The following is a 57,671-nucleotide window of genomic DNA, read 5'->3' on the forward strand; positions in this document are numbered from 1 at the left end:
CCGGGGCGGTCGGGCTCGAAATGCCCCGTCGACGGATCGAGGGATCCGATTCGGGACGCGCCGCTCCAGACCGGGTCGCCGGGGTCGTCGATCACGTTGCCGTCGCCGTCACGGGCCACGGCGGTGAAGTCGAGGGACTGTTCGGTGTGGAGGGTCGCGGTGAAAGGGACCACATCCAGGGAGGCGAGGGCGCCGGGGACGATGAGGACGCGCGCGGTGTCCGCCAGCCCCGAGGCGGAGGCGACCAGGAGAGCCTCGCCGGTTTCCCGGGGATGGAAGAGGCCTTCCCCGTCGACGGCGCCGAGGCCGGTCGGTTCGGACCAGGCCGCGCCGGGGTCGAAGGGGTTTCGGTCCGCGTCCCAGCCGACGGCGGCGAGGAGGAGGCTCTCGTCGGCGGTGAGAACGGTATCCGCCGGGAGGGCGGCGAGGGAGTCGAGTCGGCCGACGGAGAGGTCGATGCGCGCGCTGTCCGACGCCGGGCCGACGGAGGCGACGACCCACCCTTCGCCGGGGGCGGCGGCGTCGAAGAATCCGGAGGGATCGATCGATCCGATGCCGCCGGAAACGCGCCAGACCGGCGTCGTGTCGATCTCGGCGCCGCCCGAGTCGAAGACGCGCGCGGTGAAGAGAATGGTCGTGTCGGTGGTCGCGTCCGCCTCGGGCGGATCGATCTCGATCCGCGAGGGGAGGCTCGGCGCTACGGTCACCGTCGCCGTGTCCCGGAAGCCGGAGGCGAGACCGATGACGATCGCCTCGCCCGGCGCGGCCGGCAGGAAGACGCCCGTGAGAGAGATCGAGCCGATCTCCGGCTCAACGGACCACTTGGCGGTGACCGCCCAGGGGTTGCCGTCTCCGTCGAGGGCGTAGGCGCGGTAGTGGACCATGTCGTCGACGGCGATCGCCGTGTCCGCCGGAGAGACGAGAAGGGCGGCCATCGCCCCGTGGGTCACGCTCACCGAGGTGGAGCCCGCCGCCGCGCCCGCCTCGGCGATCACCTCGCCGGTCCCCTCCTTCGCCGGGTCGAAGAGGCCGGACCCGTCGATCGCCCCCACATCTCCCTCGATCCGCCAGTCCGGATCGATCGGGAAGAGGTATCCCGTCTCGTCCTCGCCGATGGCGGTGAAGAGAAGCGAAGAGTCGGCGTCGACGATCGGGTCCTTCGGGTCGATCCGGAGGCGGATCGCTTCACCCGGCAGCACCGTCACGAGGCAGTCGTCGCCGTTCCCCGGCGCGCCGTCGGCGTCCCCCTCCGGGAGCTCATTCGGCGGCGAGGTGGTCCGGGAATCGTCCACCAGCACCGGCAGCCTCGCCCCCTCCGGGTCCTCGACGCCGGGCGCCTGGACGGTGAAACGAACCTCCAGCAGGCCGTCCTCGGCGACCGGTTCGTCGAGCGCGACCGCGAGGGTGTCGACGCCGCTCGCGTCGGACCAGCCGACCGCCCCCCCGTTCCAGAGGATCTCCGACGGGGCGGGCGAGGCGTATCCCTCGGGCAGGGGGAGGAACAGGCGGTTCACGCCGGTGTCGATCCCCTGACCGCCGAAACGGAGCGCCGCATAGGCGGTCATCTCCGCCGTCGACCCGGGGGAGATCCGTTTCGGCTGGATCTCCGCCGTGCCGTCCTCCACCGCGGGGAATGTGTCCCCCTCGGCGCTTTCATACACGATGGTCAGCCGCGGACGGAGAGTCTCGTCCGCGTGCTCGCTCGCCGCGAAGGAGACGATCGCCGCCGACCCGCTTCCCCGCTTCAGGAAAACGCCGAGGTTGGAGTCCGGCTCGGCGATCCACTCCTCCACCAACTCCGGAACGGACCAGCTGATCCAGCCGGGGGACCCGTCGATCGGGGCGTCGTCGACGACGGCGCCGAAGTCTCCGCCCGTTTGGTTCCACAGGAAGGGGAGGAAACGATAAAACCAGTTCACTCCGGAGAAGCGCTCCGCGGTCCCCTCGATCCACTCATTTCGCGCCGGCCGCGCGCCGATCCGCATCGGAGTCGTATAGGGATCGTCGACGGTCCAGACGTTTTTTGCATAAAGAGAGAGTTCGGCGGAGAGGATCGTCGCGTCGCCGGGGAATTCCGGAAGGGTGAAGCGGAGAAGCGCCCGCCAGTCGTTCTGACCGGCGGAAATCTGGATCGGGATCTCCTCGATCTCACCCGGCTGCGACCCGTCGGTGAAACCGACGATGAGGGAGTCCTCGACTCCGGTGGCTCGGTAGGGGGCGATGTTCGCGATCCACGCGTCCGCTCCCTCCGCGCCGTCCGGCTGGAGGATCACGGTCCTCTCCGACGCCGCGGCGAGCGGAGAAAGGAGCGACAGCATGATCAGGACACAAAGAAACACTCGACCCATACGGCCTCCCGAAGCTCTCCGTATCCGCAGAAACCCTCACCCGATGGATCGGCCTAAAGCGTTGTAATGCTTAGCGGTTTCGGATTAAAAAGGACCGAAACGGTTCTCTTTCGGGGGAAGGAAAGGGGAGGCGGGAAAGGAATCGCGGGAGCGCGTGGAGATATTTTCTTGTAACACGTTGTCGATAAACGAGAAAGCGGGGTTCGGGCGAGGCTACCCGCCGAGATAGCCGAGGGCGCGGAGTCGCTCTCTTTCCGCATCCTCGAGACGGATGACCGGGGGGGGCGCGCCGGGCGAGGGGGTCCAGCCGACCAGGAAATCGGACCGGGCGGCGGCCTCCGGGCCGGGCGGATCGAGCGCGCCTTCGGGGGCGGCGGCGGGATCGAGAACGAAACGGGGGGCGGGCGGCGCGGATCCCTCGGGGCCGACGGCGATCCGCGTTCCTTCTTCCCGGGAGCCCCGGGTGAGCAGGAAACGGACCGCGCCGTCGGGGGGAACGACGCGCATGCGGAACCCTCCGGCGACGCCGGCGGGGGCGGTGAATCGGAAGGGACCGTTGCCGGAAGCCTCGGTTCGGAAGGACGCCGGACCGAGGGGGAGGATGTCGATCACGACGCCGGAGGGATCGATCGCGCCTTCCACCGGTTCGTCGCCCGCGTCCCACCGGATCGTCCAGCCGCCTCCGTTCTCCTCCGTCGGCGGTCCGGCGAGAGCGGTCCCTCCGGCGTCCGGCGATGCGGCGCGCCCCGCCCGTTCCGCGGGATCGGCGGCGCGATCATAGACGCGGGTCCCCTCGCGGTCCCAAACGAGTTTGTTCTCGCCGCGGAGGGCGGCCCGGCCGTACCGGCCCTCGCGGGTCGTGCCGGCCAGAATCGTCCTCCCCTCCCCCTCCTCGTCGAGGGGGCGTCCGTCGAGCCCCTCCGGCGCGGGGAGCCCGGCGATGCGGAGGAGCGTGGGGAAGAGATCGACCAAGCTGACCGGATGCTCCACCGTTCCGCCGCCGGGGCGGCCCGGATCCCGGAGGAGGAGGGGGACGCGGAGCACCTCGTCGTAAAACGTGAAGGAGTGACCGAAACTGCGGTGCTCCTGAAACTCCTCGCCGTGGTCTCCGGTGAGCACCACCACGGTTTTGTCCCAATCCCCCGTCTCCCGGAGCGCGTCCAGCAGCCGTCCGATCCAGAGATCGGCGTAGCGAACTTCGCCGTCGTAGAGCGCCTCCACGTGCTCGAGGTCGCGATCGTTCATCAAGGAATCGACCGGAAAGTACCGGCTCAGCGACCGGAAGGAGCCGTCGACGTCGCCATTGTAGTCCGGATCGAAGAGCGTGGTGTAAGGCTCCGGCGCGGCGTACGTCCAGTGCGGGTCGAAAATGTGGACCAGCAGGAAGAAGGGGCGGCTTTCGTCCCGCTCCCGTAGCCAGCGGATCGCCTCGCCGGCCACCCGTTCCGCGCGCGGTTCGCGCTCCTCGTCGAAGCGGTAGTCTCGGGTGACGCGGAATTCCTCGAAGCGGTCGAAGCCGGCGTCGAAACCGTAAACGCTTGATGTGTAAATGTGAGAGACGAAAGCGGCCGTGGCCCACCCTCCCTCGCGGAAAGCGGCGGCGAGGGTCGGGAGGTCGGGGCGGATCGCCAGGTAGTCGTTGGTTGCGCCGTGTTCCCAGGGGTAGCGCCCGGTGAGAATCGAGCCGAAGGCGGGGAGCGTCCAGGGAGCGGTGGTGTAGGCGCGCTCGAAACGGAGCGACTCGGCGGCGAGGCGGTCCAGGGAGGGGGTGGTTTCGCGGCCGTATCCGTAGGAGCCGAGACGGTCGGCGCGGAGGGTGTCCACCACCAGAAGGAGCACATTGGGATGCTCCCGCCGGGCGGCGCAGGAGGCGAAGAGCGCCGCGCCGAGAAGGAGAAAGAGAAGCGGGAGGAGCCGCCGCTTTCCCTTGCGCGATTCCCCGCGGCGGGCTCCGGTTCTTTTCTTTCCTTCGTTTATCATTGCGATCTCAATAACCTCAGCCGTCGGCGCGGCGGCCCACCACGATCGTGCCGATCGCCTCGGCCTTCTCGCCCCCTCGGAAGGCGTTGATCCGGAAGGGGTAAACTCCCCGCGCCAGGCGATCGCCGTCGGCGTCCCTTCCGTCCCAAACGTCCGGGTTTTCGTTGTATCCCCGCTCGCGGGAGAGGTTCTCCAACGTGCGAATCCGCTTCCCGGAGACCGTGAAGATCTCGATCCGGACGCGGTCCGCGGGTTGAGAGAGCTGGTAATAGAAGCCGCGCCTGTCCGGCGCCGGATTGGGATGGCAGAGGGCGTCGGTCACGCGGAGGCGGCCGTCGACGCGGAAGCCCGTCCGGACCGAGTAGGCGCCGGCGTGGAAGAGGAGCGTGTGCGATCCGCCGCCCGGTTCGAGAGCGATGGCCGCCGCCCAGCGCCCGTCGCCGCCCCGGCGGAGAGAATCGGGGAGGAGCGGAAGGCCGTTCAGCTCGAAACGGACTTCTCCGGCGGGGAGCGAGTCGGCGTATTCGACGAATCCCTCGGCGCGCGGATCGTCGGCGATGAAGTCTCCCTCCATCACCGCCGCGCCGTCCAAGGTGAGGGAGAGGGAAAGTCCCGCGCGGAGGAGGAACGCCGAGAGGGGAGCGCCCTCGCCGTCCGCCTCGACGCGGATTTCGTAGCTCTCGTTTCGGATCGCCGGGCTCCAGAGGACGCGCAGGCACGGGTCGCCGCCGGCGCTGTCCCTCTCCACGACGTAGGCGGACGGGTCGACTTCCTCGCCGGCGTCGGTGATCCGCACCGACGGCTCCGGCAGGTCGCGCGGGAGGGCGATTTGCAAAACGATCTCCGGCGCCGTTCCGTCCAGGTGGCCGAGGAGGGTGTGGCCGGACGCCGCCTCGCGGCCGTCCACGGAGGCGGTGATGGAGTAAGCGCTCTTCACCACCTCGATCGGGTAGCTCTTCTCCCAACCGAGGACGGAGAGGGTCAACACCTGGTTCCCCTCGGGGAGAACGAGGTCGAATTCGGCGACCCAGGCGTTCCCGTCGCGGTAGAGGGTGTCCGGCGCGAAGGTCGCCTCCCCCGCCGCGGCGGAGAGGTCCCCCCTTTCAAGGTCGATCTCCTCGGCGATCCGCAGTGTGAGGCGGACCGAGGTGGATAGCGCGTCCTCGCCGTTCCAGGGCGCGCCGTCGAACGCGATTTCCGGCGTCAGGGATGTGCGGAGCGTGTGGCTGAGCCGGTTCCCCCAGCGGTCGGTGAAGCGAACGCGGATCTCCTCGATCGCCGGGTCCGGTTTGCGGTCGTAGGCGAGGGTCCAGGTCCAGCGGTTGCTCGCCGAATCCACTCCCGCCTCGACGGTGTAGGAGGACTCGGGGAGGGCCGCGTCGTTTTCGAAGAGGAGAACCTCGTCGGTCGCCACCCATACGTCGCCGGTGAAGCGTGCGCGGAGGAGGAGAGGCGCGCCTCCGGAGCCGCCGAGCGCCAGGCCGCCGTCCGCGATCGTGTCGCCGTCGACGGTGACGGTCAGCTCCGGAGGGAAGGGGCCGATGGAGAGGGCCGGGTCGCCGAAGATCACCCAGGGGAGAATGTCGCCCCGATCGTAGGAGTAGAGTCCGGCGAAATCGGCGAGGGCGCCCGCGAAGATCTCGCCGGCGGTCCGCGATCCGGCGGCGCGGGATTCCTTGGCCGGTCGCGGATAGAGACGGTCGATCACGCACCCGTTCAACACGAGGTTGGGGGTGAGGTGTTCGGTGAGGGTGGAGCCGAAGCTGAGAATCGCGCCGGTGTTCGGGAGGAGGACCATCGTCTCGGTGATCGCTTCATCTCCCAAGGAACGGAACACCTCGAACTCGGAGGCGTCGCATGCGAAGCCCATGAAGATGTAGGGGGGCGCGTCCGGCGCGGAGCGCTCCGTCAGGTCGAAATGATCCTTGTTCCTGTAGTCCCGTCCCTCGCCGAGGAAGAGTTCGTGGGAGAGGGCGGACCGGCTCGCGTGCCCTTGATAGTTCACGGCGAAAACGCCTCGTTCGTTGACCAGGTCGAAGTAGGCGTCGAGAAGGGATTCGCCTCCGCCGCCCACCCCCGCCGTGTCCCCGCGGGCGCGGGCGATGACGCAGTCGATCTCCGCCACGTCCGGATCGTTCGGATAGTCCGGATGGGGGCACAGTTCCTGGTAGACCGACGTGTAGGGACGGAGGAGGAAGAGGGCGGTGTCGGCGCGCACGGCCGAGCTGTCGGCGATTTGCCCGGCGAGGCGGAGTGACTCGATTTCGAACTGTATCTGCGAGGCGTTTGCATAGATCCCCACCCAGTTGACGGTTTCGAAGGTCCAAGCGTCGTCCGCGACGATCCCGTAGCGCCGCCTCCACGGTTCGTCCAACCTTTCCGTCTCGTAGAGGATGGTTTTTTCCACGAGCGCCGCCGCCTGTTCCTCCGTCTTCACCGGAAAACGCCCGATCAGGATGTCCGGGAGCGCGTCGGTCGGTCCGTCGAGAAGGACGTACCAGAGGTCGCTGGCGCTCCACCGCTCGCTCGCCATCCTGATGTAACGGCTGTAAAGCGGGTAGGAAGGGAAATAGTCGAACTCCTCTGCGTAGTCGGGATCGTTCACGTAATTCTGGGCGGCGTCCTTGTAATCCTCGTATCCGTCGCCGACCAGAAGGGCGTGGGTGGGGGGTGTGGACCAACGGGAGTGGGCGTAGAGGAGATAGCGGCGGATCGCCTCGGGGTCCTTCACGCCGCCGTTGAATTCATCGTAGACGTCCTGCAGGCGGATCACCTCGGCGGTGAGCCCGCGGCCGGTCCTGTGCTCGGCGAGCGGTTCCATCGCTTCGACGAATCGATCGTGGGAGATGATCGGCATCGACGCCTCCCGGGTCGTCAGCCCCCCCGCCGGGTCGCGGACGATCTTCCCCTCGCCGAGACGGCGCGCCCCCTCCACGGTGCAGGCGACATAGCGCCGGGGGCTCTCGACCGAGTCCTGCAGCGTCACCGTCCATCCCTCCCCTTCCGCGCGGAGCGAATCGACGGCGATCCGCGCCGGCGCGGAGGGATCGGTCACGTCGAGCACCACGATCGATGTGTCGGTGAATCCCCCCGGCTCCATCTGCACCCTCTCCTTCCCCTCGCCGGACGAGAAGAGGAGGTAGTCGTCGCGGGCGCGGTAGAGGAAGGAGGCGCGTATCTCCAGCCAATCGAGAAAACCGTACGCGCCGCTCACATCCGTGGTTTCCGAATACCCTCGGTAACCGCGGTAGAGAAAACGGTTCTCCCCGTCCCCGAGGAGGCGGCCCGGCAGGTTCTGTTCCCCTCGATACAAGTTCGGCTTTTCCCAGTAGATGAGCACGTCCAGGAGAGTGTCCGCCGCGGCGGAGTCGAGGACCTGATAGCGGTGGTAGTGGCGGCCGTCGGTGGCGCTGTTGCTGATGGTCATGGCGCGCCATCCCCATTCGGCGGCGGTGTCCGGCGCGGGGAGGTCGACGACGATGTCCCGGTTGGAGCTGGTCCTGTTCCAGGGGAAGTAGAGGTCGGTCGTGTCGGAGAGGACGTTCATCTCATAAAGGATGTCCTCCTCCCATCGGATCGTATCGGGGAAGGAGGGGAGGGGGTCGAGACCGGCGTAGCCGCGGAGGCCGGGGCGCGTCGTGAAGGAGGCGCCCCCTCCCGAGGGGAGGAGGAAGTAGACCGCCTCGTCGGCGAAGCGGTCCTGGAAGTCGCGCTCCATCCGGTCTTCGCGGAAGCCGGGGAGCCAGGCGAGAAGCGCGTCGCCGTCGCCGAAGAGGCCGTCGCCGTCCCTGTCGCGGATCAGGAGAGGGAGCGCCTTCTCGGTGAAGGGATCCTCCCCATCCTCGAACGCCTTGTCCGACCAGCCTCGCCGGACGATGCGCACTTCCTCCGTCGTCGATCCCTCGGGGAATCCGACCGCGGCGAGTTCGTCGAACTCGATCCTGTAGAGCCCTCCCTCGCGCACGTACAGCTTGTATTCGTCCTCGCCCGCCGCCGGGCTCTTCCCCGCGCCGCCGGGACGCCGCGCCGGGCGCGTCCGATAAGAGAGGGCCTGGTCGTAGTTGGCGACGGTGGAGCGATAGAGCCCTTCCCAAGCCGGTTCGGCCGGCGCCTCTTCTCGTTCGCCGCGCTTGTCCGCGCGCCTCTCCGTGTCGGGGATGAAACGGATCCGCACCACCATCTTCTCGTGAACGCGGATCGTTCCCCCCGCCGGGTCCGCCTGGATGGGATGGATCCGAACGGGGACCATGAGTTGATGCCGGAAACGCTCGGGCGCTCCCGTCTCGACGATCGCCTCCGGATACCATCCGCCGGTCCTGTAGAAAGCGTCGTCCACTTCCGGGAGGGAAAGGGGGATTGCCTCCGCGCTGACGATGGTGTCCCGCGGAGCCGGCGCGGCGGGCGAGCCGGGGATTTCGACGGTGCCGAGGGATTCCACCGTCGCCCGAATCGTGTATCCCTCCGGCACGCCGATCCAGCGGACACGGACCGGAAGCGCGGGACGCCCCGGCTCGGTGGTCCGACCCGGATCGAATCCCTCGACGCGCCGGAAGAGCCGGCCCTCGACGGTCGTTTCGACGAGGCGATAAGCGCCGGCGCTCTCCCGCAGGAGAAAGTCCTCCGGCGCGCCCGCGCCGGACGCCGTTTCGCCGCCGTCGGCGCGAAGACCCGAGAGAAGAAGCAGAAGGAGAGGTAAGATGGTTCTTGTCATGGTCATGATTTCGTGACTATACCATGAGCGAGCGACGGGGGGCGACCCGCGCCCGGGCGCGGCCCGGCCGCGCCGGAGGATTCCACTTGTGAAAAAAGATAAAACAAACACGAGCCCGGAGCCCGGCGATCTGCCGCGGGAAGAATTCCTGCGCGCCGGGGAGAGGGCGGTCCGTTGGGCGGCCGCCTATCTGGAGGAGAATCGGAGCCTACCGGTGATGCCGGTTCGCAGGGAGGGGGAGCTTTTAGAAGCGCTCCCGGAGGAGATGCCCGAAGAGGGAGAGGCGTTGGAGAGGATCGAGGCGGACTTCCGCGATCTCGTCCTCCCCGGCGTCACCCACTGGAACCATCCCCGTTTCTTCGCCTATTTCGCGATCAGCGGGAGCGCGCCCGGCGTCCTCGGCGAGCTGTACGCGGCGGCGCTCAACACGAACGGGATGAAGTGGATCACCTGCCCCGCCTCGGCGGAGTTGGAGAAGGGGACCCTCCGTTGGCTGAGGAACGGGATCGGTCTTCCGGGCGAATTCGAGGGGATCCTCGCGGACGCCGCCTCCACCTCCACGTTGCTGGCGCTCACGGCGGCGCGCGAGAGGGCGACCGGTTTTCGCTCCCGGAGCGATGGGATCGGTCCCGAGGCGGGCCGCCTCCGTCTCTATGCGAGCGAGGAAGCGCACTCATCGGTGGAGAAGGCGGCGATTCTGATCGGCGTGGGGCTGCGCGGCGTGCGCCGGATCCCTTCGGATCAAAACTATCGTATGGACGTGGAAGCGCTCCGCGGGGCGATTCGGGAGGATCGGGAGTCGGGACGGATCCCCTTCGCGGTGGTCGCCACCGCCGGGACCACCGCGGTGAACGCGGTGGACCCTCTTCCGGAAATCGCCGACACGGCGCGCGAAGAAAAACTCTGGATGCACGTGGACGCGGCCTACGCCGGATCGGCGGCGTTCCTGCCGGAGAAGCGCGATCTCTTCCGCGGATGGGAGAGGGCGGACACGGTCGTGGTGAACCCCCACAAGTGGCTCTTCACGCCGATCGACGCGAGCGCCTTCTTCTTCCGAGACGCCGAGGCGCTCCGCCACACGTTCTCCCTCGTGCCGGAGTACCTGCGGACGCCGGGCGAGGCGGACGAGCCGATGGACTACGGGTTCCAGCTCGGCCGTCGCTTCCGGTCGCTCAAGCTCTGGTTCGTGCTGCGGGCTTTCGGAAGGCGGGGGATCGAGGACCGTCTCCGCCGCCACATCGAACTGGCGCGCGCTTTCGCCGATCGAATCGACGCGGACCCGGAGTGGGAGCGCCTGGCGCCCGCGCCTTTCTCGACGGTCTGTTTCCGGCACCGGCCCTCCGGCGGGGAGGACGAGGCGCGTCTCGCGGAGAGGAACGCGGCGATTCTCGACCGGGTGAACCGGAGCGGCGAAGCGTACATCTCCCACGCCGTCCTCAAGGGGCGTTACGCCCTTCGCATGGCGATCGGCCACATCCGGACGACCGGCGGGGACGTGGACGCGGCGTGGAATCGTCTGCGGAAAGAGGCGGCGCGGGTCTGACGGAGCGACGCGAAACAGTACGGGAGTGAACGAAATGAACGAAACACGCGGGCCTGTTCCCGTCATCGATCTGCACTGCGATCTGCTCGACTACCTGGAGGCGATCGAAGGGGCTTCGCCGGACGACGCCTCGGAGATCGGCTGTGCCCTTCCCCGGTTGGCCGAGGGGGGCGTGAATCTACAGGTGTTGGCGATCTTCTCCCACACGGGGCCGGGGAGCGTCGACTTCGCGGAAGGGGAGCTCCGCCGGTATCGCCGCATCCTGCGGGAGAGGGCGGATTCGGTCGAATCGCCGGAGGACGCCGCCGCCGTGGAGGCGCTTCTCGGCTCGAAGAAGACGGGGCTCACGGCGTCCATCGAGAACGCCTCCTCGCTCTGCGGCGAGGAGGAGCCCCTGGAGGAGGCATTCCGGCGTTTCAAGCGTTTCCGCGCCGAGGCGGGTCGCATCCTTTATATCTCACTCACCCATCACCTGGAGAACCGGTTCGGCGGCGGGAACACGTCGGAAGCGGGACTCAAGGGGGACGGCGAGGTCTTTCTTGACTACTTGAGCGGAAAGGGAGTCGCCGTCGATTTTTCCCACACGAGCGACGCCCTCGCCCGCGACATCCTGGATCGGATCGATTCGAAGGGACTGGCGATTCCGGTGCTGGCGAGCCATTCCAATTTCCGGGCGGTTCAGGACCATCCGAGGAATCTGCCGGACGATTCGGCGAGGGAGATCATCCGCCGCGGCGGCGTGATCGGGATCAACCTGCTCCGCTATTTTCTCGGACCCGACGATCCGAAGGCCCTTCTCCGCCACGTCGAGCACGGTCTCTCCCTCGGCGCGGAGAACGCCCTCGCTTTCGGCGCCGACTATTACTACACAAAGAACCATCCCGACAGGAGCCGCATCCCCTTCTATCATCCGGGGCAGGAACACGCGGGCCGTTATCCGGAGATCCTCCGCTCCCTGGAGGGGATTCTCGGCGATGGCGGGACCCGCGCCCTCGCCCATCAAAACGCGCTCGACTTCCTACGGCGGATGGAGGAGAGCGGCCCCGCGGCGTGAGGTCTCCCCGCTTGACCGCTCTCCGCCGCGGTGATAGCGTAAACCGCTCCATTCTTGGAAGGTACGCTGCGCGATCGAACCCGTGGGGGTGACGGATGAACATAGGCCGCGGCCGGGGGGCGCGGCTCGTGGCTGCTCTGGTCTGGACGGGGGTGATGATCGCCGCTTCGTCCATCCGGAGGCTCCCCCACGAGGCGGTCCCTCTGCTACACTACGACAAGATCCTCCACGTCGTGGAGTACGGCGTCTTCGCCTGGCTATGGGGGAAGGCGATGATCGCCGTGTGGCCCCGCGTCCCGCGGCGGCGCCTCTGGATCGCCCTTCTCCTGGTCGGCGCGGCTTGGGGCGCTTTCGACGAGTGGTATCAGGGCTTCTTCGGCAGAAGCCAGGACGTGAACGATTGGCTCGCCGACGGCGTGGGCGCCGCCGTCGGCGCGGCGATCGCCCTTGCGCGGAGGCGCGGAAAGGGGGCGGCGTAGATGGCGCGCATTCAGGCGATTCGCGGCACCCAAGACCGGTACGGCGGGGCGCTCCTCCGCTGGCGCGTCATGGAGGAGCGGGTTCGGGCCGTGGCCGATCGCTTCGGCTATGAAGAGATCCGAACGCCCCTTTTCGAGGCGACGGAACTCTTTTCCCGCGGCGTCGGCATGGACACGGACATCGTCCAGAAGGAGATGTACACTTTCGCGGACCGGAAGGGGAGGAGCCTCACCCTCCGCCCGGAGGGAACGGCCTCCGTCGTTCGCGCCTATCTGGAGCACGGCATGGCCCGGGAGAGGCCGATCGCCAAGTTCTTCTACATGGGCCCCATGTTTCGCTACGAGAGACCCCAAAAGGGCCGTTTCCGGGAGTTCCACCAGTTCGGCGTGGAGGTGATCGGGAGCGACGATCCCCTGCACGACGCCGAGACGGTCGCCGTGTTCATCGCCATGCTGGAGGATCTGGGACTCTCGGGTCTCACGGTTCGCCTCGGCTCGGTGGGAGACGGCGAGTGCCGCCCCGCCTACACGGCGCTTCTTCGTTCGTATCTAAAGGAAAACGAGAAGGACCTCTGCGAGACCTGCCGGGAGAGGATCGACCGCAATCCCCTCCGCGTGCTCGACTGCAAGGCCGACGCGGGCGGACCGGTGATCGCCGGCGCCCCCTCCATTCTGGAGCACCTCTGCGGCGGTTGCCGGGACCACCTGGATCGGGTCGGCGCGGCGCTCGGCGCGGCGGGGATCCCCTATACGCACGACGCCGGACTGGTCCGCGGCCTCGACTACTACACCCGGACCGTGTACGAGGTTCACCACGAACGGTTGGGCGCCCAGAGCGCTCTCGGAGGCGGCGGCCGCTACGACCGTTTGGTGGAGGATCTCGGGGGTCCGGCGACGCCGGGAGTGGGCTTCTCCGCAGGCATGGAGAGGATCGCCGACGTGGCGTCGTCGCTCGGCGTGGAGTGGACCGGTGAAGAGCCGCTCCGCCTCTTCGTGGCGCCGCTCGACGGAGCGGGCGAGGAAAGGGTCTTTCCGCTTCTTCTCCGGCTTCGCCGGCGCTGGCGCGTCGAGGGGAACTATCGCGCCCGAAACCTGAAAACCCAGCTCAAACACGCCGTCCGTTTCGGCGCCCGATTCGTCCTGCTCATCGGCGAGGAGGAGGCGGCGGCGGACGCGGTGTCCATCAAACGGCTCGACACGGGCGACCAAACACGCGTGAAGGCGGCGGACCTGGAGCGGGAGATCGAGTCTCTCGCCTCCGCCGGCGATGGGGACGACCGGTCCCGGAAGGAGTAGAACCATGGAGAGGACCCGAACCCACACCTGCGGCGAACTGCGGGCGAAGCACGCCGGCGAACCGGTGACGCTGATGGGATGGGTCCACCGGATGCGGGACCAGGGAGGGATCTTCTTCTTCGACCTCCGGGATCGGCACGGGATGACCCAGGCCACTTTCGAGCCGGACGGGCCGGTCCTTCTCGAACGCGTCCGGGATCTCCGGCGGGAGGACGTGGTCGCCGTGCGCGGGGTGGTGCGGGAGCGCCCCGAAGGGCTGCGCAACGACAAGCTCGCCACCGGAGCCGTGGAGGTGGTGGCGGAGGAACTGCTCGTGCTGAACCGCGCCGAGACGCCCCCCTTCGTGATCGAGGACGAGGTGGACGCCACCGAGGAGCACCGCCTCCAGTACCGTTTCCTCGATCTCCGCCGCGACTGCATGCAGCGGCGGATCGTGCTCCGCCACGAGGCGGCGCAGGCGGCGCGGCGCTACCTCACCGGCCACGGTTTTCTCGAGATCGAGACTCCCCTTCTCGTGCGGAACTCGCCGGAGGGGGCGCGGGATTTTCTGGTGCCGAGCCGCCTCACGAAGGGGCGTTTCTACTCGCTCCCGCAGTCGCCCCAGATCTACAAGCAGATCCTGATGGTCTGCGGTTTCGATCGCTACTTCCAAATCGTCAAGTGTCTCCGCGACGAAGACCTGCGCGCCGACCGACAGCCCGAGTTCACCCAGATCGACGCGGAACTCTCCTTCACCACGGAGGAGGAGGTCTTCCGGATCATGGAGGGTTTGATCGTTGAGGTGTGGAAGACGATCCGCGGAGAGGCGTTGGAGACCCCCTTCCCGGTAATGGCCTACGACGAGGCGATGGACCGCTACGGCAGCGATAAGCCGGACGTCCGCTTCGGGCTCGAGATCCGGGACGTGTCGGAGGCGGCGGGCGCGTCGGATTTCCGCGCCTTCCGTGGCGTTCTCGACGAGGGGGGCACGGTGCGGGCGATCGCCGTTCCCGGCGGGGCGTCGCTCTCGCGGAAGAGGATCGACGCGCTCGAGGAGACGGCGAAGAAGAACGGCGCCGCCGGGCTCGCCTGGACCAAGGTGAAAGAGGGGGCCTTCGACGGAGGCGTGGGGCGCTTCTTCCCCTTCGAGGCGCTCGCCGCGGCGGCCGGCGCCGCCGAGGGAGACCTGATCGCGATGGTCGCCGGCCCGCGCAAGATCGCTCTCGCCGCGCTCGGCGCGGTTCGCCTGCGGCTCGGGCGCGAGCTGGATCTGATCGACGAAACGCGAAACACCTTTTTATGGGTCAACCGTTTTCCGCTTTTCGAATACAGCGACGAGGAAGAGCGCTGGGAACCGGCGCATCACATGTTTACCATGCCCCTTCCCGGGGATGAGGAGAAGCTGGAGAGCGACCCGGCGGCGGTGCACGGCCAGCTCTACGACATGGTGCTGAACGGCGTGGAGATCGCCTCCGGATCGATCCGAGTCCACGACCCGGAGTTACAGCGGCGGATCATGGCGGTGGTGGGCATCCGCGGCGAGGAGGCGGACCGGCGTTTCGGATTCCTGCTCAACGCACTGAAATACGGCGCGCCCCCCCACGGCGGGATCGCTTTCGGTTGGGACCGGCTGGTGCTCCTCATGACCGGCGGCGAATCGATTCGCGACGTGATCGCCTTTCCGAAGACCACGAGCGGCCTCTCGTTGATGGATGGCTGCCCGTCGGAAGTGGATCCCGAGCTTCTGAAGGATCTGGGGCTTCGGCTGGAACGCGCCGAGGAGTAGGTTTCCCGATACCCGTGGAGGCGTCCGGATCACTCGGGCCGTGGAAACGCTCAGCTCCGGTCCGCGGCGGGTACTTCCTTCTTGTGCTTCCCGATCTTCCCGAAGGAGATCAGCTTACTCCCGAAGAAATTCCAGAACGTCGCGACGAGAATGCCGATGAGGCTGGCGATGTAATAGAGTCGTCCCTCGCCGAAACCCGCGTAGGTCATCAGGAGGTGCATGACGAGGAGGCGGATGAAGAGCCCCGCCGAGCAGATCAGCACGAAGCTCGCGTAGGAAGCGGGCGCCTGCGTGCGGCTCTTCGCCTTGAAGGTCCAGAAGCGGTTCAGCGTGTAGGTCCAGGTGACGGCGCCGAGAAAGGCGGGGATCGCCGCGACCCGCGGATCGAGATGGACCCACTCCGTCATGATCGCCAGAATGCCCGTGTCCACCGGCAGGGCCGATCCGCCCACCATGCAGAAACGGATGAACTGGGCGAGGGTGCCGTGGCCCACGATCCGGTCGATCAACGGTTTTCCCTGGTCGCTCAATACTCTTCTCCCGATAAACGCCCGCCGGAGTCTCGAAATCGATTCGACAAGGATACCCCATCGACCCGTTTTCTGTCCCCCCTCGATCCTCCGATTCGGGAGAAAGCGCGGTCGCTACAGAAGACGGGCCAGATCGTCCGGATCGGTGACGGGGCGTTGGCAGGCGAAATCGTGGCAGACATACGCGGCCGCGCGGCCGTTGATGGGCGCGCGGTTTTCCAGCAGCGGGACGCAATGGTCTCTCTCGCAGGGGAGGCCGAGCGCCGTCACCTGGTTCGGGCGGTATCCACGTCGCGCGACGGCGAGGAGCGCCCGCGTGTCCTCCCCCGCCGGCTCGCCGACGATCGCCACCTCCTTCGGCGGGGCGAGGGCGAACTCGAACGAGCCGAGCCAGTGGGCGAAGGAGAGAGGGTGGGAGGAAGCGAGATCGCCGACGGAGGCGAGGGAGCGGCGCGCCGGCGCGGCGTAACGGTCGTCGCCGGTGTAGGCGGCGAGGCGGAGAAGCGCCCGAGCCGCCGCGCCGTTCGGCGAAGGCGCGGCGCCGTCCTGCACGCTCTTGGGGCGGACGATCAGACGCTCCCCGTCCCGGGGCGTGTCGAAGAAGCCGCCCCCCTCGGGGTCCGCGAAGAGATCGAGCAATCCCTCCGCCGTCTCTCGGGCGGCGAAAAACCACCCGGGATCGAATGTCGTCTCATAAAGTGCCAGGAGCCCCTCGATGTGGAAGGCGTAATCCTCCAACAACGCGGGCGGGCCGGTCCGCCCGTCCCGCCAGCTCCGCCGCAGTCGCCCGCCGGTCGCCAGAAAACGTCGCGTGAAGCGGGCGTTTCGGATCGCCGCGTCTCGGTAGCTCGGGCGGTCGAAGGCGCGGGCCGCCTCGGCGAAGGCGGCGAGGGCGAGGCCGTTCCATCCGGCGACGATCTTCTCGTCCCGTCCGGGCCGCTCTCGCCCTTCCCTCTCTTGGAAAAGACGCGCGCGGCAGAGAGCGAGGCGCCTCTCCCGGTCGCCGTCGGTTTCGCACCCGGTGCAATCGCGCTTCTCCCTTTCCCCGAATCGCGGGACGGCGAGCACGCTACGGCCCTCCACGTCTCCCCCCTCGCCCACGCCGTAGGCGCCGCGGAAGAAGGCGCCGTCGTCGCCGCCGAGGAGACGGTCGATCTCGCCGGCGCTCCACAGATAGAAGCGTCCCTCCTCGCCCCCGCTGTCCGCGTCCAGCGACGAGAAAAACCCGCCCGCCGGATGGCTCATCTCGCGAAGGAGAAAATCGAGGGTCTCCTCGGCGACACGCCGGTAGAGGGGATTTCCCGTCAGCCCGTGGGCGTCGATGTAGAGGCGGGCGAGAAGGGCGTTGTCGACGAGCATCTTCTCGAAGTGGGGGATGCGCCAGTCGGCGTCGACGGTGTAGCGGTGGAAACCGCCTCCCAGATGGTCCCGAATACCGCCGAGGGCCATCGCTTCCAAGGTGCGTTCCGCCATGTGGAGCGTTTCCGGCTCCTCGGTACGCCGGTAGGCGCGGAGAAGGAAGTCGACCGTCGCCGGCTGGGGAAACTTGGGGGCGCCGCCGAAGCCGCCGCCGCGATCGTCGAAGGAGCGGGCGAGGACGCGCACCGCGCGGTCCGGAATGGAGAGGTCCGGTTCCCCGCCGATCCGGAGCGAAGGCGCCCTCCCCAGCTTTTCCGCCAGGAGCGATGCTCGCTCCTCCAGATCCTCCCGCCGTTCCGCCCAGACCCGCGTTACTTCCCGGAGGACGGCTCGAAAGGAGGGGAGGCCGCGCCTCTCCTCGGGGGGGAAGTAGGTGCCGCCGTAAAAAGGCTTCCCCTCCGGCGTGAGGAAGACGGAGAGGGGCCAGCCGCCGGAACCGGTCATCGCCTGGACCGCTTCCATATATATACCGTCCAGGTCCGGCCGCTCCTCCCGGTCCACCTTGACGCTGATGAAACCGCCGGCGAGCGCCGAAGCTGTCTCGGGATCGGCGAAACTCTCCCTCTCCATCACGTGACACCAGTGGCAGGCGCTGTAGCCTATGCTGAGGAAGACCGGGCGATCCTCACGGCGGGCCCTCTCGAAGGCCTCCTCGCACCAGGGCCACCAATCCACCGGGTTGCCGGCGTGCTGCTGCAGATAGGGGCTCGATTCCCGGGCGAGTCGGTTCGGCAAGGTGTTCTCCCGTCGTGAAATGATCGAGTGCTCGGGGCCGGGGGGCGGGCGACCGCGCGGCCCGTCCTCTCTCCTTTCCCGGGAAATAGTGAGGGGAGGCGCCGAAGTCAAGCGGGGAGGCGAATGTTTCCGTGGATCGAATGACCAATGCCCATTATAAAGGAAGGCGAAGAAGCCGCGCCCCCATCCGGGGCGGGATTCGTCGGATCGAAAGGAGGCTTCACCGCTTGCGACCGAAGCAGATCGCTCTCCGCCTCCTCCCGGACGCCGCCCTCTGGCGGATCCAAGGGTGGAGAACCGCGCGAAGGCTCCGGCGGGAGGGGATCGCGGAAGAGCCGGAGTTCGGGCCGATCCCGGCGCTCCTCCGTTCGGGAGACGGCGCGGTCGACGCCGGCGCCAACTTCGGCGTCTACACCGTCTTCCTCTCCCGCCTCGTCGGGGATACCGGCGTGGTCTTCTCCTTTGAGCCGGTGTCGGTCACCTTCCGGGCGCTCCGCTCGGTGACCCGCCGCCTCCGCCTTCCGAACGTCCGCCTCTTCCCCTGCGGCCTCTCCGACCGTCCCGGTCCGGCCGAGATGAAATCCCCTCTCTACGCGAAGGGGGGCGTGAATCTCTACAAGACCTTCGTCGCCGCGGGCGAGAAGAAAGACCGGCCGGGACGACCCTTCCGAGTGAGCCTCGAGACGCTGGACGGCGCGCTCCCCGAGGGGGCGCCGCCGATCCGCTTCATCAAGATCGATGTGGAGGGACACGAACTCGCCCTCCTCCGAGGCGCCCGCCGCACCCTGGAGCGATTCCGCCCCGCGCTTCTCGTCGAAATCTCCCGAAACCCGGACGAACCCGGATCGACCGGACACGAGGTCTTCCGCCTGCTGGGCGAGATGGGGTACGTCTCCTACCTTCTCAGCGATGGGGCCCTCCGCCCTCGCCGAGCCGGCGACCGGAGCGTGAATTATTTCTTTCTCACCGGAGACCACCTGGCCGCCCTCCGGGAAGCCCTCTTTCCGATGAACCCCTGATCTGGTTGCAATGTAATAAGTTGTGGCGCCGGTTCTTCCGGGCCGCGCGGGCGAATTAAGGAGGAATCCTCCCCGGCCGATCGACCGGGAGGGTCGATCCATTGACAGGTTTTCCGGATTTGACCTAAATTGGAGCGGACGCCGCCGTTCGGTGAGAACCCTCTCCGGAATCGATGTGTCCCGGGGAGGGTTCATCGGCTTTTATACGCGGAAGGAGCGATCCATACTCTGTGAGTACGAATATCGTCAAGAGGATCCATATGGTCGAAGTGGATCCCCTCCACCTTTTCGGGCAGAACGACCGGAACCTCCGCCTCATTCAGGATAGCTTTCCCCAGGTGCGCCTGGTGGCGCGCGGCGGGGACGTCTACATCGAGGGGGATGGGGAGGAGGTCGCCCGGATCGAAACGCTGCTCTTGGAACTCCTCTCCCTGGTGAAACAGGGGAAGGTGCTCCAGGAGGGGGACGTGCGTTACGCGGTGCAGCTGGCCCGGGAGGACCGGGAAAACGGCGTGGCCCGCATTTACGAACCGCACAAACAGTATTTCAAGCTTAAAAGGTCGGTGAGGCCGAAGACACTCGGACAGGAGGAGTACGTCGAGGCGCTCGCCCGGTTCGATATCGTTTTCGCCGTCGGCCCCGCCGGGACCGGCAAGACCTATCTGGCCGTGGCGGCGGCGGTGTCGGCGATCCGGAGCCGCCAGAAGAACCGGATCGTTCTGGTCCGCCCCGCCGTTGAGGCGGGCGAGAGCCTCGGTTTCCTCCCCGGGGATTTCCAGGAAAAAGTTGATCCATACCTGCGGCCGCTGTATGATGCGCTGCACGATCTGATGGGTGCGGATAGGATCCAGCGTTCACTCGATATGGGGATCCTGGAGGTCGCCCCGCTCGCCTACATGCGGGGGCGCACCCTGAACGATGCCTTCGTGATCCTCGATGAGGCGCAGAACACCACGATCGGGCAGATGAAGATGTTTCTGACCCGTCTGGGGAACAACTCTCGGGCGGTGATCACCGGCGACGTGACCCAGGTGGACCTGCCCGATGCCGCGGATTCCGGGTTGATCCGGATCCAACCGATCCTGAGGGGCATCCCGGAGATTCAGTTCTGCTATCTCACCGACAGGGACGTGGTCCGTCACCATTTGGTGCAGAGGATCATCAGGGCCTTCGACAACCACGATCCCGCCGCTCCGGCGGGAAACGAAGTGTCGGAGGAGCGTCCGGAGCGAGGGGAGTAAACCCTTGAAAATCTTCACGTTCCGCACACGCCAAACCGCGGGGGCCCGGCGGGGGCGCAGGCGCGCCCCGGACCGGCTCGGTCTCGGCGGCGGTTCCCCCCGGAAGGAAAAAATCTCGGTCTTTCGCGTGGGGATCGTCGTCGGCACGCTCGCCGTGGTCTTGGCCGTCTACATGCCCCTCGGCCCGGGCAACTTCTTCGTCCCCTCGGAAGGGCAGATCGCCAAAGCGGACATCCTGGCTCCCTTCGACTTCCCCGTCCTGAAAGATGAGGAAACGCTCCGGCGCGAACGTGAGGCGGAAGCGGCCAAGGTGCCCCCGGTGGTGCAGGTGCGCGAAGAGGTCACCACCCGGATGGAGCAGGAGATCCGGGAGTTCTTTCTCGATGTGGAGAGGATCATCGACACCGAAGGGGAGGTGGAAGACCAGCGCCGGATGATCGCCGACCTGGACGTCCCCTTGAGCGAGACGGCGCAGAACATCCTCCTCGACCTGGCGAGCGAGACGCGTCTCCGCCAAGAGGTGATCGCCTTTTACCAGGAGGTTCTGGAAAAGGGGGTGCTGAACGACAAGGGACTCTTCCTGGACGAGGGATACGACCGGATCGCCGTCGCCCGGGACGACGAGGAGTACGTCCTCGGCATCGACAACTTCCTGGATCTCGAGGAGCTTTCGATCCTGGCCACCGAGAGGGGTCGGGCGGTCTTCGGGGACCAGCGTTCTCAGCTGAACACATTCTTCGAGGTGACGACGCACTTCGCGGCGCCCAATTTCTTCTACGACGTGCACGAAACGGAAGTGCGCCGCCAAGCCCGCCGGGATGCGGTCTCCCCGCACACCGAGTTCTACCTGAAGGGGCAGAAGATCATCGGCGCCCACGAGAGGGTGACCAAGAACCACGTGCGGGTGCTTCGGTCCCTGGAGAAGAAGTGGACCGAGGAGCGGATGAAGCAGCGCCCCTGGCAGCGCGTTCTTCCCCACGCGGGACGGCTCCTGGCGGCGATGACCGTGATCGTCCTTTTCGCGCTCTACATCCACAGGCATCGCCCCCGGGTTTACGCGCGGGACCGGCACATGCTGCTGCTCGCGGTGATCGGCGTGATCGGGATCGGGCTCACCGCCCTCGTGGGGGGATTCGGGTTGTCGCTCTATTTGATCCCCGTTCCCCTGGTGGCGATGCTCGCCACGCTCCTCTTCGACGACCGGGTCGGTATCGCCCTCACCGGCGCCTTCCTTCTCCTCGTCTCCCTGGTGGAGGGGCTGCCGCTTCCGCTGGTCTTCACCCTCGGCGTGGGCGGGGCGGCGGCGGTCTACGGCGTGGCGGGGCTCCGGGAGCGGAAGAGCTTCTGGAACTCCCTTCTCTACCTGGCCGCCGCCTACGTGATCTCCATCGGCGCCGCCGACTTCCTGCACCTCGTGCCGGGGCTGGAAACGTTGCAGAAAATCGGTTTCGGCCTGTTGGGCGCCTTCACCAGCGTCGGCCTGGCGATGATCTCCCTTCCCGTCTTCGAGGCGGTCTTCCGCGTGACTACGAACGTCACACTTCTGGAACTTTCCGATCTGAATCGTCCGCTCCTCAAAAACCTGGCGCTGATGGCGCCGGGCACGTATCATCATTCGATCATGGTGGGAAATCTGAGCGAGGCGGCGGCGGAGCGGGTCGGCGCGAACTCGCTGCTCGCCCGGGTGGGCGCCTACTATCACGACATCGGGAAGACGACCAAACCGGAGTATTTCGTCGAGAACCAGGGGGGAGGCGAGAACAAGCACGACAGGCTCTCGCCGAAGATCAGCGCCCTCATCCTGATCTCCCATGTGCGGGAGGGGGTCGAACTGGCGCGGAAAGAGGGGCTCCCCCGGGAGATCGTCGACGTCATTCGTGAACACCACGGCGACACGCTGATGGCCTTCTTCTACGAAAAGGCGAAGGCGGCGGATCCGGAGTCGGAGGTGCCCGAGGGTGAGTTCCGCTATCCGGGCCCGAAGCCCCGCGCCAAGGAGAACGGCATCGTCATGCTCGCCGACGTGGCGGAGGCGGCGACCCGAGCCCTGGTGGAGCCCACGCCCGGCCGTATCCGAGAACGCATTCTGGAGGTAACGGACGCCAAGTTCCGCGAGAACCAGTTGGACGAGTGCGATCTCACCTTCCGGGAGCTGCGCGCGATCCAGGAGAGCTTCGTGCCGATCCTGACCAGCGCCATGCACTCCCGGATCCGCTACCCCGACGAGGTGCGACGCGAGGAGGCCCGTTTCGCCGTTGGAGATCTACTCAGAAAATCTCCTGAACGAAAAGTATAGGGTCGACGTCGCCCTTTTCCGGCGGCTGGCCGAGGAGATCCTCACGGAGATCCACGGCGCCGAGGGCGAGGCGGGCTTGGCTTTCGTCTCCGACGACCGCATCCGCGAATTGAACCGCTCCTATCGGAACGTCGATCAACCCACCGATGTGTTATCCTTTTGTTTCGCCGATGAGGAGTACTCGGGCGGCGTTCTCGGGGACGTCTATATCTCCCTGGAAACGGCGGAGCGGCAGGCGGCGGAACGGGAAGAGACGCTCGCCCGGGAAACCCTCCGTTTGATGATCCATGGACTGCTCCACCTTGCCGGCCACACCCACGACACGGAGCCGGATGGCGGGCGCATGCGCGCCCTTGAGGAGCGGCTTTTCGAGAGATACCGGGACCGGGTGGCCGGATCGTGTCGGCCCGCCGCCGCCCCCGGGTCCGGAGAGGCGGAAGGAGAACACAGCACATGAACAGCAACCGGGTTTCGACGATGGTCTTTCTCTGCTTCTTCCTGTCGGGGATCGCGGGACTCGTCTACGAGGTGCTCTGGATCCGGCAGCTCTCGCTCGTGTTCGGCACCACCTCCTTCGCGGTTTCCACGGTGCTCGCCTCCTTCATGGGGGGGATGGCGATCGGGAGCTGGCTTTTCGGCCGCATCGCCGACCGACGGCGCGACCCGCTTCGTCTCTACGCGATTCTCGAGGCGGCCACCGGCGTCTACTGCCTCTTCATTCCGGTCCTCTTCGGGCTGGTGAACCGGATCTGGGTGCTCACCTCCCATTCCATGGGGGGCGACTTCTACTCCATGAGCCTGGTCCGCTTCGCGCTCTGCTTTCTGACCCTCGTTCTCCCGACTCTCTTCATGGGCGCGACGCTCCCCGTGCTCTCCCGTTTCGTGGTCCGCCGCCTCGACCGGATCGGCGCCGGCGTCGGCCGCCTCTACGGGCTCAACACCTTCGGCGCCGTGATCGGGACCTTCTCCGCCGGTTATCTGCTCATCGGATCGATCGGCGTGTGGAAGACCACGCTCATCGCGGTGGCGCTCAACTTCATCGTGGCGCTCCTCGCCTGGACGCTGCATCGCTCGGAGGGGGGCGCGGCGCCCGTGGAGAGCGCCCCGGCCGAGAAGGCCGAGACGCCGGATCGCCGACTTTCCGCGATCCGGTGGGCGATCCTCATCGGCATCGCCCTCTCCGGTTTCGCCTCCCTTTCCTACGAGGTGGCCTGGACGCGGCTTCTCTCGCTGGTTCTCGGCAGCTCGGTCTACGCGTTCGCGGCGATGCTCACCACCTTCCTGCTCGGCATCGCCCTCGGGAGCACGATCATCTCCCGGCTGGCGGACCGTTTCCGCAACGCCTACTCCGCCTTCGCCGCGATCCAGGCGGCGATCGCCGTCGGCGTCCTCCTCGTCACGCCCCTCTTCGACCGGCTTCCCACCGTCTTTCTCCATCTTTACGCCCGCATGGGGGAGAGGTTCTGGTCCTTCCAGATGGTCCAGTTCCTTCTCTGCTTCCTGGTCATGTTCGTTCCCACGCTCCTGATCGGCGCCACCATCCCCCTGGTGGTGAAGGCGCTGACCGGTCGGGTGAACGAGATAGGAAAGGGCGTGGGGAAAGTTTATGCATTTAACACGTTCGGCGCCATCGCCGGCTCCTTTTTCTCCGGCTTCGTCTTCATCCCGCTCCTGGGCACCCAAAAGACCATCGCAGTCGCCGCCGCGGTGAACCTGGCGACGGCAATCGCCGTGATCGTGCTCCACCGTCGTCCCCGGCTCGTCCTCCGGACCCTTCTCGCCGGCGGGCTGGCGGTTCTCTTCGCGGTGCTCGTGCTGCTCGGCGGCCGCTGGGACAGGTACATGCTGAACACGGGGTTCTTCGACAGCCCGCGCTACTCCTTGCACGAGGTGGGCCGGAAAGGCTATCGGGAATACATTTATTCTTACGACATCATCTATTTCGAGGAGGGGACCTACGCCAACGTGGCGGTGAGCCAGGAGGCGGGGAACCTCTTTCTCCAGATCAACGGGCGGACCGAGGCTTCCACGACGTCGGACATGTCGAACCAGATCCTGGTCTCACAGATCCCCATGCTGATCCATCCCGATCCGAAGGAGGTCCTGGTGATCGGGCTCGGGAGCGGCATCACACTCGGGTCGGTGGTGACCCATCCGGTGGACTACGCCGAATGCGTGGAGATCTCGCCGGCGGTGGTGCGCGCCGCGGCGTACTTCCGGGACTGGCACGGCGACGTGACCAAGAACCCGCGGGTCCGCATGATCCTGGACGACGGCCGGAACTACCTGCTCGCCTCGGAGCGCGCCTACGACGTGATCGTTTCCGAGCCTTCCAAACCGTGGATCAGCGGCGTGTCGAATCTCTTCACCCGCGAGTGCTATCAGCTTCTCCGGGAACACCTCAAACCGGGCGGGATCGCCTGCCAGTGGTTCCACTATTACAGCATGAGCCCCCGGGATTTCCGGATCACCCTGCGCACCTTCCTCTCGGTCTTCCCCTACGTGCAGGTGTGGAACGCCGACAACAACGTCTTCCTTCTCGGATCGGACGAGCCGATACAAATCGACACGGAGTCGATCCGGCGACGGATGGAAAGCGTCGAGGTGCGGCGGGACCTGGACCGGATCGACGTGAAAACCGTTTACCGTCTCCTCGGTCATTACATGTTCGGCGAGAAAGAGGCCCGGGAGTATGTGGGGAAGGGCCCGCTCAACACGGACGACCTCCCGCTGATCGAGTTCAGCGCGCCCCGCCACAGAAATTCGTATCAGCACGAGGAGATTCTCCGATCCATGCTGGAGGCCTACCCCCGATTCGACAACTTCCCTCTGGTCGGCCAAATCGCCCAGAACGGGGACACCATCGATTTCCGGCTCGCCGGATTCCGTTTCCGTTCGCCGGTGCAGTGGCAGACCGGCGTGGCGACCGTGGTGCGGAGCGTGGTGGAGGAGGAACGCCTGGAAGAGGAGGTGGAAGGACCGCTTCTCGCCTACCGCATGGAGGCGAAACTCGCCGGATCCCGCGGCGAGGAACTGGGGATTTTCGCCTTCTCGCGCGTCGGCTTCTCGCAGGACAAGCTGCGGCGCACGCTGGAGCGTCTCGCCCCCGGCCTGTCGGCGATGGAGCGTGTCGAGGTGGAGGGAAACACCGCGTTCTGGGCCGAGTACGAACCGGGCGAACGGCCTCTGGCGGCGATTACCTGGTTCTATCCGCCGAACAAGCTACACTATCTGGTCCAGATGGTCGGCCCGCCGGATGCTTCGCCCGGGGAACTCCGGCGTCTTCTGGTCGAGGGGGTTTCCTGCTCGCCCCTCGCCGTCGATGAGCCCGTGGACAACCTGCGGATGGAGGACTGAGACCGGATTCGAACCGGTCCGGAGGTTCGCGTGAACGCCTATTTCTGGGGGATCGGGGGCGTAACCGTCCTGGTCCTGATCAGCGCCTGGCTCGCGGCGGCGGAGAGCGCTTTCTTTTTCCTCTCCAAGCCGATCCGCGAGGCGTTGCGCGACCGGACGGAGAAGCGCGCCTCCTCTCTCCTGGTGCTTCTCAAAAGACCCCGCCGGCTCACCTTGGCGTTGCGCGTCACCGCCGTGCTGGCGCGTCTGTTGTCGGCCTCCCTGGTTCTCTGGTGCGCCCTCCGGCTCGCCGAGGTCCGGGACTTCCACGCTTTTTGGTCCGTCGCGGCCCACCTCGTCGTGGTGATGGTTCTGCTTCTCGCCGCCGAGACCGTGCCCCGGGCCTACGCCATCGGCAACGCGGAGGCGATCGCCCTGGGCGCGGCGCCCATGGTCTCCGCGCTGATCCGGATCGGCGGCCCCTTCCTGGGGGTGACGGTTCGGTCCCTGAACCTGTTCGCGAGAAGCATGGGAGTGCGCTGGGCCATCCCCTATCCGACGGCCGAGGAGATGCTCGCCCTGGTGGAGGCGGGCGAGGAAGAGGGGGAGATCGAGGATGAGGAGCGGGAGATGATCCACTCGATCTTCGAACTCGGCGAAACGACGGTGCGGGAATTGATGGTCCCCCGGGTGGATGTGATCGCCGTGGAGAGGACCCGCCCCGTGCGGGACGCCCTCGACTTGATCACCACCCACGGCCACTCCAGGTTGCCGGTGTACGAGGAGGGGATCGACCGGATCGTCGGGCTGCTCTACGCCAAAGACCTTCTCCGGAGCCCGGTGCGGGAGGCGCTCGACACGCCTGTGGAGCAGGTGATGCGCCCGCCCTATTTCGTGCCCGAAGCGAAGCGCGTGGACGATCTGCTCCATGAGTTTCAAAAGGAGAAGAAACACCTGGCGGTCGTGGTCGACGAGTACGGCGGCACCGCCGGGCTGGTCACCCTCGAGGACGTGCTGGAGGAAATCGTCGGCGAGATCGAGGACGAATACGACCGGGACGAGGCGCTCTACATCGTTCTCGACGACGACACGGTGGTGGTGAACGCCAAGATCTCTATTGACGATCTGAACGAGCGCTTTCATATTAACCTCCCGGCGGATCGCCACGAAACGTTCGGCGGGTATCTGTACGACCTGGAGGACCGAGTGCCCGAGGAAGGGGAAACTTTCGAGGAGAAAGGTCTTCAGTTCAAGGTCGAGAAGGTGAACCGACAACGGATCGCTCGGGTCCGGATTCGCAAACTCCCGCCTCCCCCGCCGGAGGAGGGTGTCGCGGAGGGCGCGGCGGGCGGCTGATTTCGGACCGGAGCCGTTTCCCGCTCCCGACCCGCGCCGCCTGCGGGTCGTTTCTCTTCGTGTCCCCCGCGGGACTCCCGATCGGTATCGGAGAGAGCCATGTTCCGGAAGCTGCGCACATACTTCGTCACCGGGCTGCTGGTCATCCTGCCGGTGGCGATCACCACCTGGCTGCTCTGGAAGATCTTCATCGCCGTCGACGGTTTCCTCGGCGACCTGATCAGCCACTACGTGGGAAGGCGGATCCCCGGCACCGGTTTCGTCGCCACGCTGATCCTGATCCTGCTCATCGGCCTCTTCGCCTCCAACCTGCTCGGCCGCCGGCTGATCGCCCTCGGCGATTACCTGCTGCACAGGATCCCCATCGTCCGGCAGATCTACAGCGGGGTGCAGCAGATCAGCACCGCCCTGCTCGGCGACAAGCGGTCCGAGTACAGCCGCGTCGTTCTCGTCGAATACCCGCGCACGGGCGTCTACGCCGTGGCGTTTCAGACCGGCACCCTGCACGCGCCTCTCCAGGACACGGACGGCGAGGACCTGGTCTCGGTCTTCCTCCCCACGACGCCCAATCCCACATCCGGATTTCTGCTTCTTCTCCGCCGCGAGGACGTGATCCCGCTCCCGATCCGGGTGGAGGAGGCGGTCAAGTTCGTCATCTCCGGCGGCTCCGTCCCTCCCCTGGAATGGCGCCGTTTCTCCGGCGACGGCGGGAGGGAGGCGGAAGATGGATAGGCCCCTTCCCGTTCTCGCTCAGAGGGTCGACGAACTCCTGGAGGCGGAGGACTTCGCCCGCATCGCCGCGATTCTTCGCGAAGAGCATCCCGGCGACGTGGCGGAACTGCTCAACTTCGCCGACGAGGATCACAAGGCGCGCCTCTTCCATCTCCTTCCCGAAGAGACCGGCGCGGAAGTGCTCTCCCGCGTGGACGACCCGACCCTCACCACCCTGCTCGCCGACCTGTCCGACGAAGAGATCTCCCGGCTGGTGGACGATCTTCCCACCGACGACGCGGCGGACATCATGGGCCAGATGGAAGATGAAGACGCCGAGCGCGTCTTGGCGCTCCTGGAGGAGGAAGACCAGGAGAGCCTGCAGAAACTCCTCGAGTATCCCGAGGAGAGCGCCGGCGGGATCATGGAGAGCGAGTTCGTCGCCGTGAAGGAGCACGGGACCGCCGAGGAGGTGGTTCGGGCTCTCCGGGAGCGGGCGGAGGAGGTGGAGCAGGTCCACAACATCTACGTGATCGACGAGAGGGGGAGGCTGAAGGGGATCCTTCCGATCTGGAGGGTCGCCATCGCGCGACCGAACGCATCGGTGGATCGCTACGTGGAACACGACGTCGTCCGCGTCCCCGCCGACATGGACCAGGAGGAAGTGGCGAATCTGGCCCGCCGTCACGACCTGATCGAGATCCCCGTCGTGGACGAAGAGGAGCGGCTGATCGGCCGGATCACCCTCGACGACTTGGTGGACGTGATCCACGAGGAGGCGGCGGAGGACATCTCCCGCATGTCCGGTACCGGCGAGGAGGAGATCCACGAGACCTCTCCTCTCCGGATCTCCTTCCTCCGTCTCCCCTGGCTGCTGATCGGCCTCGCCGGCGGAATCGGTTCCGCCTTTCTGATGAGCCGCTTCGAGGGGCAGCTCCACCGGATTCTGGCGCTCGCCTTCTTCGTCCCCGTCATCACCGCCATGGGGGGGAATGTGGGGATCCAGTGCTCCTCCATCGTGGTCCGCGCCCTCGCCCTCGGCGAGATGGAGGTGTACCGGATCTGGCGCCGAGTCGCGCGGGAGTTCCTGGTGGCTTCGGTGAACGGGTTGGTGATCGCGGGCCTCGTCTCCCTCGTGGCGACGGTCTGGCACGGAAGCGGCCTGCTCGGCCTGATCGTGGGGTGCTCCATGTTTTCCTCTATTCTGGTGGCTTCCACGACGGGGACCCTCTTCCCGATCACGCTCCGCCGCCTCGGTTTCGACCCCGCCCTCGCCACCGGCCCATTCGTCACCACCTCCAACGATCTGCTGAATCTTCTTATCTATTTCGCGATAGCCGCCTTCTTCCTCGGCAGGATTTGATCCGTCATGCCGATCGAACGGGACGAAGCGATCGTGCTCGGCCGCACCCGGCTCGGCGACTCGAGCCTGATCGTTTCCCTCTTCACGCGCCGCCGCGGTCCGGTCCGGGTGGTCGCCAAGGCGGCCCGCCGCGCCCGGAGCCGCTTCGGCGGCGTGCTGGAACCGACCAATCATGTTCTCGCCGTGTACTATCGAAAGGAGAGCCGCGACCTCCAGACCCTCTCCCAGTGCGACCTGGTGACCGCCTTTTCCGCCCTCCGGGAGTCGCTCTTGCGGCTCGCATACGCCTATGCCATAATCGACGGACTCGCCGGGCTGAAGCGGGAAGAGACGCCCGCGGAAGCACTTTTCGCGCTTGCGCTGGAGGCGTTCGCCCGCGCGGAGAACGGCCCGAAGGAGGAGTTGGAGGACATGCTCTGGCGATTCCTTCTCGCCGCCCTCGCCGACGCCGGTTTCCGTCCCGAGCTGGAGAGGTGCCTCCGTTGCGGGAAGCCGGCCGGGCCGGGCCCGGTCCTCTTCGACGCTCGCGCGGGAGGGGTGGTCTGCGGGAGCCACGGCGAAGGAGGGCTGATCCTCTCGCCCGGCACGCTCGAACGTTTCCGGACGCTCTCCCGCGGCGGTCGCCCGCCCGCTCCCACGGCCCCACGGGAGACGGGGGAAGGGCGGGAAGCGCTTCGCCGGTTCCTCCGGGAGCACGGCTTGGGACGCGACCCCTTCCGAGCCCTCGGGCTTCTCACGCCCGGTTCGTAAGAGGAGACATCTTTGACTTTTCAAGAAATCATCATGGCCCTGGAGCGGTATTGGTCCGAGCGGGGCTGCCTGATCGCGACCCCTTATAACTCCGAGGTGGGCGCCGGGACATTCAATCCCGCCACTTTTCTCCGGGTGCTCGGACCGGAACCGTGGAAGGCGGCCTATGTGGAGTTTTCCAAGCGGCCCAAGGACGGCCGGTACGGCGAGAACCCGAACCGCGTGCAGGGATTCCACCAGTATCAGGTGATCCTGAAGCCGTCGCCCACGGACGTGCAGGACGCCTATATCGAATCGCTCCAAGCGATCGGCATCGACCTGAACCGCCACGATCTCCGCTTCGTCGAAGACGACTGGGAATCGCCCACCCTCGGCGCTTGGGGGCTCGGTTGGGAGGTGTGGCTCGACGGGATGGAGGTGACCCAGTTCACCTACTTCCAGCAGGCCGGCAGCCTGGACCTGAACCCGATCTCGGTGGAGCTGACCTATGGACTGGAACGGCTCGCCATGTTTATTCAGGGGGTCCGTTCGCTTTTCGACGTCCGGTGGACCGAAGAGCTGACCTGGGGGGAGGCGCTGCGTCAGTCCGAGGTGGAATATTGCCATCTTAATTATCAGGAGGCGGACATCGATTTTCACTTCGACCTGTTCCGCCGTTACGAAGCGGAGGCGGAGCGTCTTCTGGCGAAGGGGCTCGTCTTTCCCGGCTACGATCACTGCGTCAAGTGTTCCCACCTGTTCAACCTGCTCGACGCGCGCGGGGCCATCAGCGTAACCGAGCGGACCGCGTACATCGGCAGGATCCGCAAGCTCGCCCGGAAGGCGGCGGTCGCCTACATCGAGAAGCGGGAGAGCCTCGGCTTCCCCCTGCTCGGGAAGGGGGAGGGGGCGTGAGGAAGACGCTGCTCATCGAGATCGGCACCGAGGAGATCCCCGCCGGGTACCTGTCGCCGGCGCTGGACGCCTTCGCGGAAAAGCTCGCGTCGCGTCTCACCGGGGAGAGGATCCTCTTCGAGAGGATGGAGCGTTTCGCCACCCCGCGGCGGCTGGCGCTGCGCGCCCTGGCCGTGGAGGAGATGCAGCCGGACCGGGAGCGTGAGGTGACCGGGCCGCCGGCGCGGATCGCTTTCGACGCCGACGGAAACCCGACCAAGGCGGCGATCGGCTTCGCCAAGACCCAGGGGATCGCGCTGACGGACCTGCGGAAAGTGACCACCGACAAGGGAGAGTACCTCGCCGCTACGGTGACCGACCATGGGCGGGCGACGGCGGAGATCCTGGCGGACCTGGTGCCGGAGATCCTGGCGTCGCTCCCCTTCCCGCGGACCATGCGCTGGGAGTCCGGCGGCTTCGTCTTCGCCCGTCCCATCCGTTGGATCGTCGCGCTTCTCGGCGGGGACGTGATCGACATCGCCGTGGCGGGCGTGCGGAGCGGGCGGACGAGCCGCGGTCACCGGCAACTCCATCCCGATCCGGTGAGGATCGACGTTCCCGAATCCTACGAGGAGGCGCTCCGCGCCGCCTTCGTGATCGTCTCACCCGAGGAGAGGCGTTCGCGGATCGCCGAGTCGATCGCCGAGGCGGCGGCGGCCGAGGGAGGGCGCGTGATCGACGACCCCGGACTTCTGGACACGGTCGGCTACCTGGTCGAGCATCCCCACGCGGTGGTGGGACGTTTCGAGGAACGCTTCCTCGCCCTACCGGCACGTGTGGTGATCACCGCCATGCGTTCCCATCAAAAGTATTTCTCCGTCGCCGACGAGAGCGGCCGGCTCCTTCCGCGGTTCGTCGCCGTCGCCAACGGGACGGCGGGAAACGAGGCGGAGGTGCGCGCCGGCAACGAAAGGGTGCTCGCCGCCCGCCTGGCGGACGCCGAGTTCTATTGGAACGAGGACCGTTCCGTCCCCCTCGCCGAGCGGGTGGAGCGTCTCGACCGCATCCTGTGGCAGGAGGGGATGGGCTCCCTCCTCGAGAAGACCGAGCGGATCGAGGCGATCGCCGGACGGCTCGCCGCCGAGGCGGCGCCGGAGGCGAAGGGGGCGGCGACCCGCGCGGCCCGTCTCGCCAAGGCGGATCTCACCACCGAGATGATCCGGGACGGCAAGGAGTTCACCGCACTGCAGGGTTACATGGGAATGGAATACGCCCGCGCCTCCGGCGAGGAGGAGGACGTGGCGCGCGCGATCTTCGAGCAGTATCTCCCCCGCTTTTCCGGCGACGCGCTCCCGGAGACGGTGCCGGGGGTGATCCTGTCGCTGGCGGACCGGATCGACACGCTGATCGGCTGCTTCGCCGCCGGTCTCGTCCCGAGCGGTTCCCAGGATCCCTACGCCCTCCGCCGGAGCGCCCTCGGCGTGGTCCGCATGCTCGCCGAGGAGAGGGTCCGCCTCGATCTCGGCCGACTCCTCGCCGCCGGCGTGGAGGTGTACGGCGGGCGTCTCGACGACCCGGAGAAGATCCTCGGCGACCTGCGCGGTTTTTTCCGGCGGCGGATCCGCAACCTCCTGGTGGACGAGAAGGGTCTTCCCTACGACGTGACCGACGCCGTGCTCGAGATCGGCATCGACCGGCCCGCGGATCTGGAGCCTCGGATCCGGGCGATCGATGCAGCGCGCGCAGACGCTTCTTTCGAGCGGCTGGTCTTCGGGTGCAAGCGGGTGATGAACATCTTGAAGGGTCAGGAGCCGGCCGGCGATCCCGATCCGGCTCTCTTCCGGCAGGAGGAGGAGAAGGGGCTCGCCGCCGCCGCCGAAGCGATCCGCGAAGGATACGTCGTCTCGCTGGAGGCGGGGGAGTACGGCCGGGCGATGGAGATGCTCCTCACGCTGCGCGACCCCATCGACCGTTTCTTCGACGCGGTGCTCGTGATGGACAAAGACGATCTGGTCCGGCGGAACCGGATCGCCCTTCTCCAAGGCACGGCTCAGCTTTTCCGGGGGCTGGCCGATCTCTCGAAAGTGGTTTTGGAGGGGGAGCGCGATTCCTCCGCCTGAAGGTGAGCGGTCATGGTCCGAGAGATCAGTATCGTCTTCCCCGCCTACAACGAGGAAGAGAACGTCGGGGAGTCGGCGCGCCGCGCCGTCGAGGCGGCCGAAGCCGCCGGGATTTCCGATTTCGAGATCCTTTTCGTCGACGACGGGAGCCGGGACGCCACCGCCGCACGGGTGGAGGCGCTCGCCGCCGCCGACCCGCGTATCCGCCTGATCCGCCACCCCAGGAACCTCGGTTACGCCATGGCCCTCAAGACCGGCTTCGAGGCGGCGTCCAAGCGCTACATCTTCTACTCCGACTCGGACAACCAGTTCGATATGAAGGAGATGAAAAACTTCCTTCCCGCCATCGACGACTACGACATCGTCGTCGGGTTCCGCATCTACCGTTTCGACCCCTTGACGCGCCTTTTCCTGGCCTGGTGCTACAACCTCGCGGCGCGGATGATCTTTCGGATCCGGGTGCGCGATATCGATTGCGCCTTCAAGCTTTTCCGCCGGGAGGTGTTCGACGTAATCACCATCGAATCGAAGAAATTCTTCGTCGACACGGAGATCCTCGCCAAGGCGGTGCGGCACAAGATGCGCGTGACCGAAATCGGCGTCCGGCATTATCCGAGGCCTGCGGGAAGAAGCACGGTCCGGGCGAGTCACGTCTTTTCGACGATCCGCGAACTCATTCAGATGTGGATCAAAATCTACCTCCGCTCCGACAAGCCGGAGCGTCCTTCTTCCGCGTAGGCGGAGCATGAACGGAAACGGAACCGGACGGAAGATCCTTCTCGCCGCCGCCTCGATCCTCGCCCTTCTCGCCCTTTTCCCGATGGATCTCGCGCCGGATCGTTATCTGGTCACCTACCGGGCGGATCTCTTCGAGCCCTGGGGACCGTCCTCGGAGGACGGAGCGTCCTTCAATTCGGATTGTTTGCGCTCGTACTATCCGAGGCGGGTGCTCGCCTCCACCGCGCTCCGTGAGGGGAGGATCCCGCTCTGGGACCCCTGGTCTTTCTGCGGACAGCCCTTTCTGGCGAACTTCCAGTCCGGCGTTCTCTACCCGGTCAACTGGGCGCTCCTCCCCTTCGCGCCGGAGAGGCAGGCGGGGCTCTTCGTCTGGATCCATCTCGTCGTCGCCGCGGTGGGGATGCTCCTCCTCCTCCGGTCTCTCGGGCTGTCGCCGGGCGCCGCTCTCGTCGGAGGGATGCTCTTCGCCGCCGGTGACGCCCTCGCGGTTCGGACGGGGCAGAGCACCATGCTCGCCGCCGCCTCTTGGATCCCGGCGCTTCTCTGGTCGGTGCGGCGAACGATTCATGGCGGAAGCATCGCGGTGCTCGCCCTCGTCTTCGCCGGGACGATCCTCGCCGGTTTCCCGCCCATCCTGGTATGGGCGAGCCTTCTCGCCGGGGCGTGGGCGGTTCATCAGTGGCTGGAGGTCCGTGGGGAGCGGGGGACGCGTTCGATCCTCCGCGCGGCGGGCGGCTTCCTTCTCGGCGCGGGGCTCGCGGCGGCCCAGATCGTGCCGACGGCCGAGCTGATCGGGCACTCGGACCGGATCCGTTTCGCCTGGCCGACGCTCCTCTCCTCGGCGTGGCACCCGGCGGCGCTCCTCAGGCTGCTCGTTCCGGATTGGCTCGGTTCCCCCTTCGACGGGGATGATTGGGCGCACCTGCTCTCCCGCGGCGACGGCCACTACTGGCAGTCCTTTCTCTCCACCGCGTGCTACGCCGGCGCCGGAACGCTCCTCTTCGCCGCCGTCGGTTTTCGAACCGCGCTGCGCGATCGCGGCGCCCGTTTCCTGATCATCGCCGGCGCGGCGGCCGCCTTCCTTCTGCTCGGCACGCCGCTTCTCCGGATGATCTCCCTCGTACCGGGGCTCTCCGGGTCCCGGGTCGACCGGGTGGTCCACCTGTTTTCGATCGCCCTCGTCGTTCCCGCCGCCTTCGGTTTCGATCGCCTGCGCGGGGGAGCGGGGGGGAGGCGCTGCGCGGTGCTCGCCGCCGCCGCGCTCGCCGCGGCCGCCGCGGCGCTCCTCCTGTTCGGCGGGGGGATCGCCGGCCGGATCGCCGGCCGGATCGCCGGCGACGCGGGGGCCCTGGCGGCGGGCACCTCCCCCTTCGCCGCGGCGCGGGCGTCTCGGACCCTTCTCGTTCTCGGCGCGGCGCTCGTTCCCTTCCTCGTTCCCCCGAGAATCCGCCGATCCCTGTTTCTTCTCGTCGCGGCCGCGGCGGTGCTGGTGCTCGATCCGGCCCTCGTCGCGCGGAGCCGTCACGTGACCGTCGGCGAAGAGGGTCTTCCCCGGGAGAGGCCGGAGATCCTTTTTCTTCGCGAGGGCGCGGCGGAGGGAAGGGTCGTCCGATTCGAGGAAGAGAACCTGCCGCCGAACCTTCCCGGCATATTCGGGATCGAGGACGTGGCCGGATATAACGCTTTGAATATTAAGGAATATCGCGCCTACCTGGACGCCTTCGCCCCCGGCGCGGTGAAGGAGAGAAGGATCAACCCGATCGAACAGACGTGGGAGCTGCGTTCGATGCTGTTGGCGCGGCTCGCCGCGCGCTGGGTGATCGCCCCGCCCGCCGTCTCCGGCCTCCTCGAAGAGACGCGTTTCCCCGAGGAGCGCTATCGTCTCGCCCGGGAAGGGCGTTTCCGCGTCTACGAGGACCGCTTCGCCTTCCCCCGGGTTTTTCTGGCGGAGCGGGCGGTGCCGGTCGGATCGGCGGAGGAGGCGATGGAGGTCCTCGCCCGCCGGGGCCGGCGGAACCGGGTCGTCGCCGTCGTCGAAGGGAACTTCCCCGGCGTGGAGGAAGCGGCTCGTGCTTTTCCGGCGGGCGCAGGCGGGCGGCCCGAGGCGGCCCCTTTCGGGGGGGGAGAGCCCACGGAGGAGACGGCCGTGATCGTGGAGAGGGAACCGGAGAGGGTGGTCGTCGACTGCGCCGCCGGCCGGGCGCGACTTCTCGTCCTCGCCGATGTGTTCTATCCCGGTTGGCGTGTTTCCGTCGACGGCGCGCCGGCTCGGATCTGGCGCACCAACCGGATCCTACGGGGCGTAGCGATTCCCGCCGGCGCGCACCGGGTCGTCTTCACCTATCGTCCCCTCTCCTTCCGGGTCGGCTCGGCGCTTTCCCTGCTTTCCCTCGCCGCCCTGGCGGCGCTCGGGTTCCGGGCAATTCGCTTGCGCCGGGCCCGGTGAGGGGCTAGCCTACCTTTTCATGAAGGCGCGCCGTTTCATCGTTCTCATTTTCCTGGGCGTCGCGCTCCTGTTCTTCCGGGAGGCCGCCTTTCGCGATCGGGTCGAGATCCCCTGCAATCCGAACCGGTGGGAGCCCTGGCGACGCCACGCCACGGCGGAAGAGATCGCCCCTCCGGCGGTGAACACCGACTGCGCCCTCGCCTATTATCCCCGGCGCGTCTTCGCGACGACCTGGATGCGCCGCGGTGAACTCCCCCTCTGGGATCCGACCACCTTCTGCGGCCAGCCCTTTCTCGCCGATTTTCAGAGTTCCCTTCTCTACCCGGTGAACCTCGCCCTTTACGCGATGGAGCCGATGCGGGCGATGGGGTGGTTTCTGATCATCCATTTCGTGCTCGGGGGGTGGTTCGCCTATCGGGCGGCCCGTTCCTTCGGGGTGGGGCGGGGCGGATCGATCGCGGCCGCCGTCGCCTTTGAGCTGAACCCCTTCTTTCTCACCCGAACCGGCCATCCCACCTTCGTGGCTACCGCCGCCTGGCTCCCGATGGCGGTCTTCGCGGCGAATCGTCTGGTTCGCAAACCGGGTGCGCGGCAGGCGGCGCTTCTCGCCGCGTCCCTCGCCCTGGCGGCGACGGCCGGGTTCCCCCAGACGCTGATCCACGTCTACTACGCCGTCGCCTGGCTCCTCTTCGCCGCCTGGGCCCTCCGCGAGGGGGAACGGCCGGGCCGGGTGCTCGCCGCAGGCGCGGCCGCGGTCGTTCTCTCCTTCGCCCTCGCCGCTTTTCAACTCCTGCCGACGGCGGAGTTCCTGCGCCACTCCACCCGGGACCCGGTGGACACGGCCACTTTTCTCTCCGGGACCCATCACCCGTTCATGCTCCTCCGCGCGCTGGTGCCCGATCTCTTCGGCAATCCGATGCAAGAGAATCTCTGGTCCCCTCTCTTTCAGAGGGGAAACGGGCTTTTTAGACAGAATTATGTTTCGACGCTGAACTATTTCGGCGTTCTTCCCCTCGTCCTCGGGCTGTACGGGATCGTGAGGGGGCGCCGCCGGTTCTTCCTGGGAGGGCTTTTCCTGCTTCCGCTTCTGGTGATTTGGGGGACGCCGGCGGCGAACCTCGCCTTCCACCTTCCCGGTTTCCGTTTCTCCCGCCCGGACCGTTTGATCCTTCTCCCCCTCTTCGCCGCGTCCCTCGGTTTCGGCATGGGGGTGGACCGTCTGGCGCGCGGGGAGAGGGGGATCCCCCGGGCGCTTCTCGCCGGGCTCGTCGCGATCCTTCTCGCCGCAGCCGCCGCGGCGCTCGCTCCGGAGGAGATCATCCGCGCCCTGTCGGGAGGGAGGGTGCCTCCCGGGCCGGTGGCGGGGACGGCGCGCGCTTCGGGGGTCACCACCGCCCTCTTCGCGCTCCTCGGGATCGGGCTCGTCCTCTTCCGGGGGCGCATCGGTCGCCGCGGATTTCTCGCCGGCGCGGCGCTTCTCGCCGGCGCGGATCTTTTCCTCTTCGGGAGCCGTTTCCACCTTACCCTTCCGGCGGAGTCCACCTTCCGCGAGACGCCGGAGATCCGGGCGATCCGCGGAGAACTGGGAGGGGAGGGGAGGCTCGTCCGGTTCGGCGTGGCGGCGCGCGATTTCCTCCCGCCCGCCACCGCTTCCCTCTACGGGATCGACGACACGGCGGGCATCAACGCCCTCAATCTGGACCGCTACCGCCGTCTGTGGGAGAGGGTCGAGCCGGGTCTCTACTCTTACCGGCGCTACCTGCCGTTGCAGAGGCTGGAGAGCCTCGACTCTCCCATCCTCCGCCTCGTCGGCGGAAGGGTCTGGACGCTCCGGGCGGACGGCGCGCCGGCGCCTCTCCGCACGGTCGAGCCGCTCCCGCGGGCGACGATGCACTTCCGTTGGGAGACGCTCCCGCCGGAAAGGATCCTCGAGAGGATCGGCCGCCCCGGCTTCGACCCGGCGGACACGCTCTTCCTGGAGGAGGAGTCCCCGCACTCCCCGCCGCTCGTCGCGGGGGAGCGCGTGGCCGATACGCGGATTGAGCGCTACGAACCGGACAGGGTGACGGTGCGCGCCCGAACCCCGGAGCCCGCTTTTCTTCTTCTCGCCGATGCCTGGTATCCCGGCTGGACGGCGACGGTGGATGGTGAAGCGGCGCGGGTCTACAGGGCGGATTACGCCTTTCGCGGCGTGCATGTGCCCGCCGGTGAGCATGTGATAGACTTCCGCTACCGCCCGGCGTCGTTCCGCGCCGGGGCCGGGGTGTCCGCGGCGGCCGTCCTACTCACCGCGTCGCTCGCGGTGCTCGGCCGGAAGAGGAGGAGAGAGGGATGAGCCGCGTGCTGATCACGGGGATCGACGGCGTGACGTTCGACACCCTCGATCCCTGGATGGACGACGGCGTCCTTCCCTACCTCGCGTCGATCCGGCGCGAGGGGGTGACCGCCCCTCTCCGTTCCACTTTCCCGCCCATTACCGCACCCGCCTGGGTTTCCTTCATGACCGGCAAGAACCCGGGGAAGACGGGGATCTTCGAGTTCCTCTACAGCCGGGGCGGCACCTTCGAGCAGACTCCGGTGAACGCCACCGTCCGGGACGGCATTCCCCTTTGGGAGATCCTCTCCCGCGAGGGGCGGCGCGTGCTCGTGCTCGGCGTGCCGGTCACCTATCCGCCCGACCCGGTGCGGGGGACCCTGATCAGCGGGTTCCTGACGCCGCCGGGGGCGCGCGATTTCACCCGGCCGCCGGAGCTTCTCGATGAGCTGGAGGAAGCCTTCGGCCCCTATCCGATCTACCACAAGGAGGTCTACCAGAAGGGAAAGGTGGACCGCGTGCTCGACGAGGCGTTCCGCATCCTCGAGTACCGGCGGAACGTGAGCCTCAAGCTGCTCAAGGAGCGGGAGTGGGACTTCGCGATCACCTATTTCGAGGGGACCGACCGGGTGCAGCACGAGCTTTGGCACGTTTTCGACGAGACCCACCCCCATTCGAACCGGAAAGAGTCGCGCGCCCACAGGGATCGGGTGTTGGACTACTACCGCGAGGTGGACGAAACGGCGAGGCTCGTCGGCGAAGCGGCCCGCGGGTTCGATCCGGACGCGACGGAAATCATCATGTCCGATCACGGCTTCGGACCGATTCACACCTATATGAATTTCAACGTCTGGCTCTGGGAAAACGGATTTCTTCGTCTGCGAAGGGACTTGTCGACGCGTCTGAAGACGCTCCTCTTTCGGCTCGGCTTCACCCCCGCCCTCGGCTACCGCGCCGCCATGCGGTTCGGGCTCGCCGGGCTTCGTCTCTCGCGCGGCGTGGGGGCGCGTTCGGTCCTCTTCGACCGGATCAACCGGATCTTCCTCTCCCTGGAGAACATCGACTGGGAAAAAACCCGGGCCTTCTCGAAGGGGAACTACGGCCAGATCTACGTGAATCTCCGCGGGCGGGAGCGGTTCGGTTCCGTCGATCCCGCCGACTACGACCGGACCGCCGGAGAGCTGGTCGACAAGCTGCGGGAGATCCGCGATCCCGAGGACGGCGGCCCGCTCCTCGCCGAGGTGTTCCGCCGGGAGGAACGCTACGAAGGGCCCTACGTCGAGCGGATGCCGGACGTTCTCTTCATCCCCCGGGACATGAAGCACAAAGCGCTCGGCATCGTGGACTTCACGACCCGGCGCTTTCTCGAGCCCACCTTCGGCAACTCCGGCGATCACCGGATGGACGGCGTCTTTTTCGCCCGCGGCGGCCCCTTCCTCGGCGGCGCGGGGCGGATCGAAACCCTCTCCATCGCGGACGTGACGCCCACGGTTCTCCACGTTTTCGGCCTCGGCGTGCCGGAGGACATGGACGGCCGCGTGATCGAGGCGGCGCTCCGTCCGGATTGGCTCCGGGAGAACCCGGTCCGGTTCCGTCCTCCCTACGAGCGGGCGCGGCCGGAGGAGCTGGACCTGGACGACGCGGAGAGGCGGGAGATCATCGACCGGCTGAAGGGCATGGGCTACGTGGGGTAGAGAGATGGCGGCGACGGACGAACGATCGGAGTGGACCCTCGTTCTGGGGCTGGCCGTTCTCTCGCTGGCCCTCTTTCTCGTCTACTGGGACGTGGGGGTCAACGACGACGAGGGCTATCTTCTCGGCGGGGTGACCCGTATCCTGGACGGCCAGGTCCTCTACCGGGATTTCCACCACACCTACGCGCCGGGCCGTTTCTATCTGGTGGCGGGTCTCTTCCGCCTCTTCGGAGAGAACCTGCTCGTGCTTCGCGCCTTTTGGGTGATCCTGCGGGTCGCCGTCGTGCTTCTCGCCTACGCGGCGGGGAGGCGTGTTCTCTCCCGCCCCGCCGCCTTCGCCGCGGCGCTCCTCTTCATCGTCGCCCCCGGCCCCTGGCACAAGAGCTTCTTCCATCTGTTCGTCCTTCTCCAACTGATCGCCTTCGCCGGTCTGGGCCGGCGGGACTCGCTCCGCCCGGCGGCTCTCGCGGGTCTCGCCGCCGGCTTCGCTTTCCTCTTCCGCCAGGACCTGGGCGCCTTCGGCGTTCTCGTCTATCTCGTCCTTTTCGCCTTGAAGCGTTGGACGGGCGAGACGCCTCGCCGCGCGCTCGCCTTTCTCGCCGCCGCCGCCGCGCCGGTCGCGCCGGTGATCGTCGCCTTCGCCTTCTCCGGCGGGCTCGCCGAGGGGGCGGGCAAGGTGCTCCTCGCGGGGATGCGGGACAATCAGACCAACACGCTCCCCTTCCCGCCCCTCTTCCACCCGATCCGCGGCGACGTGCGCGGCGCGGGGTTTTTCCTCCTCCGGCTCCTCTACTACGCGCCGGTTCCGCTTTATCTCGCCGCCTTCGCCGTCGGCGCGGTTCGTCTCGGGCGGGCCGGGACAGCATGGAGAGCCGGGAGAGCCGGGACCGGCGGGGAAGGGGGGAGGCGGCTCCTGGTCTACGCCCTCTTCGGGCTGCTCGCCTTCAACCAGACCCTCTGGAGGAGCGATCTGGCCCACCTGCTCCAGTCCCTCGCGCCCGCCTGGATCCTGCTTCTTTGGCTGTTCGACGAAACGGCGCGGCGCCGGCCTTTCCTCGGCAACGCCCTCGCCGGGATCCTGCCGGTGGCGGTGTTCGTTTTACTCCTGAACTATTCCCAGACGTGGTGGGACAGCTACGGCGCGGCTCGGATCGCCGCCGAGGGATTCCAGCCGATCCCCCCCTACTACACCGGTTCCCTCGCCCAGCTCGGCGGCGGGGAGACGCAGCGGCTCCCCTTCGACCGCGCGCCGCTCCGCACCACCCGGGAGCAGGCCGCTTTTCTGACGGTGCTCGGCGAAACCGTGGACCGCTACTCGCGGCCCGGGGACTATGTTCTCAGCGTTCCCGGATTGCAGATGACCTACTTCCTCTTCGACCGGAGGAACCCGACCGCCTACATCCACCTGCGGCGAGCCCTCGACTCGCGCGAGGAGGAGGACCGCTACATCCGGGATCTGACGGAGAAGCCGACCCGTATGGTTCTCCTCCGGGATGCGCCGATCGACGGGCGGGAGGAGCGCCGCTTCTCTCTCTACGCGCCGCGGGTGTTCGAGGCGATCGAGCGGGAATTCGAACCCGTGGGCATGCTGGGCGACATTCGTGTCTACCGGCGGAAGGGAACCGGCCTTTGAAAGGGAAGCTGCTGCGCCTCGCCGTCACGGTGTTCCTGCTGGCGCTCGTCCTCTCCCGCGTGGACTGGGACGATTTCCGGCGGATCGGCGCGGGCGTCCGGCCGGGGCTCGTGGCGATCGGATACGCACTCAACCTGGTGATGGTGGCGCTCAACACGGTCCGCTGGCGGGTCCTGGTGAACGCCCTCGGCGTACGGGTTTCGATGCTCCGGCTCGGCTCTTATTACTTCGTCTGTATGTTCTTCAATAATTTCATGCCCACCTCCATCGGCGGCGACGTGATCCGCGTCATCGATCTCGCCCGCCACACCGGACGCAAGACCACGGCCATGGCGTCCATCGTGGTGGAGAGGCTTCTCGGCCTCTACGTCCTCTTCCCCCTCTGCCTCGGCGCATTTTTCCTCCTCCGGAGCGACCTGCCGGAGCGCCGCTGGTTTCTCCTCGCCGAGGGGGGAATGGCGGCGGCATTTTTCTTCGGCACGTTGGTCATCCGCAGGAGAAACGTTCGACGCCTCGAGCCGCTTCTCCGACCCTTCGAATCGGGACTCCGGCGCTTCGGGCTCCGGGAGAAGGCGGCGGGATTCTACGACACCCTCGATTTCTACAAAGGGCGCCGCCGTGAAGTGGGTTGGGCGCTCTTCCTGTCCGTCCTCTCGCGGGCGGTCTGGGTGGTGAGCTGCTGGGTACTCGGTCTTTCCATCGGGATCGATCTGGGGCCGGTGCACTTCTTCCTCCTCATGCCCCTCGTCGAGGTGGGACGGATGATCCCGATTTCGCTCAACGGCATGGGGATCCGGGAGGGCGTGCTGGTTATCGTCCTCGGCCTTTTCGGAACCGGCGAAGCGGAGGCGGTCTTCCTCTCGGTCCTCGTCTACGGCATCTTCTTGATCAACGGGCTCCTCGGCGGAGTCGTTTACGGGCTTCGCGGGTTTTTCGACCCCAAGCCGGCGCCGGAGGGGGGGAGGGATGGAACGGCCTAAACGTCGCCTGTCGCGCCGCCGCATCCTTCTCGCCCTCTATGCGAGCGCCCTCCTTCTCCGCCTGCTCTACCTGGCCGACGCGCGGAGCAACCCCTTCCTGGACGCCCTCGGGCTGGACGCCCGCTACTACGACCTGCGCGCCCGGGAGATCCTCGAAGAGGGGCTCGTCGGCGACGAGGCCTACTTCATGGGGCCCCTCTACCCCCATCTTCTCGCCCTCGTCTACGGCGCGGCGGGACGAAACCTCGACCTGGTCCGCGTCCTCCAAGCGTTGATCGCCGCCTTCGTGCCGGTTCTGATTTACCGGATCGGTTCGCGGCTCCTCTCGCCCACCCGGGCGATGATCGCGGCGGTCGCGGCCGTTTTCTACGGCCCCTTTTTGTTTTATGTGGGAACTATATTATACACGACGCTGGCGGTCACGCTGATCCTCTGGATCCTGGACCGGATCATCCGCCCCCGCGGGGAGCGGACCGGGGCGGGACTCTTTTTCACGGGGATCCTCTTCGGGCTCGCCGCGGTGGGGAAGGGAAATCTTCTCTTCTTTCTTCCTTTCGCGCTCGCCGCCGTCGCCCTGCCGGAAAAGAAAGGGGGGAGACCGGACCTCCGCGCGCCGGCGCTTCTCCTCGGCGGGCTCCTCGTGGTGGTCGGCCTGGTGACGGCGCGAAACCGGGCGGCGAGCGGCGACTGGGTCTGGCTCACCTCCAACGGCGGCCTGAACTTCTACATCGGCAACGGGCCGGAGTCTTCCGGCGCATACGAGAAGCCGAAGGGGCTCGACGTGGACAACGACCCCTCCGGGAAGGGGCTGCTGGAGAGAGAGGTCGGGCGGTCGCTCACGCCGACCGCCCTCTCCCGCGAGTGGAGCGACCGGGCGATCCGCTGGATCCGGGAAAACCCAGGCGCGGAGGCGCGGCTTCTGCTGCGCAAGACGGTCTTCTTCTTCTCCGACGTGGAGATCCCCCAGATCGAGAGCTACCGTTTTCAGATGCGGTACGGCGGCTTGACGCGGGCGCTGCACATCCCCTTCGGCCTGATCGCCCCCCTCGCCCTCGCGGGGATCGCGGCCTTTCTGCGGCGGCGGACCTGGGTCCTCGTCGCGTTTCTCTTCTCCTACGCCGCGTCGATCATTTTCTTCTTCGTGCTCACCCGTTATCGCCTGCCGGTGGTGCCGGTGCTTCTCCTCATGAGCGCCGTTACCCTCGCCGACGCGGTGGAGGCGTTTCGCCGCCGTCGCTACCGTCGCCTGGCGGTTCTGGGCGCCTGGTTCGTTCCCCTCTTTCTCTTCAGCAACCTGAACTTCTACCGGATCTCGCCGAGCACCGGTGAGGCCCAGTCCCACTATCGGCTCGGTATCATCCGGCAGTCCGAGGGGGACACGGAGGGAGCGCTCCGCGAGTATCGCCGGTCGATCGAACTGGATCCGGACTACGAGCGCTCCCGCCTCAATCTGGGTGAACTGCTCGCCGTCACCGGGGAGAGGGAGGAGGCGGAGCGGCAGTTCCGCGAGGCGATCCGCATCGCTCCGGACTACGCGAAGGCGTACGGCAACCTCGGCGCGCTCCTCTATCGGACCGACAGGCGCGAGGAGGGGAGGGCGGCTTTGGAGCGCGCGGTCGCCCTCGATCCGGAGTACGGCCGGGGCCTGCTCCACCTCGCCGTTCTCGCGTTGATCGAGGGAGAGGAAGACGGTTCTTCGCGCGCGAAGAGGGCGCTCGAGCACCTTGCGCCGGACGACCCGATACGGGGCCTGGCCGGGGAGTTCCTCGCGCGACTCGAAGAGGTGGAGACGATCGCCCGGTCGCGGAAGGCGAGGGGGCTCGATCCGTTCCCGCCGCCGGCCACGCGGGAGGCGATGGCGGCGGAGCTTCTCCGGGACCGGAGGGACACGGCGGAACTCTACGACCGGGGGGCCCGGGGGGGCGATCCGGCGGCTCTCTATTTCCGGGGCGCCGCGCTCTACAGGGCGGGGGATCTGGATGGAGCGCGCCGTGATTTCGAGGCGGCGCTGAAAAAGGCGCCGGAGATGCCTTTCCTCCACTTCGCCGTCGGCGTGCTTCGCCACAGAGAGGGGAGGCCGGACCTCGCGCTCGCCGAGTTCCTCGAGGAGACCCGCCTCCATCCCGGTTTCGCGCCGGCGTGGAAGAACGCCGCCCTGCTCACCGCCCGCTCCGGCGACAGAGAGGAAGCGCGGCGGTTGGCGGCCGAATATCTGAGGCGTGGGGGCGAGGAGGACCCGGCGATCCGCGACCTTATGGGATCCTCCTAGCGGTCGGTTTCCGGGGCGTTTTCCTCGCGGTGCTCCACGCCGCGCGCTTCCGGAAGACGGTAAAGCTCCAGCCCGTTCCAGGCGCCCGCCCGCCCGCATCGTTCCCAAGCGGCGTTCATCACGCGGATCCCCTCCGGCGGCGACCAGCGCGTGAACACATTCTGCAGGGTCCGGTTCACGAGCGCCCAGCGGTATCCCTCCCGGCGGAGCCTCTCCAGCCAGCGGTCCGGCGAACCCGCCTCGTCGGCCGCGGCGGCGAGGGCGGAGGCTTCGAAGAAGCTGTCCGCCCCGTAGGGCCGTCTCCAGTAATATCCCCGGTTCTCCCATACGAGGAGAGATCTCTCCCCGGGGGGGACGATCCTCTCCGCTTCGCGGAAGGCGCGGTACGACTGCACTTTTCGGGAGAGGTACGTTTCCCGGTTCTCGCGTCCCGTAACGACGGGGAGCGCGTCGCGCGCCGTCTCCCGCGCGACCGGGGCGATGAGGAGGAGCGCGACGACGGCGAAGAGCGCCGCCTGCGCCGTTCCCGCCGCGCCTTTTTCGGTCCGCCAGTGGGCGCCGGCGATCCCGGCGAGGAGAAGGATTACGGGGAGCAGGAAGCGGAGTTGCTGGGAGCCGGCCCCCCACAGGTAGACGCCGGCGAGCGCGATCACCAGAAACCACCTCGCCGTCCGTCCCCCACGCCACAGAGCCCAAGGCGTCCAGAGAAGGAGCGCCGGCGAGAGCACGCCGTCGAAGAACCGATAGACGGGTTGCCCGTGCAGGACCGCGTTCCAAGGGAGGAGAAGCCAGTGTCGCGCGTCCCTCCCCATCCCGATCGAACGCTGCCAGTCGATCAGGCGGCGTCCCAGCTCGGGGCTCCAACCCTCGCCGCCGAGCGCCGCGGGGAACATCGGGAAGAGGGGGTTCCCCGTTTCCGCCGCGGCCTTGACCATCCAGGGGACGACGAGGATATGGGAGAGGCCGACGAAGAGGAGGACTTCCCGAAGCCCGCGCCGGCGCGCGCCCGGAAGAACGGGAAGGAGAAGGATCGCGGGGAGGAGAGGATAGGCTGCGTAGGAGCTGTATTTCACGGCGAGCATGGAGCCGGCGAAGAGCGCCGCCGCGATCCATTCCCCCGCGCCTCCCCCGTCTCGGCGTCGGAGAAGGTGCAACGCCGCGAGCCCGAAGAAGAGGGAGGCGGCGAGGTCCACGTTCCCCACGGTGCGCGGGTCGAGGACGAGGGGGATCGAGAGGAAGAGGAGCGCCGCCGCCCGGCCATCCGCGCCGGCGCGCATCCTGCGTGCGATCCGCGCCGCGATACCGGCGTTCAGTCCGAGAAGGAGAATGTACAAGGCGCGCGCGGAGGGCTCGCCGCCGAATCGGTAGGCGATCGCGTAAAGGAGGTCCGCCGCGTGGGGCATGCGCGCGTAAACGAGGTCGGGCGCCGCGGCGAAGCTCCTCCCCTCCGCATAGGCGCGGGCGAGCGTCATGTGGTAGACCATCGGGTCGTTCGCCGTGAGCGGCGCCAGGGCGCGCACCAGCGCGGTCGCGAGCGCCGCGAGAATCAGCGCGCCGAGCACCCAGCCGGCGACGGATCGGGGCGGCCGCGGCGCACGCGGCCACGGGATCACGCCGCGCCGGAACGCCGCGGCCGGAAGGAGGAGCAGGGGAAGAAGAAAAGCCGTCCGAAAGGCGCCCGCCGTGAGAAGGAGGAAAGCGGAGACCCACGCGGCGACGAAACCGAGACCGATCGCGCCGCTCCATCCGGGGCGGCGGAGGTGAAGGAGACGGGCGATCCCCGCGCCGGAGAGGAGGGCGATCGCCGCGAGGGCCGTCGCGCCGAGAAGCGCCGTCCCCTCTTCCGTCCAGGGCGGATCGAAGGAACCGAGCTCCCCGGGCGAGCCGAAGGCGGGGCGGGGCGGGTGCTCCCCCAGGAAGCGGATCATTAAGAAAGCGGCCGCCGCCGCCCACGCCGCGACCGCCGCCGCCGATCTCCATGACCCCTTCCGATCGGTCACACCGGAACCCCTCGTTTCGCCCACTCCGGCGGGCCGGACCGCGATGACTCCCTTGACAGCGCGCCTTCCCCGTCAGTATAGTGATCGCGTTTGATTTTACTTGGGTTAGAAACAGGAGTCCATCGTTTGACGATATCCCCCCGGCGGGATCGATCCGGGGGTCGAAAGGAGGATACGAGGTGGCGGGTCATCTGCGGCGGTCGGGACGGGTCCTGGCGGCGTTCGTCGCGTTCTTGATTATCGCGGCCGGGTGCGGAGATGATGACGATTCGCCCATCTTCGATTGTCCGAATTGCGGCGACTGGGACAAGATCGTCGACGCGAACGCCTCCTATCCTTCCTATCGTCCCGGATCGGACCGCGATGTAATCGCCTATAGCACCGATCGCGGAAACGCTTTGAACATCGAGCATATCTGGATCTGCGACCGCACGGACGGCGATGCGCCCGTTTTTTACCAAATCACCTCCGGTTCGAGCGATGACTTCGATCCCATGTGGTCGCCGAGCGGGGACCGGATCTCCTTCACCCGCTCCACCGGTTTCGGCTACGAGCTTTATCTGGTTCTCATAGACGATTTCAGCAACCCCGGCGATGAAATTCGCCTCACCAACACCAATGTCGCCGACACGGTGACGGTCAGCCGCCCCGCCGCCTCCTCTTGGTTGGACGACGACACCATCCTCTACTCGGACGGGCAGAACATCATGACCATCACACTCGACGGCGACGAGCCGGTCTCCTTTAGGAAAGTGGTCAACGACCCCTCCGATTTCGTTCTCTCCGGAACCGAGGATTTCGTCGAGAACCAACCGACCGGGTTCCGTTCCGGGTCGACCGACCAGATTTACTTCGTTTCCGACACCCGGGTTCCCCTGGGAGCGATCGCCGTGAGCGCCTACGACGAGGACTCGGGCGAGCCTCTCGACGCGGAGATCTTTCTCGAAGGCTTCCCCACGGGAGCGACCACTCCGGATACTCTGGGCGGCCGCCCCGAAGGGGGGTATCGCGTGGGGGTCGGCATCACCGATCCCGAGGCGACGGAAACCTATTGCGACACGATCTTCTCCGATCTGATCAACGTGTTCGAAAACACCGTCTCCCCCCTCGAGTTCCAATTCAACAACCCCCGGGGGAGGATCATCCTTCTCGCGAAACCGCTTCTCGCCAAGTTTTACTGGGACGGCGAACAGAGAACCTCCATCCAGACCGACACCACCATCATCGACTGCGTTTACCCGGGCGTGCTCCACGAGGTGAAGATCGTCGCCATCGAGGCGAGGGACGAGTTCGGCAACTTTCTCCGGGACTCGATATGGGTCTCCGTCGATGAGCGGCAGGACTCCATCGTCGTTCTGGACGTGACGGGTCAGACCGGCAAGTCGGCCCCCGCCTCCGGAACTTGCCGAGTCATCCATCCTTGCAAGGAGGATTGGAACACCCCGAATTCTTCCGGGAAGACCGCCCAGTGGATCAAGACCCTGTGGCGATATGACACGTCCACGGGAGCTTACCGGACCATCTCCCAAGAGGGAGAAACCCCCACGCATCCCGCGGTGGATCCCACCGGCCAGTATTTGGCCTATGTTGTTGATGGAAATAGCCTTAAGATCGTTTCCACTACCGAGGAGAACCAGGAGTGGTGGATCCCTCTCCCCGGGGCGACGGGGATCAACATTTGCTACCGCGAGGTGGCCCATCCATCCTGGTCGGCCGACGGGAGCCATATCGTCGTTTCGATGAGTCCGTGTACGGACCAGCCTTCGTCCGACCACAATGCCGGTCAGTTCGAGATTTGGGAGGTTCGGGTAGATAAATACCTGGACTGAGCGAAAAATCGGCTAACCACTTTCAAATCCGGCGTTAACCCATTGACATTCGTCGCTTCATTTTGGTATAATGGCCAACGATGCGACGAAATGTACTGATTTATGGTGGATTGCCTCCCCTTTCGCAGCCAGGTAACCGGTACGCGCCCCGCGGCGGGGCGGACTTCGTCGTGTGTGCTGCGAGGGGGTCTTTCCTTAGACGTGAGGAGGTGATAAGCACAGGCAAAAGAGACCGCGCATGATGTTTTATTGAGGATGCCCGCGTTTCGAGTGAGGAATTCCATCCGTCGCAGGGTTCCTGATCGGATCGTGGGTGTGGGTCGTCTCCCGCGCGAGATAGCCGGCCTCCTCTCGAAGGGGGAAATACGGCGGAGGGCGGTCCATGTGATTCTTGTTCCTTATGCGATGGAGGGCAGAAGTATGAGGAACGGTAAACTGACGGCCTTGGTCGTGCTGACCTTGGGCATCTTTCTTCTCACCGCCGCCACGGCTATGGCTGCCGTCGAGAAGACTCCCAAGCCGCGTGATCACAAGGTCATGATTAACGGCGAGTCCATTTCGGTCAATGGAGACCTGATCTGGACCAAGCAGGCCGCGCCCGGAGACACCGCGTGGATTCGCGTGCACGACGATGCTCGCTGCGATGAAACCGGCGATCCGGCGGACGGCGGCCAGGGCGTCGGGCTCGCGCCCGGTTACGGCACCTGGTGCTGGGAGGGCGGTCTCCTGGCTCCCGGCGTCTACGATTCCTGTTCGTCGACCACTATCTACCCCGGCATCCTTCCCGGCTGCTTCACCCACTTCGACGTTTACTCCGTGCTCACCAACAAGTGGCATCTGGATACCCTCGAGGCGTTCAACAGCGCCACCGAGGAATCCACGCCCTGGTGCGGTGAGTTCGGCGACACGCTGATTTGGGAGAACGACTACGGGTACGGGCCGCAGTACAACTGGTCGCTGATCCTGTCGCTCGGTACGTCCGGCAGCGGCTTCGGCTTCAATGCCGCGGACGGCTTCACCGTCGGCGGCGTCCACATGTACGATGTCGAGATCAACTACGACTACTGCTACCTAGAGTACGCCCTCGGCAACGACATTACGCAGGCGACTTGGTTCGAGCTGGCCCGTTACAACGGGACCTGCAACCCCGAGGATGAGGGTAGCTGTCCGGGGACGGGCAACCAGCGTTACGGCTGCGCGCAGTACGACGCCTTCTCCGTTGTCGGCCCGATCGCCGACAACTCGGCCAACGCGCTCCACATTCGCTGGCGTTTCGCCTCCGATTCGGCGTTTGACGACGAAGATGCCTCCGCCGGTGTGCACACCGACGGCGCCTGGCGCGTGGACCACGTCTACGTAAAGGCCGTGAACGGCGCTTCGAACGATTACCCCGTCGGAGGGGGCTACGAGGACTTCGAGGGCGGTCTTCCGGCCGAATGGTCGACTCCGACCCTGCCTCAGGCTCAATTGGGCGGCTACTGGTCGGGCGGCGCTTGGGTGAACGGTGTTCCGGTAACGGTCGACTGGTGGCACCTGGAGCTCGATCCGAACTACGCCAACCTGGGCAACACCTGTGAGTACTCCAACAACTGGATGTGGGTGGCCGATGACGAGGCCTTCGCCCAGAACCAGGAAGATGCGTATCACTACCGTCTCGTGTCCCCGGTCTTCGAGTGCGGCAACAACAACGTGTACTGGGATCCGGACGGACTCGGACCGGGAGCGGACAACCGCTGGTCCGGCGTGGTCGTCGAGACGGACGAGTACCTCTGCATCAAGGACATCGTGGGCGATGTGACCGACACGCAGGTCCGCGTCTTCGATGCCAACATTCAGCGCTGGTCGCAGTGGCAGGGCGACGACTACGTGACCGTCGGCGGCTGCCAGTTCTGGAACGTCGATCAGACCGAGAACTGGTCTCAGTTCCTCGGCGCCAGCATCGACTCGGTCCAGTTCTCCTGGGAGTTCCTGGATCGCTGCGACTACAACTCCGCCGGCGAGCTGCCCTGCATGGGCCAGCACCGGAAATCGACCTACATCGTCGACAACATCTCCGTCGGTGTGTTCCTCGCCGAGGACACCCAGTGGGGGATGGGAGCCAGCCAGCAGTTCGCGGACACCTTCGCGCGCGACGTCGCCATGCACTCGCTCTACAAAGAGAACTGGGAGCTCTTCCCGGGTGATGTTTGGGAGCAGGAAGACTCGCTCGCCATTCAGGTCCGTGACTACAACGGCGTCAAGGGCGGTCCCGCCCCGCTGAACTCGGCCGTGAAGGTCCACTGGCGGATCTCGACCGACTGCGGTGCGTCTTGGGACAAGGAAACTTCCCGTCCGCGCGGCGCCACCACGTTCCCGACCGTCGCTTGGAACGAGAAGGTCTGTAACTACTCGATTCCGGACGACACGGACGCGGCCGGTACGACCGCCGAGTTCAACGGAACCTACCAGACCATTATCACGCTTGCGGATAACAGCAGTTATCTGAGCAGCGCGCTGTGGCCGGAAGGTACCGTTATCGAGTACTTCTTCACCGCCATGGACAGCCTGGACAACCGGGACACGGTGCCGAACCGTATGGCGATCGCTCGGAACTCCGAGACCCTGATCAACACGACCAGTGGCGCGGAGCACGACCGTCGATTGGGCTGGCCCTTCGAGGTCAACGTGCTACCTTGCCCGACCGGGAAGGTCTCTCTGCCGACGGGGCAGAACCACTCGGTCCTCATGGTTGACGGTTACGGGCGTCGGGGCTACGACATCGGTTCCGATCAGGAGCAAACCCAGACCGGCACCGCCGTGTTCCCGCTCGTGTATCAAATCTACCAGGAGTCGCTGGACCGCCTCGGCGTCCAGTACGACTTCTACCGGTCCGGCTACGGCGTGAGCCGCGGCGGCGGCACCGGTATCTACTCCCAGCCGTTCGATCATGACGGCTACGGCGGCGTCGTGGACCACACCGGTTCGCTGGCTCGCCGTTACAACACGGTGATCTGGTTCTTCGGCGAGTTCAACAGCCTTACGGTTCTCGACTCGTCGCAGCTCGAGATCGCGACCTACCTCGATCGGGACGGGATCAACTTCGCGGACTCCGCCAACCTGTGGGTCCTCGGCGACGATCTCTGCGAGGACGAAGTCCTCACCGATCCGACTTGGACGGATGCTCAGTCCGTTCAGACCACCAACGGCGCCTACTTCTGGCAGACCCTCTGCGGTCTGACGGCGGTCGCGGGCGGTTGCACCACCGATGAAGGTCACGGAGACGCCACCGGTGGCTACTCCTATTACCTGGTCGGCCAGGCGGGTACCTGCCTCAGCGGGATCACCAAAGCCGCCGGTTACTGGGACTGCCCGATTCGCCACCAGCCGGATGACGATGCGACTACCAGCACCGCCACCGCGCTCATGAAGTACAGCGACGATCTCGGTCCCGGCAAGTTCTGCTACTCCCTGCAGCGGCATCCCAACGGCTCGAAGGTCGTCCTCTCGTTGGTCGGTCTCGAGCTGGTCGCCGGTCCGCAGGAGCGGGACTGCATCGCCCAGGCCATCCTCGGTACGAGCTGCTTCGACGTGGGCATCCCGAATCCGAAGACGACCGGGTGCAACATCAACGTGGGCGTCGACACCGACGTTCCGGGTCTGGACCGCATGGTTCTGCGTCAGAACAAGCCGAACCCGTTCAACCCGACCACGACGATCAGCTTCGCGATCCCGGGCCGGACTCAGGTCAGCCTGAAGATCTACGACATCGCCGGTCGTGAGGTCCGTACGCTCGTCAACGGCGTCCTGGACAAGGACAACTACGACGTGACGTGGCAGGGCCACGACAACAACGGCAACTCGGTTGCCAGCGGTGTCTACTTCTACCGCCTGAACGCCGGTAAAGAGACCGCGACCAAGAAGATGGTTCTTCTCCGATAATCTGTTTTCGGAGTAGATCGTTTCTTCCGGACCGCCGGGACCTTCGGGTTCCGGCGGTTCCTTTTTTTCGCGGGAAGGACTTGAGAGGGGAAGGAATGCACCCCGCGACCCTTCCCCGGCCGTCTCTCCCTTCGGGGCACGGTGTGGGGAGCCGGACGGACGGCGTAATCGCTCTCGGAGTCCGGGGCGCTTGGAATCGGTATCGATTCATTCCCTTCCCCCACCGGTCTCCCTTCGGGGCACGGTCCGGATGCTTTGCATCCTCCCTCTTCCCGCTCGCCGACCCACCTTCGCCCGCCTCGATAAGCAGGGCGGGTATTTTTATCCACTCGACGGAGGCGGGCTCCGGTGGGTGCCCGGCGAGTCGAGAGGGCCCCGAGAGGGAGACCGGCGGCGGAAGGGAGGGTCGCCCCCCGCCCCTTCTCCTCGAAGGATCACGCCGTCCGTCCGGGGAAGAAGCGGAGGGGATGGCGGGAGTGAAAGCAATGATTACATGAAAACCCTCTCCACGCGCGGGGGGGGGGGGAGGGTTCGAGTCCTCCGAAGCCCTCCGGGCGCACCACGGAGGGCGCGGGGAGGACACGGGCCCGGGATGACCGATCTGAAAGAGATTGTTTGAGTTAGCTCGTTCCGGCCGCCTGCCAATTGGGTTGACACTTTTAGAATCCCTTTGGTATAGTCGCGCAAAGATTGGAGTCGTTTGCTTTCTTTAACTTAAGTGTTCCCTTGGGGTTACACAAGTGGGGTGCGCGGAAATGGCGCGAAGGCGTGTCTTACAAGTTATCCTCTTTTCGCTGGCGGTCCTCGCCATCTATATCCTGCAACTCGGTTGCGAGGGGATCGAGGTGCCGGAGCCGGACAAGAACAAGTGGCCGAACACGGAGCTGACCGGCGCGCCGGTAGAGAGCACCGCCACTTTCTATCGAGTCCACCTCTTTTGGAAGGGTTTCGACGAGGACGGGCTGATCCAGGGATTCGAGTACGCCATCGATGACACCTCCCGCAACAACATCTGGACCTACACGACCCGTACCGATTCGGAGTTCGTCTTCAACACGGCGACGGACGAGTCCCAGCAGCAGATTCGGGAACACTCTTTTTACGTACGCGCAATCGACAACCTAGGGAAAGAGGATCCGTCGCCGTCGGTGCTCTACTTTTTCGCGCAGACCGAAGCCCAGCCGCGGACGATTCTCCTCAAGGACATCGCCCGACGGGTTTGGGCCGAGGGGGACTACGCCTATGTGGCGGCGGGAGAGAACGGCCTGAACGTGTACGACATAACCGACCCGGCGAACGCGCAACAGGTTTCGTCGGTCTTCACGGGGGGCGAGGCGACGGACATCGAAGTGGTGGACGGCTACGCGTACCTCGGTGACGGTACGGTCGGGCTCAGCATTCTGGACGTGATCGATCCCGCCAACGCCCAGTTGATCGGCCAGTACCCCACCCTGGGTCGCGGGGCGGCCGGGATGGACGAGGAGGACGGCTACCTGTTTCTCGCCGACGGCGGGAACGGGGTCGTGGTGTTGGATCTGACCGTACCGGCGGACCCGACCTACTTCGCGAAATACAAACCGGCGACCGCGAATTATTGGTTCTACGATGTGGCCGCGTCGGACAACGGTTTGGTCTTCGCCGCCGTCGGTGACGACGGCATCCTTCCCCTGGAGTTCCGCCCGGGTGAGAGTGAACAGATTCTCCGCCCCTGGTGCGGGAGGGTGATCCTGCTCTACGACAATCCCAAGGCCGAAGCGCTGCACCTCGACGTGGACGGCGACATCCTCACCGCCGCCGTCGGCGTCGCCGGCCTCTTCTTCTACGAGATCGGCGCCGATTCGGTCGAGCTGATCGCCAAGCTCGATCTGGATGGAGAGGCGCGGCAGATCTCACGCAAGAACGACCATCTGCTCGTCGCCAACGGCTCGGGGGGGCTTTGCGTCGTCGACGCGAGCGACCCCTCCGACCCGCGTCTGGTCGGAAAGGCCGATTTCTCCGGAGACGTAACGGGCGTCTCCTTCGTGGGGGACACCATCGTCGTCGGTAACGACGACCGGGGGATCGTGCTTCTGGACGGAACGGATCCGGCGCATCTCTCCATCATCGGCGACTCCATCGTGGTCCTTTGTCCGGAAAGCCCCGCCGAGAAGGAGACGCTTCTCGCCTACGAAAGCGTCACCTTCTGCTGGAACGGGCTCAGCCCGGGCGGGCAGGTAACCGCCTACAAGTACCAGCTGCAGGGAATCGATTTTGAACCGATGGTCGTTACGCCGGAGATCACCACCGTGGCGTACCAGACGCTGGAGCCGAAGGACGAGTACATCTTCACCGTCGAAGTGCTCGATGAGACGGGGCTCTGGAGCACCGGCGAAGGGACCGCGGAGCGGCACTTCACGGTGAACTTCGACCCCGAAACGAATCTGGAGTATCTGGAGGTGGTGCAGATCGGCAGCCAGGTCGTGGAACCCTACCAGATCCCGCTGACCGCCGACGACACCCTTCTCCCGGATTCGGTTTACATCCATTTCGGCTGGACGCACACCGACAAGGACAGCGTGAAAGGGGACCGGGTCGTCGGTTCCTGGTGGGTGGTGCGCGGCGCGAACGTCAGCTCCGCCGACACGTTGGAGACGATGCTCGTCACCGACGACGTGGCGGGCCCGCTGATCCACACCAATAGCCCGGTGACGCTCGAAGTGGGCGGCATCGATTCCTTCGGCCGGAAGGAGGTGCACGGCGCGACCTTCTCCTTCCTGGTGAACTTCCCCCCCACGTTGGAGATCCTATCGCCCGAGTTTAACGAGACGATCTCGGGCGACACGGTTCACGCCAGGATCCAGGGGGTCGATTCGGACGGTCCTCCGACACAGATCTTTTATATTCTCGAGGTGAAGAAAGTCGAGGATGGATCCAGGGTCGGTTACGAAGAAGCCTATGGTTTCAATGGAACACCCGAGGGGATCGTGGATGTGGATGTGGCCGTGCCGGGTGTGGAGCGGGGCAAACGGTACAGGCTCGAGGTGAAGCCGAGAGACAGGGGCGGCCTGGGCCGCCTGGGCGATATCGTCTCCGTGGAGTTCGTGATTCGCTAATTCCGTCAGGGGGTGACCGAATAATTATGAAAGGGAAACGATTTCTCGTGACACTGGCGATGCTACCGGTCCTTGCGTGGCTGGCGGCCGCCTGTGACGACAACACCACATCGGCGCCGGACGCCAACGTACCCCCGACAACGATGATCTCCGGCGGCCCGGAGTCCTTCGGAGAGTCCACCTACCGGGCCGACCTCAAGTGGTACGGCGTGGACGTGGACGGATCGATCGAGTATTTCGAATACGCCTTCGACGACACCTCGGAGTGGCTCGAAACCGCCTTCAACGGCTCCACGTTCGTGCTCTCCAGCAACGAGGCGAGCCTTTTCGACACGTTGATCGCCGCGAGCGGCGCCGACTCGATCGTGGAACGTTTCGGGAAGTACCATACCTTCTTCGTCCGCTCCGTGGACGACGACAACGCGATGGACCCGACGCCCGCGTTCCTGACCTTCAACTCCACCACCGTGGCGCCGCGGACCACCATTACCAAGGGGCCGTTGCACGATGGCATGTCCGGACGGGCGGTCAGCATCCGATGGGAGGGGGCGGACCCGGACAACCCGACCAACGCCGTCGCCGCTTACGAGTATTTCGACGCGACGAAGAAGGTGATGCGTTCCCGGTACGGATACATCGATCCGCCCGCAGGACCGGGCGTCACCCGCAAGATCTGGAACAGCCTCGACTGGATCCGTGTCGGCGCCGACACCACGCAGGTGGTTCTCAAGGCGTTGGAAACGGGATACGGCGACGCGGGGGGCAACCGCCACATGTTCTTCGTTCGATCGATCGACGAAGCGGGGGCGGTGGAACAGATCCCCGTGGTAAGGGAGAACTGGCGGGAGTGGGGCGTGAGCAACGATCCGGGCGGCCAGATCATCGTCCGTTCCAATGTGATGGGAACCGCCATCGGCAACCCGGATAACAATGCCAACCCGCATGTCGGCCAGATATTCGAGGGAACCCGGATCGTCTTCTCCTGGTACGCCAACCTGGCGAGCTACGACGGCACGGTCACCGGCTACGGTTGGGCTTACGACAATCCCATCTGGAGCCCCTGGGACGTGGAGATGACCCGCTATCCGGTCAGCGGGGATTACACGCCGACGATCGGCCGCCACACGTTCTACGTACGCGCCAAGGACGAGGCGGGGTTGATCATCCGACAGGAGTTCCCCTTCGAGGTTCATCCCGGACCACCGAAGGACACGACCAACATCTTCCTCCTCTGCGATTTCTACGTTCCGGGGTACATCGGGCAATACCCCACGCCGACCCAATACGTCTCATACTGGGAGGACTCCCTTCTCGTGAACTTCAACAGGGCCCGTTCCTGGACCCCCCGGTTGGAGGCGGATAACGACCCGCCGATCCTCCGCATGGTGGAAGCCTCGACGATGATTCTTACGCTGGATGATTGGGAATTCGGCACCACCATCATCGCGGTGTGGAACGACAACAACATCAACCCGATCTGGTCGTACGTGGACGCCGGCGGGAACCTCTTCATCGTCGGGTTCATGCCGGGCTGGAGTTTCCTGCCCGACAACGACATGATCGACACGGGGGCGGTTGCCGAGCCGGATCCCTGTTTCGACTACTCGAGTTACAAAAGTTGCGGATCGAGCCTGATCTGGTATCAACCGCTCATGCCGGATTCTTTCCCGCATCCGCTGTACGAGTACGCCGCCCTGGAGACGACCTGGCTCGACGACCAGCTCGACTACATGTGGGGGGCCAAGTCTCTCTATCCCAGTCTTCCGGACCTACACGTGGACAGCACCCGTTCCGAACTCCTCCAGAGTTTCGACGGGCTCTGGAAGTGTGAGG

33 protein-coding genes (2 of these 33 cut by a window edge) are annotated in these 57,671 nt (G+C 66.3%); 27 read left to right on the forward strand and 6 right to left on the reverse strand.

Translation table 11 applies throughout. The features are described 5' to 3' along the window. From JW958_03295 to JW958_03305, 3 genes are all read right to left on the reverse strand, one after another. Positions 1-2,348, reverse strand: partial view of a DNRLRE domain-containing protein gene (locus JW958_03295; protein ID MBN1825266.1) — the start only. Its footprint begins 5,479 nt before the window's first position; 2,348 of the gene's 7,827 nt are visible here — the first part of the coding sequence; its start codon is at positions 2,346-2,348; its stop codon lies off the left edge, out of view. A 213-nt stretch (positions 2,349-2,561) separates the two neighbouring features. After that, entirely contained in the window at positions 2,562-4,328 is a 1,767-nt protein-coding gene (locus JW958_03300) for a sulfatase-like hydrolase/transferase (protein MBN1825267.1), read from the reverse strand. 16 nt (positions 4,329-4,344) lie between these two features. Further along, the gene (locus tag JW958_03305) at positions 4,345-9,039 is read right to left on the reverse strand and encodes a hypothetical protein (GenBank protein MBN1825268.1); all 4,695 of its coding nucleotides are present in this window, start codon (positions 9,037-9,039) and stop codon (positions 4,345-4,347) included. A 79-nt stretch (positions 9,040-9,118) separates the two neighbouring features. Between JW958_03305 and JW958_03310 the strand changes: the two genes are divergently transcribed. The 5 genes from JW958_03310 (at position 9,119) to aspS (ending at position 15,176) form a co-directional block, all read left to right on the forward strand. Further along, positions 9,119-10,582 carry an amino acid decarboxylase gene (locus JW958_03310; GenBank protein MBN1825269.1) on the forward strand — a complete coding sequence of 488 codons (1,464 nt, stop codon included), beginning with the start codon at positions 9,119-9,121 and terminating at the stop codon, positions 10,580-10,582. A 34-nt stretch (positions 10,583-10,616) separates the two neighbouring features. Then, positions 10,617-11,636 carry a membrane dipeptidase gene (locus tag JW958_03315; GenBank protein ID MBN1825270.1) on the forward strand — a complete coding sequence of 340 codons (1,020 nt, stop codon included), beginning with the start codon at positions 10,617-10,619 and terminating at the stop codon, positions 11,634-11,636. A 95-nt stretch (positions 11,637-11,731) separates the two neighbouring features. After that, a complete protein-coding gene (locus JW958_03320) occupies positions 11,732-12,115 on the forward strand; it encodes a VanZ family protein (protein ID MBN1825271.1) in 384 nt (127 codons plus the stop codon). After that, positions 12,116-13,411 (forward strand): histidine--tRNA ligase, encoded by a 1,296-nt coding sequence (locus JW958_03325; GenBank protein MBN1825272.1) that lies wholly within the window; start codon positions 12,116-12,118, stop codon positions 13,409-13,411. Between the two features lie 4 nt (positions 13,412-13,415). Beyond that, the gene (aspS, locus tag JW958_03330) at positions 13,416-15,176 is read left to right on the forward strand and encodes an aspartate--tRNA ligase (GenBank protein ID MBN1825273.1); all 1,761 of its coding nucleotides are present in this window, start codon (positions 13,416-13,418) and stop codon (positions 15,174-15,176) included. Between the two features lie 50 nt (positions 15,177-15,226). Here the strand turns inward: aspS and JW958_03335 are convergent, their stop codons facing one another. Continuing rightward, positions 15,227-15,706 (reverse strand): GtrA family protein, encoded by a 480-nt coding sequence (locus JW958_03335; protein ID MBN1825274.1) that lies wholly within the window; start codon positions 15,704-15,706, stop codon positions 15,227-15,229. A gap of 114 nt (positions 15,707-15,820) precedes the next feature. After that, positions 15,821-17,881 carry a thioredoxin domain-containing protein gene (locus tag JW958_03340; protein ID MBN1825275.1) on the reverse strand — a complete coding sequence of 687 codons (2,061 nt, stop codon included), beginning with the start codon at positions 17,879-17,881 and terminating at the stop codon, positions 15,821-15,823. A 206-nt stretch (positions 17,882-18,087) separates the two neighbouring features. Between JW958_03340 and JW958_03345 the strand changes: the two genes are divergently transcribed. The 18 genes from JW958_03345 (at position 18,088) to JW958_03430 (ending at position 44,999) form a co-directional block, all read left to right on the forward strand. Then, on the forward strand, positions 18,088-18,879 hold the full coding sequence (locus JW958_03345; protein ID MBN1825276.1) for an FkbM family methyltransferase: 792 nt from the start codon (positions 18,088-18,090) through the stop codon (positions 18,877-18,879). Between the two features lie 260 nt (positions 18,880-19,139). Continuing rightward, entirely contained in the window at positions 19,140-20,120 is a 981-nt protein-coding gene (locus JW958_03350) for a PhoH family protein (GenBank protein ID MBN1825277.1), read from the forward strand. A gap of 4 nt (positions 20,121-20,124) precedes the next feature. After that, positions 20,125-22,416: an HDIG domain-containing protein gene (locus JW958_03355; GenBank protein ID MBN1825278.1), complete on the forward strand. Its 2,292-nt coding sequence runs from the start codon at positions 20,125-20,127 to the stop codon at positions 22,414-22,416. Further along, positions 22,376-22,873, forward strand: coding sequence for an rRNA maturation RNase YbeY (ybeY, locus tag JW958_03360; protein ID MBN1825279.1), 498 nt, complete (start codon positions 22,376-22,378; stop codon positions 22,871-22,873). The genes JW958_03355 and ybeY overlap by 41 nt, the downstream gene beginning before the upstream one ends. Beyond that, positions 22,870-25,773 (forward strand): fused MFS/spermidine synthase, encoded by a 2,904-nt coding sequence (locus tag JW958_03365; GenBank protein MBN1825280.1) that lies wholly within the window; start codon positions 22,870-22,872, stop codon positions 25,771-25,773. Before ybeY ends, JW958_03365 begins: the two co-directional genes overlap by 4 nt. Positions 25,774-25,803: 30 nt before the next feature. Next, positions 25,804-27,108, forward strand: a complete 1,305-nt coding sequence (locus JW958_03370; protein ID MBN1825281.1) for an HlyC/CorC family transporter — start codon at positions 25,804-25,806, stop codon at positions 27,106-27,108. 99 nt (positions 27,109-27,207) lie between these two features. Beyond that, complete coding sequence (locus tag JW958_03375) at positions 27,208-27,840, forward strand: DUF502 domain-containing protein (GenBank protein MBN1825282.1); 633 nt, start codon at positions 27,208-27,210, stop codon at positions 27,838-27,840. Continuing rightward, a complete protein-coding gene (gene mgtE, locus JW958_03380) occupies positions 27,833-29,182 on the forward strand; it encodes a magnesium transporter (protein ID MBN1825283.1) in 1,350 nt (449 codons plus the stop codon). The genes JW958_03375 and mgtE overlap by 8 nt, the downstream gene beginning before the upstream one ends. Before the next feature lie 6 nt (positions 29,183-29,188). After that, entirely contained in the window at positions 29,189-29,932 is a 744-nt protein-coding gene (recO, locus tag JW958_03385; protein MBN1825284.1) for a DNA repair protein RecO, read from the forward strand. Between the two features lie 12 nt (positions 29,933-29,944). Continuing rightward, complete coding sequence (locus tag JW958_03390) at positions 29,945-30,826, forward strand: glycine--tRNA ligase subunit alpha (GenBank protein ID MBN1825285.1); 882 nt, start codon at positions 29,945-29,947, stop codon at positions 30,824-30,826. Then, positions 30,823-32,925 (forward strand): glycine--tRNA ligase subunit beta, encoded by a 2,103-nt coding sequence (locus JW958_03395; GenBank protein MBN1825286.1) that lies wholly within the window; start codon positions 30,823-30,825, stop codon positions 32,923-32,925. Before JW958_03390 ends, JW958_03395 begins: the two co-directional genes overlap by 4 nt. A 12-nt stretch (positions 32,926-32,937) precedes the next feature. Further along, on the forward strand, positions 32,938-33,663 hold the full coding sequence (locus JW958_03400; protein ID MBN1825287.1) for a glycosyltransferase family 2 protein: 726 nt from the start codon (positions 32,938-32,940) through the stop codon (positions 33,661-33,663). 7 nt (positions 33,664-33,670) lie between these two features. Continuing rightward, the gene (locus JW958_03405) at positions 33,671-36,109 is read left to right on the forward strand and encodes a YfhO family protein (GenBank protein ID MBN1825288.1); all 2,439 of its coding nucleotides are present in this window, start codon (positions 33,671-33,673) and stop codon (positions 36,107-36,109) included. Positions 36,110-36,128: 19 nt separating this feature from the next. After that, positions 36,129-38,444: a YfhO family protein gene (locus JW958_03410; protein ID MBN1825289.1), complete on the forward strand. Its 2,316-nt coding sequence runs from the start codon at positions 36,129-36,131 to the stop codon at positions 38,442-38,444. Continuing rightward, entirely contained in the window at positions 38,441-40,117 is a 1,677-nt protein-coding gene (locus tag JW958_03415; GenBank protein MBN1825290.1) for an alkaline phosphatase family protein, read from the forward strand. The genes JW958_03410 and JW958_03415 overlap by 4 nt, the downstream gene beginning before the upstream one ends. A 4-nt stretch (positions 40,118-40,121) precedes the next feature. Further along, a complete protein-coding gene (locus JW958_03420) occupies positions 40,122-41,750 on the forward strand; it encodes a glycosyltransferase family 39 protein (protein MBN1825291.1) in 1,629 nt (542 codons plus the stop codon). Beyond that, on the forward strand, positions 41,747-42,730 hold the full coding sequence (locus JW958_03425) for a flippase-like domain-containing protein (protein MBN1825292.1): 984 nt from the start codon (positions 41,747-41,749) through the stop codon (positions 42,728-42,730). The genes JW958_03420 and JW958_03425 overlap by 4 nt, the downstream gene beginning before the upstream one ends. Then, positions 42,717-44,999 (forward strand): tetratricopeptide repeat protein, encoded by a 2,283-nt coding sequence (locus JW958_03430; GenBank protein MBN1825293.1) that lies wholly within the window; start codon positions 42,717-42,719, stop codon positions 44,997-44,999. The genes JW958_03425 and JW958_03430 overlap by 14 nt, the downstream gene beginning before the upstream one ends. Here JW958_03430 and JW958_03435 read toward each other — a convergent pair. Continuing rightward, the gene (locus tag JW958_03435) at positions 44,996-46,999 is read right to left on the reverse strand and encodes a hypothetical protein (protein ID MBN1825294.1); all 2,004 of its coding nucleotides are present in this window, start codon (positions 46,997-46,999) and stop codon (positions 44,996-44,998) included. The two genes, JW958_03430 and JW958_03435, sit on opposite strands and share 4 nt — an antisense overlap. A 179-nt stretch (positions 47,000-47,178) precedes the next feature. Between JW958_03435 and JW958_03440 the strand changes: the two genes are divergently transcribed. The 4 genes from JW958_03440 to JW958_03455 all read left to right on the forward strand — a co-directional run. Beyond that, a complete protein-coding gene (locus JW958_03440; GenBank protein MBN1825295.1) occupies positions 47,179-48,828 on the forward strand; it encodes a PD40 domain-containing protein in 1,650 nt (549 codons plus the stop codon). Positions 48,829-49,248: 420 nt separating this feature from the next. Then, positions 49,249-52,746 (forward strand): T9SS type A sorting domain-containing protein, encoded by a 3,498-nt coding sequence (locus tag JW958_03445; GenBank protein MBN1825296.1) that lies wholly within the window; start codon positions 49,249-49,251, stop codon positions 52,744-52,746. A 755-nt stretch (positions 52,747-53,501) separates the two neighbouring features. Then, on the forward strand, positions 53,502-55,838 hold the full coding sequence (locus tag JW958_03450) for a hypothetical protein (protein ID MBN1825297.1): 2,337 nt from the start codon (positions 53,502-53,504) through the stop codon (positions 55,836-55,838). A 26-nt stretch (positions 55,839-55,864) separates the two neighbouring features. Beyond that, positions 55,865-57,671: the 5' portion of a hypothetical protein gene (locus JW958_03455; protein MBN1825298.1), read on the forward strand. 230 nt of this gene lie beyond the right edge of the window; only the first 1,807 of its 2,037 coding nucleotides appear in the window; it begins with the start codon at positions 55,865-55,867; its stop codon lies off the right edge, out of view.

Source organism: Candidatus Eisenbacteria bacterium, from assembly GCA_016930695.1.
Classification (GTDB): Bacteria; Orphanbacterota; Orphanbacteria; order Orphanbacterales; family Orphanbacteraceae; genus JAFGGD01.

What these genes read in the sequence shown, in the direction of transcription:
- JW958_03445 (MBN1825296.1), top strand. Translation starts at nt 49,249, where the DNA reads ATGAGGAACGGTAAACTGACGGCCTTGGTCGTGCTGACCTTGGGCATC.
- JW958_03315 (MBN1825270.1), top strand. Translation starts at nt 10,617, where the DNA reads ATGAACGAAACACGCGGGCCTGTTCCCGTCATCGATCTGCACTGCGAT.
- mgtE (MBN1825283.1), top strand. Translation starts at nt 27,833, where the DNA reads ATGGATAGGCCCCTTCCCGTTCTCGCTCAGAGGGTCGACGAACTCCTG.
- JW958_03325 (MBN1825272.1), top strand. Translation starts at nt 12,116, where the DNA reads ATGGCGCGCATTCAGGCGATTCGCGGCACCCAAGACCGGTACGGCGGG.
- JW958_03350 (MBN1825277.1), top strand. Translation starts at nt 19,140, where the DNA reads ATGGTCGAAGTGGATCCCCTCCACCTTTTCGGGCAGAACGACCGGAAC.
- JW958_03375 (MBN1825282.1), top strand. Translation starts at nt 27,208, where the DNA reads ATGTTCCGGAAGCTGCGCACATACTTCGTCACCGGGCTGCTGGTCATC.
- JW958_03420 (MBN1825291.1), top strand. Translation starts at nt 40,122, where the DNA reads ATGGCGGCGACGGACGAACGATCGGAGTGGACCCTCGTTCTGGGGCTG.
- JW958_03305 (MBN1825268.1), bottom strand. Translation starts at nt 9,039, where the DNA reads ATGACAAGAACCATCTTACCTCTCCTTCTGCTTCTTCTCTCGGGTCTT.
- JW958_03365 (MBN1825280.1), top strand. Translation starts at nt 22,870, where the DNA reads ATGAACAGCAACCGGGTTTCGACGATGGTCTTTCTCTGCTTCTTCCTG.
- JW958_03415 (MBN1825290.1), top strand. Translation starts at nt 38,441, where the DNA reads ATGAGCCGCGTGCTGATCACGGGGATCGACGGCGTGACGTTCGACACC.
- JW958_03450 (MBN1825297.1), top strand. Translation starts at nt 53,502, where the DNA reads ATGGCGCGAAGGCGTGTCTTACAAGTTATCCTCTTTTCGCTGGCGGTC.
- aspS (MBN1825273.1), top strand. Translation starts at nt 13,416, where the DNA reads ATGGAGAGGACCCGAACCCACACCTGCGGCGAACTGCGGGCGAAGCAC.
- JW958_03320 (MBN1825271.1), top strand. Translation starts at nt 11,732, where the DNA reads ATGAACATAGGCCGCGGCCGGGGGGCGCGGCTCGTGGCTGCTCTGGTC.
- JW958_03300 (MBN1825267.1), bottom strand. Translation starts at nt 4,328, where the DNA reads ATGATAAACGAAGGAAAGAAAAGAACCGGAGCCCGCCGCGGGGAATCG.
- JW958_03410 (MBN1825289.1), top strand. Translation starts at nt 36,129, where the DNA reads ATGAAGGCGCGCCGTTTCATCGTTCTCATTTTCCTGGGCGTCGCGCTC.
- JW958_03405 (MBN1825288.1), top strand. Translation starts at nt 33,671, where the DNA reads ATGAACGGAAACGGAACCGGACGGAAGATCCTTCTCGCCGCCGCCTCG.
- JW958_03400 (MBN1825287.1), top strand. Translation starts at nt 32,938, where the DNA reads ATGGTCCGAGAGATCAGTATCGTCTTCCCCGCCTACAACGAGGAAGAG.
- recO (MBN1825284.1), top strand. Translation starts at nt 29,189, where the DNA reads ATGCCGATCGAACGGGACGAAGCGATCGTGCTCGGCCGCACCCGGCTC.
- JW958_03430 (MBN1825293.1), top strand. Translation starts at nt 42,717, where the DNA reads ATGGAACGGCCTAAACGTCGCCTGTCGCGCCGCCGCATCCTTCTCGCC.